Raw genomic sequence first — 50,649 nt, forward strand, 5'->3', positions numbered from 1 at the left:
ATGGCGGTGGCCGACCCCGGCCAGTCCTGCGCCCCCTGTTTGGTGAGCGGCTTCATCGCGGCGTCGCTCAGCGCATCGATGGTCTTCTGGTTGTTGAGCCATTCGTCGGAGTTCTTGGAGACGCATACGACGAGGCTGCCGTCGCCGGAGGCCACGGCGAGCAGCACCGTGTTCGGCTCGGGGTCGGTGGATTCCAGCACCGTCGACGCCCATGCGGACTTGTCGCTGGTGCCGAAGGTGTCGATGTAGAGGAGGCGCACGTGCACGCCGGTCTCCTGCTCGGTGCGCTTCATCGCGTCGGACACGGCCGATTCGTTCTTGCCGAGCAGGTTCTGCGTGTCGGTGATGTCGTTGGTGGTGGTGGGGGCGTCCGCGGCGAGCGCCGCGGGGGTTATCCACATCGCGCACATCAGCGCCGCAAGCAGGCAGACAAGCCGTTTCACCATCGGCGACACGCCGTCACAGGGGGCTCCGACCACAGGGGCCGTTTTCTCGTTCCTCATTCGTGCAGACATCATAGACTCCACCTTAGCGACCGGTTGCGCCAACAGACAATCAATCCCCGGCAAGCAAAGGAGACAACGATGCCCCAATACCAGGTGGATTCCGAGAGGATCCAAGCTTCGAGCGCGGCCGTGCAGGCCTCGGTGAGCCAGATCAGGCAGGCCGTCGCCGGCATGTACGCGAACCTCAACGCGCTGCAGGACGCCTGGCGCGGCTCGGCGGCCACGCAGTTCACCTCGGTGGCCGAGCAGTGGCGCGCCGCCCAGCAGCAGATGGAGACGTCGCTGGAGTCAATCCAGAACACCCTGATGCAGGCCTCCACGCTCTACGCGGAGACCGAATCCCAGGCCACGCGCCTCTTCGCGCAGTGACCTTGGCAGGCATACGACGAAGGGACCCGGGCACATGGGCGAACCATGCGCTCGGGTCCCTTCAATCAGTCACCTGATGGAACCGATCGGCCTTCCGATCAGTAGCCCATGTCGGCGCCGGCGGCCGGGGCGGCCGGCTTCGGCTCCGGCTTGTTGGCGACGACGGCCTCGGTGGTCAGGAACAGGCCGGCGATGGAGGCGGCGTTCTGCAGGGCGGAACGGGTCACCTTGACCGGGTCGGTGACGCCGGCGGCCAGCAGGTCCTCGTAGGTGTCGGTGGCGGCGTTGAAGCCCTCGCCGTCCGGCAGGGAGCGGACCTTGTTGATCACGACGTCGCCGGAGACGCCGGCGTTCTCGGCGATCTGCTTGATCGGGGCCTCGATGGCGCGGAACACGATGGCGGCGCCGGTGGCCTCCTCGCCGGTCAGCGAGGTGACGGCCTCATCGGACTCGGCCTTCTTGGCGGCCTGGACGAGGGCCACGCCACCGCCGGGCAGCAGGCCTTCCTCGATGGCGGCCTTCGCGTTGCGCACGGCGTCCTCGATGCGGTGCTTGCGCTCCTTGGCCTCGACCTCGGTGGCCGCGCCGACCTTGATGACGGCGACGCCGCCGGCCAGCTTGGCGAGACGCTCCTGCAGCTTCTCGCGGTCGTAGTCGGAGTCGGTGTTCTCGATCTCGGCGCGGATCTGGGCCACGCGGGCGTCGATGTCCTCCTTGGAGCCGGCACCCTGGACGATGGTGGTCTCGTCCTTGGAGACGATGACCTTCTTGGCGTGGCCGAGCACGGAGACGTCGACGGAGTCGAGCTTGAGGCCGAGCTCGTCGGAGACGACCTGGGCGCCGGTCAGGATGGCCATGTCCTGGAGCATGGCCTTGCGGCGGTCGCCGAAGCCCGGGGCCTTGACGGCGCAGGACTTGAAGGTGCCGCGGATGTTGTTGAGGATGAGGGTCGGCAGCGCCTCGCCGTCGACGTCCTCGGCGATGATCAGCAGCGGCTTGCCGGTCTTCATGACCAGCTCGGCCACGTGGACGACGTCCTGCTGGCTGGACACCTTGCCGGAAGTCAGCAGGATGTACGGATCCTCGAGCACGGCGGTCTGGTCGTCGGCGTTGGTGACGAAGTACGGGGCGATGTAGCCCTTGTCGAAGCGCATGCCCTCGGTGAACTCGAGGTCCAGGCCGAAGCGGTTGTTGTCCTCGACGGTGACGACGCCGTCCTGGCCGACCTTGTCCAGGGCCTCGGCGATCTTCTCGCCGACTTCCGGATCGGCGGCGGAGATGGTGGCGGTCGCGGCGATCTGGTCCTTGGTCTCGACGTCCTTGGCGGCGGCGATGAGCTCCTTGACGATGACGTCGGAGGCCTTCTCGATGCCACGGCGCAGCGCGATCGGGTTGGAGCCGGCGACCACGTTCTTCAGGCCCTCATGCACGAGGGACTGGGCCAGCACGGTGGCGGTGGTGGTGCCGTCGCCCGCGACGTCGTCGGTCTTCTTGGCGACTTCCTTGACCAGCTCGGCGCCGATGCGCTCGTACGGATCCTCAAGGTCGATCTCCTTGGCGATGGAGACGCCGTCGTTGGTGATGGTCGGCGCGCCGTAGGTCTTGTCGAGCACGACGTTGCGGCCCTTCGGGCCCAGCGTGACCTTCACGGTGTTGGCGAGCTTGTCGAGGCCCTCCAGCATACCCTGACGGGCATCCTCATCATACGCAATGATCTTTGCCATGGTTGTGTTCATCCTCCAAATGGCTGGTGTACCGATATCCACCCGTATGGCCATCCGTGACCGCCGGCCGTCAGCCACCGGTTATCACTCCCGACCTCCGAGTGCTAACCATGAGATTAGCACTCCACCCCGTCGAGTGCCAACACGCTTCCATGCGATTGCGCTTTCGGCTTGACCGGCGGCCCCGTCGGCCCGTCCGGGCATGAAAAAAGCCCCGTCATACCGACCGGGGCAAACCTGAGGGGTCCGAATCCTCAACCTCACGAACCTAGGGATCTCATGGTGGGCGATGTCACGAAAGCCACATCGTGTCGTTCACAATTTGGTGACTTTGGTGGCCTGCATGCCTTTCGGGCCCTTCTCGGCCTCGTATTCGACCTTGTCGCCTTCATCGAGGGTCTTGAATCCCTCGCCCGAGATCACGGAATAATGGACGAACACGTCGTCACCGCCACCGTCCGGTGTGATGAAGCCGTACCCCTTGCCATTACTGAAAAACTTTACGGTTCCTTGCGCCATGTTGCACTTCCCTTAGCTGTGTGAGCTGTAATCTCTCCCGACACGGAGGGAATAAAGAACTACAACACCGCGCTCCCCCCGCCTCGCGACTAAAGGGACAGTATAGACGCGACCCATGTCAACGACAACAAGGCGGCCGGAAAAATGGAACGGAACATGGACGAGGACCCGACGGGGGCGGAACCGCGTCCACGATCCGGTCAGCTCATCAGTACGACGACGATCGAACCGCCGAGGCCGCTGGCCTGCTGCACGTTCGTGATGCCGAGCGTGGAGGCCACGTCGTCCGCGGTGGCCTTGTCCGCGTCGGACTCGTACCACACCACGGTGGCGGACGGCAGGGTGCCGGTCGGATTGGACGCGACGACGTTCGTGTATCCGGCGGAGGCGAGCACCGACTGCTTGGTGGCGGCGTAGCCCGAGACGCCGGTGCCGTTGATGACGGTCACGCCCTTGGTCTTGTCGGGCTGGGCGGCCTGCTGCTGCGCCTGCTGGTCGGCCTGCGCCTGCTGGTCGGCCGCGGCCGCCTCCTCGGCGGCCTTCTTCTCCTCGGCGGCCTTCTTCGCCGCCGCCTCCTCGGCCGCCTTCTTCTTGGCGGCGGCGGCCTTCTTCTTTGCCGCGGCCGCGGCCGAAGAGGAGGACGAAGACGACGAGGCGGACGAGGAGGAGGTCTGCGACCACGGCATCCTCACCTTGCCGAACTCGCCGGAGAAGACGCCCCACGCGCCGACGCCGCACAGCGCCGACACCAGGACGACCACGACGAACGGCGCGAACCGCGCCGCGGCCGAGCGCACGCCACGGTGCATGCCCGCCGGTCCCTTCGGCGGATTGTCGAACGCGTCCGGTTCGTAGGAATCGGCCTGGTCCTTCTCGCTTTTCGCCATGGTGCCTTGTCCTCCATTCGTCACACTACCCACCGAGTGTAACGGCATGACCGCCCGAACGGAACGCCCCACCGTGTCATGCCCACGCCATGCGCACATGGCCGCGGCGCGAGGCGGGATGCGGGTAGAGTGTGAAGCCATGAGCGAAATCAAACCGCTGAGCGAACTCGTCGAACCCGGCTGGGCGGCGGCTCTGGCCGACGTCGAGCCCACGATCCACCGCATGGGCGACTTCCTGCGCGAGGAGAACCGCGCCGGACGGCACTGGCTGCCGGCCGCGCACAACATCCTGCGGGCGTTCACGATCCCGTTCGATTCGATCAAGGTGCTGATCGTCGGACAGGACCCGTACCCCACGCCCGGCCACCCGGTGGGCCTGAGCTTCTGCGTGGCGCCGGACGTCCGCCCCCTGCCGAAGAGCCTGGCCAATATATATAAGGAGATGACCGACGACCTCGGCGTGCCCATGCCGTCCAACGGCGACCTGACGCCGTGGACGGAACGCGGCGTCCTGCTGCTCAACAGGTGCCTGACCGTGGGCGTCGGCAGGCCGAACTCGCATCAGGGCAAAGGCTGGGAGGAGGTCACCGAGGCGGCCATCCGCGCGCTGAACGCCCGCGTCGACCCGGAGACCGGCAAGCCGCGTCCGCTTGTCGCGATCCTGTGGGGCCGCAACGCGCAGACGCTCGAGCCGCTGCTCACCAACGCGGTCATCATCAAGTCCCCGCACCCCTCCCCGCTGTCCGCCTCGCGCGGCTTCTTCGGTTCTCATCCGTTCTCGCGCGCCAACCAGGCGCTCACGGCCATGGGGGCCGACCCGATCGACTGGCGTCTCGCCTGACCGCCGACGGCCGCGCATCCAGCCGATTGTCAGGATGCGCGGTCATCGCACGTGGTTAGAGTGGAACGCATGGCAATTTTCCCTCCGAATCCACAGATGCCCCCTCAACCCGCCGGCATGCGGGTCCCCGCGCCGGCGCCCACGGCCGCGAGCGCGATCGCCGCGGACGACGTGAAGCGGGCGGCGGCGCTGGCCGACCGCATCCGCGCGCGCTTCGCCCAGACGCTCGTCGGACAGGACAATCTGCGTGAATCGTTGATCCTCACCCTGGTGGCGGGCGGCCACATCCTCATCGAATCGGTGCCGGGCCTGGCCAAGACGACGGCCGCGCAGACGCTCGCGACCTCCGTGTCGGGCACGTTCAAGCGCGTGCAGTGCACGCCCGACCTCATGCCCTCCGATCTGGTGGGCACCCAGGTGTTCGACTTCGCCTCGCAGCGCTTCACCACGCAGATCGGCCCGATCCACGCGAACTTCGTGCTGCTCGACGAGATCAACCGTTCGAACGCGAAGACCCAGTCGGCGATGCTCGAGGCGATGGCCGAGGGCGCGACGACGATCGGCGGCGAGCGCATCGCCCTGCCGAAGCCGTTCATGGTGATCGCCACGCAGAACCCGGTCGAGGAGGAGGGCACGTTCACGCTGCCCGAAGCCCAGATGGACCGTTTCATGATGAAGGCCGTGATGACCTATCCGACGGCCGACGAGGAGCGCCGCATGCTGGCGCTGCTCACCCGCCGCGGCTCCGACGTGTTCGATCCGGCGCAGCTGCCGGCCGACCAGGTGTCGATCCGCGACGTGGAGTTCCTGCGCGCGGCGGCCCGTCGCGTGCACGTCTCCGACGCGATCATGCGGTATGCGGTCGATCTGGCGGCCACGTCGCGCGGCGCCGGCACGCACCCGATCCAGGGACTGGGCTCGCTGGTGAGGCTGGGGGCCTCGCCGCGCGCCTCGATCGCCCTGACGCGCATCGGCCAGGCGAACGCGCTGCTCAAGGGACGCGACTACGTGGTCCCGGAGGACGTGAAGTCGGTGGCGCACGAGGTGATGCGCCACCGCATCGTGCTCACGTTCGAGGCGCTGGCGGACGGCGTGACCGCCGACCAGGTCGTCGACCGCATCGTCAAGGCGGTCCCCGTTCCATGATCGGCACGCGAACCGACGATCCGATCAGGGCCAGGATTGAGGCGTTGGGCACGCGGCTGAGCCTGCCCACCGTGCGCAAGGCGCTGGGCGTGATCGAGGGCGAGCATGCGTCGCGGCGTCCGGGCGGCTCCGACGAGCTGATGGACGTGCGCGCCTACGAGCCCGGCGACGAGGCGCGTCTGATCGAATGGAAGACGAGCGCCCGCCAGGGCCGTCCGATGGTGGTCCGCCGCGAGCGTCAGGTGACCTCGCGCGTATGGATGCTGCTGGACGTGGGCCGCGAGATGACCGGGGCCTGCGAGTCGGGCGAACGCGCCTTCGAAGTGGCGGCGAACGCGCTGCGCATGTTCGCGGCCCTGTCGCTGCGCCGTTCCGACGACCTGTCGCTGGTGCTCTCCGACGCGGCCAGCATCACCCGTCTGCCGTTCAACGGCGGGTTCGCCCAGTTCGAGCGCACGCTCGACGAGTCGCTGGACCGCGGCTGGGACCATCCGCGCAACATCGACGCCCTGCTCGCCTATGCGAGACGCATCAAGGACCCCCACGCGCTGATCGTGCTCGCCACCGACGAGCACGCGCTGGCCGAGGGCCAGCTGAAGGCGCTGCGCCAGGTGGCGCGCACGCATCCGATCGTCCTCATCGACGTGGCCACCGTGAACCCGTTCTCCGCGGCCCGCACGGTGGGCGTGCTCGACGGCATGGGATCGCGGCGTCTGCCCGCGTTCCTCGCCGACGCGCGCGCCGCGGCCGAGGTGGACACGCACCGCGCCTACATGGCCGCCGCCCTGGAGCGCGAACTCAGGCGCGCGGACGGCCACATGATCCGCGCCGCATCCAGCGAGGCCATGTTCGACGCGTTCGTCCGCCTCGTCTCCCGCGCGCTGGCGGGCAACACGGCGAACCATCTGCGCGCCCCGGCCGGCCTCGCCCCGATGGGAGGTGCCGCATGAGCGCGGATCATCTGCTGAACGCGGCGGGAGCCGTCTCCCGCGTGACGCTCGCGGTGAAATCGGACGACCTGACGCCCGCGGGCCAGATCGACATGACCGGGCCGTTCATCGCCATGCTGGCGGCGTTCCTGCTGATCGCCGCCGCGCTCGTCGTATGCGTGGCGCTGCTCTCCCGACCGAGGAGGACCCGCGCCAAGTCGCGCCCGCGCGGCGCGCACAGCGCCGCCGGCGACAAGGCGGCGTGGCGCGCGCGCATCGACGACGTGGTGTCCCGGCACGCGGCCGGCGAACTCGACCGTGAGGACGCGTTCGCCGAACTGGCGGCGATCGCACGCGACTTCGCCTCCGAATCGACGGGCCGCGACCTGACCGCGCATACGCTGACGGACATCCGCACCGAGCCGCGCGACCCGTCCGTGCGCGGCGGGCTGGACCTGCTGCGCATGACGATCGCCGCGCTCTACCCGCCCGAATTCGCCGACGCCGCAGTCAACGCGCGCGCCCGCGAGGCGAACGTCGAGGAGGCTGCCGGGTGGGTGTCGAATCTCGTGGAAAGGTGGGGACGCTGATGCAGCTGTCATGGCAATGGCCGTGGGCCGCGCTCGCCGGCGCGCTCGCCGCGGCCGCGATCGTCATCCTGATCGTCGCGCTGTCGTCGCGCCGGCATCGGATGGACACGATCCGCGTGTTCACGCTGGACGACGACCTCAACACGGAACGCGCCTCGACGCTGTTCCGCAGGTGGCGCCGTCTGAACCGGTGCGCCGCCGCGCTCGTCGTCATCGCGCTCGCCGTCGCGATTGCGATGGTCGCGCGTCCGGCGACGGTGGACGTGAGCGAGGAGCGTTCGTCGAGCCGCGACATCGTCCTGTGCCTCGACGTGTCCGGCTCGACGCTGCCCTATGACCGCCAGGTGATCGACACGTACCGCGATCTGGTGGGCCATTTCGAGGGCGAGCGCATCGGCATGAGCATCTTCAACTCGACCTCGCGCACCGTGTTCCCGCTGACCGACGACTACGATCTGGTCGCCGAGCAGCTCGACGCCGCGTCGAAGGCGTTGAAGGGCGTCGAATCGCAGGACGACATCGACAAGATGAGCGATGCCGACTACCAGCGGATCGCCGACTGGCTGGAGGGCACGCAGAACCGCAAGGACACGACGTCGCTGATCGGCGACGGCGTGGTCTCCTGCGCGGCGATGCTGCCCGGATTCGCCTACGGCTCGTCCTCGTCCGACGACTCCGACGTCTCGCGCACGCGCGCCGCGTCGATTGTGCTCGCCACCGACAACGTGGTGTCCGGCACGCCGACGTACACGCTCGAGCAGGCGCTGGACCTGACGAAGAGCGCGAAGATCACGGTGGACGGCCTGTTCTCCGGTCCCAGCCAGAGCGAAGGCGAGGAGACGACCACGCGGATGAAGGACCTGATCGAATCGCATGGCGGCGTGTTTCTCACGCAGTCGAACGGCGCGAGCGTCGACGAGCTGGTGCGCGACATCGACGAGCGGCGTTCGGCGAAGAGCCGCAGCGCGAACCAGGCGGCGCTGGTGGACGATCCCGTATGGTTCGAGGCGGCGTTGGCCGTCGTGGTCGCGTTGTGGCTGCTCGTGGTCTGGAGGTTGAGGCGATGAATTCGGTATGGACGCTCTCCCCCGCGTTCGGATGGCCGGTCGGCGGCGCGATCGCGCTGGCGATGCTCGCGTTCGCCGTCGTCGGCGTCGTGCGTCACGCGCGGCACGCGGCCGGCGACGAGACGCTCGCCTCCTGCGTGCGGCGCGCGCTCATCTGCCTGCTCACGGGATTCGCCGTGCTCACCCCGTCCATGGTCTCGTCGACCACGTCGCGCGCCGTGAACGCGACGGACGTGGTGGTCGCCGTCGACGTGACCGGCTCGATGGCCGTCACGGACGCGCATTACGGCTCCGACGAGGCGATCACGCGTCTGGAGGCGGCGCACAGGGCGGTCGACGACCTGACGACGATGTACGCGGACTCCAGTTTCGCCGCGTTGCGCTTCGGCGCGTCCGGCACGCTCGACGTGCCGTTGACGCCCGACGCGCCGGCGATCCGCAGCTGGGCGAACACGCTCGCGCCGGAGGCGACGAGCGTGTCGTCCGGATCGTCGCTGGACGCGCCGCTCGACCAGCTGGTCACCACGCTGAAGCAGATCCGCGACCAACATCCGGATGATGCGGTCGTGCTGTACGTGATCACCGACGGCGAGCAGACCTCGTCGAAGGCGCGACGCACGTTCTCCTCGCTGCGCAGCTACCTCGACGACTCGTTCACCGTGGGCGTCGGCTCCACGGAGGGCGGCAACATCCCGAAGATCGCGGACGGCGTGTCCGCGGACGGCGACGCCGACTCCCAGGAGTGGGTCACCGATCCGGACACCGGCCAGCCGGGCGTGTCGAAGATGGACGAGGGCAATCTCAAGGACATCGCCGACGAGATGGGCGGCACCTACGCGAAGGTGGACGCCACGGACACGATGGCCACGGCGAAGTCGTCGAAGACCAGCAACAAGTGGAAGATGACGAACACGCGCAAGGAGCGCACGAGGGTGACGCCGGTCGTCTGGCCGGTCGCCATCGCCGTCGCGCTGCTGCTCGCTTGGGAGGCGGGCGCGCAGTTCGCACTGTCAAGGAGGCTCATATGAGCGTGAAGGCACGTGAACGGGCGCAGGACGCCGGGGATCCCAGACCGGCGGCGCGCGCGCCGATGGGCGTGCGCGTGCTGCTCGCCGTGCTGGCCGTGCTAGCCCTGTGCGCGGCGGGCGTGGCCGGCGTGAACCTCGTGGCGGTCATGCGCTACAACGAGGCGACCGCCGCGTTGAACGAGAACCTGAAGACGGCCGGCAAGTCCGACGTGGACCTCGACGCGTTGAGCGCGGGGCAGCAGCAGACCGACGCCCAGTTCGACGACGCCGGCGCGCTGTCGTTCCTGCTGTTCCCCTCGGTGAGGCAGTCGATCAGCCAGAACCGACAGGTGTCGAGGAAGCTCACGAGCCGCACCGTCAAGGAGGTCGCCAAGCTGAAGGGCGAATCCACGTCGGACACGGCGGCGGCCGGCTCGGGAACCGGCGCCGGCGCGTCGAGGAACGCGAAGAAGGGCGGCGGACTCACCGCCAAGCAGAAACGGCAGGTCGAGGAGCTGCTCAAGGCGAACCAGCAGTCCACGCCGTCGGATTCGACCACGAAGAACGACGACGGGACCAAGAAGGACACCGCCAAGACCCAGACCACCAAACCCTGGTAGCGCCGGCGGTTTTCCGTCAAGCCACCGGACGAATGGTGGATAACGGGGGCTCCGACCACAGCCCCCGTTCCGGCTGGACGTGGAGCCGGCCGTTCCCGTTCAATGGCGGTATGAACACGCTGACCACCACATTCCCGGGCACGATGCGCATGTTCGCGTCGTCCGCCGCCGGCTCCCCCTCGTTCGGCCTCCAGCCGAAACCCATGTTCGACGATTCGTGCCGCTGCCATGAGGCGGTGCGGACCAGCCGCGGGCGCATCGCGGCCGTCGCCGTGGACACGCCGCGCGTGACCGGGCTCGTACGCGAGGCGCTCGCCTCATGCACCGGCCTCGACTGGGAGGGCAACGCCGCCTCCCTGTTCCGCGACCGGTTGCGGACCCTGGGCACGCCTTTGGACATGCACGACGACGACGCGGCCGCCACGGCCCGCATGGCGGAGGCGTGACATGGGCTGGCAGATCGTATCGCGCATCCACGGCGGGCACCAGTCCGCGCCCGCCACCGTCGAGGAGTTCCAAGCCGCGCAGGCCGCGCTGCGGGACGCCTCCAGCGAACTCACCGCCCATGCGCTCGCCTGGTCGAAGGCCGCCACCGACATCGCATCGGACCGTGCGAGCGTGCCCCTGTGCCCGGTGCTCTCCTCCGGAGCAGCGTCGATGGCCGGCAAGGAGCATACGACGCTCCCCTACGACGGGCTCATCGCCGCATGCCAGCGGCGCGCCGCCGAGATCAACGACACGTGCGCGAAGATCCGCGGCATGGAGGATCTGCTCGTGCGCGCCAACGCGCTGTATTCGGATGCCGAACGCCAGTCGCGGCGCGTCGTCACCGAACTCACGCAGGCGATCACGCAGGCCAGCCCCGTATGGGCCACGGCGGCCATGATCGGCGGCATCTCCGGCGGTCTCCTCTACGGCATGGGTGCGGAGCACGCCTACACGCCCGGATACGCCTCGTGGATCACGGCGCAGTTCCAGGAAGGCTACGTGTCGGGCATCGCGGCGAAGATCGCCGGCGTGGAGATCGGCAAGGGCGTGGTGCATACGGACGAGGTGAACCAGGCGGCCGGCAAAATCGGCAAATGGTCCGGCCCCATCAAGGACCTCTACCAAGGGAACACGCTGACCGTCAGACGCGTCGACGCCCGCGCGGACGTGGTGCGCGGCTCGTCGTCGGTCGGCGAATCGTTGGAGAACCTGCGCCGGCTCGGCGAGGAGCGGCTCGGCAAGGTCGACCTCGATTCCGGGCTCGTCTACGGCACGGTGGCGGTGCAGCGCTACGAGAAGGCGGACGGCTCCAACGCCTGGCTGGTCACCGTGCCCGGCACGGACGGCCAATGGGATTCCCCATTCGGATGGGAGCAGAACATCGAGCTGATGAGCGACGACCCCGAGCGACGGCGGCGCGCCGACAGCGCGCGCATGGTGGTCGAGGCGATGGAGCAGGCGGGCATCCGGCCGGACGAGCCGGTGGCGATCATCGGGCACTCGCAGGGAGGCATCGTGGCCGCGGCGATCGCCTCCGACGAATCGGAACGGTTCGACATCGAGCACATCGTGACCGCCGGATCGCCGATCGCGAACCATCCGATCCCCGAAGACACGTGGGTGACGAGCATCGAGATCGAGGACGAATTCGTCGCCGCGCTGGACGGCGCCGAGAACCCGGCGGACGAGCGTTGGCTGACGATCCGGGGCACGCTCGAACCGGCGCCGGACGTCGACGGGCCGCAGGTCGGCGAGGACGGCGTATGCGTGCCCGGCATCGATTCCGGCGTCTGGGGCGACAGCCCGTACGCGGCGGCCCCCGTCCAGGACCCGTCCGAGACGAAGGAGATGACCCACTGGCTCAAATACCATCAGGCCGCCTACCAGAACGCCTCGGATCTCGGCGGTACGCCGATGATCACGCACGAGAAGCATTTCGCGGACGTCATCGACGGCGAACTCAAGGAGACCCACTACTACGAGGGCCGCATCACCACCCGCGCCGCACAGCCCCAGGCCGACGCGGCCGGCGACGGGAACACGCGCATGACGCGTGCCGCCGACTAGCTTCCAGCGCGCGTTCAGGAAACTCCCCTGATTTCCACGCCGATCGCACCGGGAGACCTTCAGCATGCGGCAAGGGCGCTTCCATGCCCGCGCCGCATGCTGGAGCCGTGGCGTGGGGCGCAGGGCCCGGCGCATGGAAGCGAAAAAGGAACACCCATGTTCGTGTTGAAGAACGCATGGCGATCGGTCGTGCGCAACAAGGGACGCAACATCCTCATCGTCGTCATCGTGGCAATCATCGCTGCGGCCGCGACGATCGGGCTGTCCATCAGGAACGCCGCCGAGACCGCGCGCGAGACCGGCCTCGCCTCGACGAGCGTCACCGCCACGATCGGCGTGGACCGCGAGGCGATGATGAGCAAGGCGAAACAGGCCTCCTCGTCGGATTCGTCCGACTCCTCGGATTCGTCGGGCTCATCCAAGCAGCCCGATTTCGGATCGATGCGCGACGCGCTCGACCAGAGCGCGCTCTCCCTCGCCGACTATGAGAAATACGCGAAGGCGGCCAGCGTCGACGTGGGCACCTACTACACGGAGACCACGTCCGTGAACGGCACCGACGCGTTCCAGCCGGTCGAATCGACCACGTCGAATGAGGCGAACTCCACCGACTCCTCGTCGTCCGCCTCATCCGGCTCCGGCTCATCCGACTCCGCCGCGTCCGGCGACGCGCAGGGCGGCGACGGCCAAGGCGGCGGTCCGGGCGGCATGGGCGGCCAAGGCGGCGGCATGGGCATGGACTCCGGCGACTTCTCGCTCGTCGGATTCTCCTCCGACGAGGCCGTCGCCGCCGCGGAGAACGGCACGTTCACGATGTCCAGCGGCAAGGTGTTCGGCTACGGCTCCTCCAGCGACGGCGACGTGATCGTCTCCAAGGCGCTCGCCGACTTCAACGGGCTCAAGGTGGGCGACACGATCACCGTGGCCGACCTGTCCGGAGACGACACGACCTACGAGCTGACCATCGTCGGCATCTACAAGAACGCGACCTCGTCGAACACGGGCGCGAACGGCCCGATGGGCGGCACCTCCTCCGATCCGGACAACGCGATCTACACGTCGGTGAGCACGCTGAAGAAGCTCGGCCTGTCCACCGAATCGTCCGGCTCCTCCGATTCCTCGTCCGATTCCTCCTCCTCGGACTCCTCCACCACGCAGACCTCCGCCTCCCGCACCCAGCTGAACTTCACCTACGTGCTGGGCGGCAAGGACGACTACGAGACGTTCGTCAAGGACGTCGAGAAGGCGGGCCTCGACGACACGTACACCGTCTCCTCCGCCGACGTCGAGAACTACGAGTCCAGCCTCGTGCCGCTCGACAACCTCGCCAAGTTCGCGCTGACCCTGCTGATCATCGTGCTGGCCGTGGGCGCCGTGGTGCTCGTCGTCCTCAACCTGTTCAACGTGCGCGAACGCAAATACGAGGTGGGCGTGCTCACCGCCATCGGCATCCGCAAATCGAAGGTCGCCGCCCAGTTCGTCGTCGAGCTGCTCATCGTCACGATGATCGGCATCGCGCTCGGCGTGGCCGGCGGCGCCGCGGCCTCGGTACCCGTCTCGAACCAGCTGCTCGCCCAGCAGGTCTCCTCGCAGGAGTCCGAGGCGTCGAGCCGTCAGGCCCAGTTCGGCCGTGCCGCGGACATGCCCGGCGCGCCCGGCGGTTCGAACGGCTCCTCCTCGTCCGATTCCTCCTCGGATGATTCGTCATCGTCCAACGGCTCCTCGAACGGTTCCTCGGATTCCGGCTCCTCCTCCGATGCGCAATCCTCCCAGCCGGCGCGTTCCGGAGGCCAGGGCGGCCCCGGCGGATTCTCGCAGGCAGTCGACTATGTGAGCGAGATCGACGCGACCGTGAACCTCAAGGTCGTCGGTCAGCTCGTGCTCATCGGCCTCGCGCTGACGCTCGTCTCCGCCCTGGCCGGCATCGTCGCGATCATCCGCTACGAACCGCTCCAGATCCTCGCCGACCGCTCCTGACCCGTAAAGTATCGGCCCCCTCTGACGAGGGGGCTGTCGGCGAAGCCGACTGGGGGAGAGACCCCCATTCCCGAAAGGACATCACATGACCACCGAAACCACAATCGTCGAAACCGTCGATACCACGGAAGCCGCCGCCCCGACCCCCGGACCCCGCACCGTCCTGGAGATGGACCACGTGTCCTACTCGTACACGAAGGGCGGCAAGAAGGTCGTCGACGACCTGAGCCGCGGCTTCCACGCCGGCGCCGTGACCGCGATCGTCGGCCCGTCCGGCGCCGGCAAGACCACCGTGCTCTCGCTGCTGTCCGGGCTCACCGGCCCGACCGAGGGCCGCATCCTCTACAACGGCGCCGATCTGGCGAAATCGGACCGCTACCGGTTCCGCAGCCACGACATCGGCGTGATCTTCCAGAGCTTCAACCTGCTGCCAGCCCTGACCGTCGAGGAGAACATCACCCTGTCGATGGAGGCGTCCGGCAAGACCTTCGACAGACCGAAGCACGATATCGTCGTCGAACTGCTCGCCAAGGTGAGGCTGCCCGCCGAATACGCGAACGAACGCATCCTGCACCTGTCGGGCGGCGAGCAGCAGCGCGTGGCGATCGCCCGCGCGCTCGGCTACGATCCGGACATCATCCTGGCGGACGAGCCGACCGGCAACCTGGACATGGCCACGCAGGACGACATCATGGCAATCTTCCGCTCGCTCGCCCATGAGGAGGGCAAATGCGTCATCATCGTGACGCACTCCCCCGCCGTCGCCGACCAGTCCGACGAGGTCTTCGAGCTCAAGCCCCTCCGCCGCCGGTAGCGCGCGCCGCCCCGGCGCTACGCGGCGGGCAGGCAGCTGGGGCCGAACAGGATCTTCAGTTCGGCGAACAGCGAGGTGTCGCGTTTCACACGGAACCGGTCGCCGAACGTGAGGACCTCGGCCTTGCCGTCGCCGTCCACGATGGCGAGTTTCACCTCGCAGTACCCGGGATGGTTGGTGAGCACCTGGCCGAGCTGCATGACGTGCTCGCGGCTCAGCGCCACCTCGGGCAGGGTGATGACGACCGGCCGTTCGTCCTCCGCCTCGAGCGACGGCACGTCGAGCTCGGTGGCCCGGAGCGAGACGGCCTCGTCGCGCAGCTCCACCTGGCCGCGCACCTGCACGACCTCGTCCTGTTTGAGGTTCGGCGCGGCCGCCTCGTACACCTTGCCGAAGAACAGGCATTGGATGGACGCCTCGAGATCCTCGATGGTGACGAGCGCCCACGGGTTGCCCTTCTTGGAGACGCGCTTGTCGACCTTGGTGACGATGCCGGCGAGCGTGACCTGCTGGCCCTCCCCCATCGTCTTCGCCCGGTCGATGAGATGCGCGATCGACATCTCGCGCAGGCCGGCGAGCACGGCGGTCATGCCGGAGAGCGGATGGTCGGACACGTACAGGCCGAGCATCTCCCGTTCGAAGTTGAGGCGGGTCTTCTTGTCCCAATCCTCGATGTCGGGCACGGTGACGTCCGCGTCGCCCATCGCCTCGGCGCCGCCGTCCTCGTCGTCGGAGAACAGGTCGAACTGGCCCTCCGCCTGCTTGCGCTTCAATCCGACGACCGAATCGATGGCGGTCTCGTGAATCTGGAACAGGGCGCGGCGGTTCGGGTCGATCGAATCGAACGCGCCCGCCTTGATCAGCGATTCGACGAGACGCTTGTTGAGCGCGGTCAACGGCACGCGACGGATGAAGTCCATGAAGTTCACGTACTTGCCGTGTCCGCCGGAACGTTCGGCGATGATGTCGGCCACCGCCTTGTCGCCCACGTTGCGGATCGCGCCGAGGCCGAAGCGCACGACGTCGCCGACGGCCGAGTACGCGAGCTGCGACTCGTTGACGTCCGGCGAGAGCACCTGGATGCCCATGCGGCGCGCCTCGCCCAGATACAGGGCGGTCTTGTCCTTGTTGTCCTTCGTGCCCTGGAGCAGCGCGGCCATGAACTCGACCGGGTAGTGGGTCTTCAGGTACGCGGTCCAGTACGAGATGAGGCCGTAGGCGGCGGAGTGCGCCTTGTTGAACGCGTATCCGGAGAACGGGACGAGGATGTCCCACACGGCCTGCGCGGACTCCTCCGAATAGCCGTGCTCCTTCATGCCGGCGAAGAACGGCACCTTCTCCTTGGCCAGCACCTCCGGCTTCTTCTTGCCCATGGCGCGTCGGAGCACGTCGGCCTTGCCGAGCGAGTAGCCGGCGAGGATTCGCGCGGCGGACTGCACCTGCTCCTGGTAGATGATCAGGCCGTACGTCTCGTCGAGCACCTGCTTCAACGGCTCGTCGAGCTCCGGGTGGATCGGCGTGATCTTCTGCAGGCCGTTCTTGCGCTTCGCGTAGTTGATGTGCGATTCCATCGACATCGGGCCCGGTCGGTACAGGGCGATCAATGCGGAGATGTCGTTGAAGTTGTCGGGCTTGAGCATCTTGAGCAGCGAGCGCATGCCGTCGGAATCGAGCTGGAACACGCCGAGCGTGTCGCCGCGCGACAGCAGCTCGTAGGTGGGCTTGTCGTCGAGCGGGATCTTCGTGTAGTCGATCGCCTCTTTGCCGTTGGCGACGATGTTCTTCAGCGTGTCCTGGATGACCGTCAAGTTGGACAGGCCGAGGAAGTCCATCTTGACCAGGCCCAGCGTCTCGCACGTATGGTATTCGAACGTGGTCGTGACGGTGCCGTCGGTGCGTTCCAGCAGCGGCGACGTGTCGGTGATCGGCGCGCTTCCCATGATCGTGGCGCAGGCGTGCACGCCGGTCTGGCGGATCAGGCCCTCGATGGTCTTCGCCTTGTCGACGATCTGGTGCGCGTCATGGTCGGATTCGTACAGTTCGCGGAACTCGCGCGCCTCGGCGAAGCGCTTCGACGTGGGGTCGAAGATCTCCTTGAGCGACGCGTCCTTGCCGTTCTTCGACGGCGGCAGCGCCTTGGTGACCTTCTCGCCCATCGAGAACTCGTAGCCCATGATGCGCGCCGAGTCCTTCAGCGCCTGCTTGGTCTTGATGACGCCGTAGATCACGCACTGGGCGACCTTGTCGTGGCCGTATTTCTCGCCGCAGTAGTTGATCACGTCGAGGCGGCCGTCCGGGTCGAAGTCGACGTCGATATCCGGCAGGGAGACGCGTTCCGGGTTGAGGAACCTCTCGAAGATGAGGCCGTGCTCCAGCGGGTCGAGCTCTGTGATGCCCATCGCGTAGGCGACCATCGAGCCTGCGGCGGAGCCTCGGCCGGGGCCGACCATGATGTCGTGGTCCTTCGCCCACTGGATGTAGTCGGCGACGACGAGGAAGTAGCCGCAGAACTGCATCTGGCAGATGATGCCGCACTCGTAGTCCGCCTGCTTCGACACGTGTTCGGGCACGTTGCCGTCGTAGCGGCGCTCCAGTCCCTCCTCGACCTTCTTGAGGAACAGCGAGGCCTCGTCCCAGCCTTCCGGGCAGGGGAACTGGGGCATGAACGCGCCGTCCTCGTGGTCGTCGAAGATCACGTTGCAGCGTTCGGCGATCTCCAGCGTGTTGTCGCACGCCTCGGGGAACTCCTTGAAGAGCTCGCGCATCTCGGCGGCCGGCTTGATGTAGTAGCCGGTGCCGTCGAACTTGAAGCGGTCCGGGTCGTCGAGGTGGGAGCCGGAGTTGATGCACAGCATCGCGTCCTGCGCCTCCGCGTCCTCGGCGTGCACGTAGTGGGAGTCGTTGGTGGCGAGCAGCGGCGCGTCCAGCCGCTTCGCGATGTCGAGCAGGCCCGCGGTGACCTCCTTCTCGATCTTGAGACCATGGTCCATGAGCTCGATGAAGAAGTTGTCGCGGCCGAAGATGTCCTGGAATTCGCCGGCGGCGCGCAGCGCCTCGTCGAACTGTCCGAGGCGCAGCCTGGTCTGGATGATGCCGGACGGGCATCCGGACGAGGCGATCACGCCTTTCGAGTAGGTGGCGAGCACCTCCTTGTCCATACGCGGGTAGCGCTGGACGCGGCCTTCGAGGTTCGCCACGGAGCTCGCCTTGATGAGGTTGACGAGGCCTTCGTCGTTCTCCGCCCACATCGTCATGTGGGTGATGAGGCCGCCGCCGGAGACGTCGTCGCGGCGCTGGTCCTCGGTGCCCCAGTGCACGCGGGACTTGTCCTGGCGCGCGGTCTCCGGCGTCACGTACGCCTCGATGCCGATGATCGGCTTGACGCCGTTGGCCACGCAGTTCGTGTACATCTCGTACGCGCCGTGCATGTTGCCGTGGTCGGTGATCGCCACGGCCGGCATGCCGAGCTCGGCCGTGTACTTGGCGAGATCCGGGATCTTGGACGCCCCGTCGAGCAGCGAATAGTGCGTGTGGTTGTGCAGATGAACGAAGTCTCCCGAATTGGCCATGCGTTCCACCCTACCGCACGCCCTGTTCAGGGCCTTTCGGCCACGGGCGTAGGATGGTGTTCACCGATGAGGGTCGCAGGAAGGGAGCCGGCATGACTCGTAAGGCCGATGGCGCCGCGGCGGGGGCCGCCCGCGCGCCCAAGACGCCCACCGCGCAGATCGTGGTGGAGATCATCGAACTGCTCGCGGCGCATACGGACCGCGAGCACGGGCTCACCGCCTCGGAGATCGCGCAGACGCTGGGGGTGAACGAGAAGACCGTGCGCAACCATCTGCGCGCGTTCGAGTCCATGACGCCGATCGGCCGCAAGGTCGGGCATCTCGACCGCGCCGATCTCGTGCACGCGGAAAGCCCCGACCCGCGCCCCGGCTGGTACATCGACCCGGTCTTCGACACCGCGCAGATGCGGCTGCTCACCGACGGCGTGATGCTCTCCCGACCGGACGGCGAATACCTGCGCGACCTCATCGCGAAGATCTACTCGTTCGCCGGGCGTTCCGGCCAGCTGCGCGGCCTGAGCAGGCTCGAGACGCCGAAGAACTACAACACGGAGTTCCTCAACAACATCGAGGTGCTCAACGACGCGATCGACCATGAGCGCGTCATCGAATTCCATTACTGCACGTACGACACGGACGGCGTGCTCGTGCCCCGCCGCGACGCCGCCGGCAGGGCGCGCGTGTACTGGGCCGACCCGTACCATCTCATGTACAAGAACAACATGTACTATCTCGTGTGCCACATGCACATCTACGACGGGCTGGCCTACCTGCACGTGGACCGTCTGCGCGACCTGAGGATCGACGACGCCGACCATTCCGTCTCGCATCTTCTCGACGATTTCAGCGACACGCCCGGCGAGCCGTTCGACATCGACCGGCATATGGCGGAGCGCCCCTACCCGGTGAAGGGCCCCGCGGTGCCGATCCGCATGCGCATCGCCGGCCCCTTGGAGCCGTTGTTCGACTGGTTCGACGACGCGCAGGTCACCCGGCTCCCACAGCCTCCCGCCGGGACGGCGGCGAGGGACGGCGAAGGCGGAAAGCGCGCGAAAGGCGCGAAAGGCGCGGAGCCCGTCTACGAGGTACGGGTCCGCGCCAACGAGAAGGCCACCCTGTGGTGGGCGCTGCAGTATGCGGACGGCGGGAACATCGAGATCCTCGAGCCGCAGTCCCTGCGCGACAGCCTGCGCGAGGTGGGCGAACGCCTCGCCCGCACCTATGCCGCGAACGGGTCCGCGGCGGGCGCCTCCGCATCCGCGGTCTCCGACGCCGCCTCCGCATCCGCTGCCGGCGCTTCCGCGTGACGGGCGCGCATCACGTCGAGCGCATGCTCCAAATCGGCCGGATAGCTTGACGTGACGGTCGTCCACACGTGCGTGCGCGGGTGACGGAACTCCAGCTGCATCGCGTGCAGCCATTGGCGTTCCAAGCCGAGCTCGGCGGCCAGCACCGGGTTCGCGCCGTACATGTGGTCGCCGGCGAGCGGATGCCCGATCGACGAGAAATGCACGCGGATCTGGTGCGTGCGACCGGTCTCGAGGTTCACGGAGACGAGCGTCGCCTCCGAACCGAACCGCTCCATCACGTCCCAATGCGTGACGGCGGGCTTGCCCGACGGTGTCACGCAGAAGCGGAAATCGGAGACCTTCGCTCGCCCGATCGGCGCGTCGATGGTCGCCTTGTCCTGTCTGAGCGAGCCCTGCACGAGCGCGTGATACGTCTTGACGACCTCGTGCTCGGCGAACTGCCGACGCATCTCCACATACGCGAGATCGGATTTGCATACGAGCATGAGGCCGCTCGTGCCCACGTCGAGCCGTGAGACGATGCCCTCGCGCCCGGCGGCGCCGTACGAGGTGATGTGCACGCCGCGGTCGCGCAGCGAGCCAAGCACGGTCGGTCCGGTCCAGCCGACGGACGCGTGCGCGGCGACGCCGACCGGCTTGTCGACCACGACCACGTCGTCGTCCTCGTAGACGACGGCCATGTCCGTGGCAATCGGCTCCGGCGCCTTGCGCTCCTCGACGAGATCGAATTCGACGGTCTCCCCCGCCTGCAGGATGCCGGATTTCGCGATGGAGCGGTCGAGCACCTTCGCCTGTCCGGTGTCGATGAGTTCGGCGGCCTTCGAACGGGAGACGCCGAGCATCTTGGAGACGGCCACGTCGAACCGCCTGCCGACCAGCGCGTCGGGCGCCGGCGCGAGGCGGCTCATGCGACGCCGCCTTCCGCGCCTTCGCCGTCCGCCACGGCGGCGGCGCGCTCCCCCGCCTTCCCGCCGTCACGGGCGCCGAACGGCACGTCGAAGAGGATCATGAGCACGATGGCCACGCCGGCGGCCATGAGGAAGATGTCCGCCACGTTGCCCACGGACCATCCGTAGTTGAGGAAGTCGACGACCTTGCCGTCGAGGAAGCCCGACGCGTAGACGACGCGGTCGATGAGATTGCCGAGCGCGCCGGCGAACGCCAACGCGAACGCCGCCGACCATGCCGTCGACGCGGTCCGCCACGCGAGCGCGGCGAGCACGACGCAGGCGACGATGGCGAGCAGCGAGATCACCCACGTGGCGCCCGATCCGAAGCCGAGTGACGCGCCCGGGTTGCGTACCAGCGTGAGCGACAGCAGGCCGGGGATGACGCGCACGGTGCGACCGTCCGACAGCGCGGACAGCGCCCACAGTTTCGTGAGCTGGTCGACGGCCAGCGCGATGACGGTGACGCAAGCAAAGACGGCCACGCGAATGCGCGGCCGTCCATGATGAACCATGTTCATACCGGGATGCGTACCTGCGATCAGTCGCCGGACTGCTCGGTCTGGCTGTAGGTGTTGTTGTCCGACACCTGGTTGACCAGCTGGCCGAGGAACTCGGTGAGGCGGGCGCGGTACTCGGTCTCGAACTGCTTGAGGCCCTGGATGTTGCCCTCGATGGCCTTGGCCTCGTGGGTCAGGTTCTCACGCACCTGGTTCGCGTAGTCGTCGGCGGCGGTACGGGTCTTCTTGCCGTAGTCCTCGGCCTCGTTGCGGGTCTTGACGCCATAGTCGTCGGCTTCCTTGCGGGTCTGCTTGCCGTACTCGTCGGCGGCGGTACGGACCTTCTGGTCGTACTCGGCGGCGCGGCGCTGGACCTCGGCCTCGTACTGGTCGGCCTCGTTGTGCTTGGTGCCGAGGTAGGTGTCGGCGTCCTGACGGGTCTTGACCGAGTAGGCATCGGCGTCGGAGCGAGTGCGCTTCGAGTAGGCGTCGGCGTCGGAGTGGACGCGCTTGTTGTACTCGTCGGCCTCAGTGCGGGTGCGGTTGGAGTAGTCGTTGGCCTTGCCGATCAGGTCGTTGTAGTCGTTCTGGCTCTTCTCGGTGATCTCCTTGGCCTTCGCCTTGCCCTTGTCCACATACTGGTCATGCAGCTGCATGGCGAGGGTGAGCATGGCGGTCGCGCGCTCCGGCTCGCTGCCGGCGCCGACGGCCGCGCCGGCGATCTTGCGCAGGGAGCCGGTCTCGGTGTCGGGCTCGACCTTGGCGACCTGCTCGCGCAGCTGGTTCTCGCGCTTCTTGGACTCCTCGAGCTGGCGGGTGAGCTCCTGGACCTGCTGCGCCTGCTGCTGCAGACCGGAGGCCTGCTGCTGGAAGGCGGCGATCTTGCGGGACATGTCCTCGGCCTGGGCACGGAACTGGTCGCGCTCTTTCTGGACGGCCGCGATCTGCTGGGCGACGGCGTCCTGGTTGCCGGAGGCCTGGGCGGCCTGGGCGGTGAGCTGGTCGATCTGCGCGTTGAGCTGGTCGACCTGGGCCTTGAGCTGCTCGTTCTGGGAGGAGAGGGCCTTGTTGGAGGACTCCGCCTCGGCCAGCTTGGCCGCGACGGCCTGCGCCTGGTCGCCGCCGGCGGCCGCCTGCTTGGCGGCGTCCTTGAGCTTGTCGTTCTCGTCCTGGAGCTGCTGCACCGTTGCATTCAGCTCGGAGATCTTCTTGTTCAGGGCGGTCACATCCGGACCCAGCGCCTGGGTCGACTGGCCGGCGACCGCCTGCTTGCCGAGCGCCTCGACGGTCTCGGTGACCTGGTCGAGGAAATCGTCGACCTCGTCGACGTCGTATCCTTCCTTGAAGCGCACCGTCTGGAACGTGCGCTCCCTGATGTCCTTAGGCGTCAACAGAGCCATAAATCTACACCTCGCTTTGGGGCTGTGCCTCGCTTACGTTGGTATCAACACATGACATTAGCACGTCCCCCCAGCATTCATGCAGTATTTCCGCGTTTGCGGACGGATGACACGCCCATGGGCGCGCTCACGGGCCGGTCAGATGAGCGCGCGGAGCACCACGAGGACGAAGTACAGGACGATGAAGCTCATATCGAGCGCGACGGCGCCGAGACGCAGCGGCGGGATGTAGCGGCGCAGCCATTTGAGCGGCGGCTCGGTGACGCTGTACACGATGTCGATGAGCTTGGCGACGAGGCCCCTCGGGTACCAGCGGGGCGCGAGCAGCGCCGCCCAGTCGAGGATCATGCGGATGAACAGCACGGTGATGTAGGCGTCGATCAGACCGTCGACGAGGCGCGTCAGGATGAGGAACAGCATGCCTCCACCGTATCAGCCCCGCTGGGAACAGGCTGGGTGTTCGCTGATGACATACCGAAACGTCCCCGCGGCTTTCGGCTGCGGGGACGTGGAAGGGCGATGCGGGAACCGTGTGGCTCAGTCGGCGAACAGGTCGCGCGCGCTGTTGGCGTTGGCCGATTCCTCGACCTTGATGTTCACCTGTGACGGGCTCAGCAGGAACACGCGCGGCGTGACCCGCTCCATCGAACCGTGCACGCCGAACACCACGCCGGCGGAGAAGTCCACGATGCGGTAGGCGACGGCCTCGGGCACGCCCGTCAGGTTGAGCACGACCGGCACGCCGTCGCGGATCGCGCGGCCGACCATCTGCGCGTCCTCGTAGGACTTCGGATGGATGGTCGTGATGCGGCTGAGACGCCCCTGGAACGGGTTGGCGACGCGCGTGGACGAGGACGGGGACGAGGCGGCCGACGCCGGGACGGCGGGCTTCGTCGGCATCGGGGTCACCGTATGGTCGGAGTCGAACGAACCCGCGGGTTCCGGGGTCTCCGGTTCCTCGTCGATGTCGAAATCGTCATCGTTCTCGGAGACGTCGGACATGCCCAGATAGGACATCGCGTTCTTCATGAACCCTGCCATGGCTTAACCCTTTCTCGTCGTCGTTGTCGTCTTGCCGTCAGCGCAGGAAATCGGGGATGTCGAGGTCTCCGGCCGGATCGTTCGCGTCGGGCGCGTACGGGTACTCCTGGTAGGGGTTCCGGTAGTGGTACGGCTGCTGGGCCGGAATCCCGCCGGTGGTCGGGGCGAAGGTGAACGGCGACTGGTCGGGCTGGGCGGTGGACGGCTGCGGCGTGGCGGCCGGGGCCTGCTGCGGCTGCGCGGGGGTCGGCGTGGCGGCCGGAGCCGCGGGAGCGGCGGGCTGGGCCTGCGGCTGGGCGGACGGGGCCGCCGGCTGCGCGGGGGCGGCCGGCTGAGCAGGAGCGGCGGGCTGCGCGGGAGCCTGCTGGGCGGCGGGAGCCGCGTCGCGGGCGGCCTTCGCCTGCTGGGCGGCGACGGCGAGCGGCTGCGCGTCGTTCGCCTCGGCCTGTTCCTTGGCGGTGTCGAAGCCGGCGGCGATGACGGTGACGCGCACCTCGTCGCCGTAGGCGTCGTCAAGGGCGAGGCCCCAGATGATCTGGGCCTCGGGGTGGATGGCCTTGCGCACGAGCTCGACGGCGGCGGAGGCCTCCTGCAGGCCGATGTCGGTCGGGCCGGCCACGTTGATGAGCGCGCCGTGGGCGCCTTCGATGCTCTCCTCGAGCAGCGGCGAGCTGATGGCCAGCTCGGCGGCCTGGGTGGCGCGGTCCTCGCCGCGCGCGGAACCGATGCCGAACAGCGCGGTGCCGGCGCCGCGCAGGATCGCGGTGACGTCGGAGAAGTCCACGTGGATGTACGAGTTGGAGGTGATGAGGTCGGTGATGCCCTGGACGCCGGACAGCAGCGCGGAATCCGCGGTCTTGAACGCGTCCATGATCGTGATGGAGCGGTCGGACAGCTCGAGCAGACGGTCGTTCGGAATGACGATGAGGGCGTCGACCTCCTGACGGAGGTTGTCGATGCCGAGCTCGGCGGAGGCGGCGCGCTGCGGGCCCTCGAACGAGAACGGACGGGTGACCACCGCGATGGTGAGCGCGCCCTGCTGGTGGGCGGCGCGCGCGACAATCGGGCTGGCGCCGGTGCCGGTGCCGCCGCCCTCGCCGCAGGTGACGAACACCATGTCGGCGCCCTTGAGGGACTCCTCGATGTCGGACTGGTGGTCCTGCGCGGCCTTCGCGCCCTTCTCCGGGTCGGCGCCCGCGCCGAGGCCGCGGCTGGACTGGTCGGACAGGGAGATCTTCACATCGGCCTCGGAGCGCAGCAGGTCCTTGGCGTCGGTGTTGACGGCGATGAACTCAACGTTCTGAAGACCTTCGGCGATCATGCGGTTGACGGCGTTGCCGCCGGCACCGCCTACGCCGACGACCTTGATGTTGGTCTTGTCGTTGAACTCAGTCTGGGCGTTCTCGCTCACGTTTGGCTCCTGTCACTTCACGGTTACACCCTAGACTAGCGCAGGGCTCCCCCGTATTGTGTGATATTTTCGCGCGTGTAACGCGTATTTCACGGCGATGACGACGTTTTCATCGCACACCGCTCCCGACGTCGGTCCCGGGCGTCGGCTCCCGGTGCCATGGCGTCAGTAACCGGCGTCAGTAGCCGGCGTCCATCGGGTCGTCGCCGAAGAGCGTCTCGCGCTCCTCATGGCTGGTCGTGCGCGACTCGAGCCAGCCGTACGGCAGATGCACCTTCTTGGCGAACCGCACGCGCCCGCGCGGCTTGTCCACCACGCGCTCGGGGAACGTGACGTCCGGGTCGAGGCGCGCGATCTCGCGGTCCACGTCGGCCAGGGACTCGCATTCCATGAACGCCTTGCGCGTGGACCCGCCCACCGGGAACCCCTTGAGGTACCAGGCGATGTGCTTGCGCAGATCGTGCACGGCCATGCGCTCGTCGCCGTCGTAGAACTCGACGAGCAGGCCGGCATGGCGGCGGATCACGCGGCATACCTCGCCGAGCGTCGGGTTGAAGCGTTCGTCCGAGCCCTCGAAGGCGTGTTTGATGTCGGCGAACAGCCACGGGCGGCCCTGGCAGCCGCGGCCGATGGCCACGCCGTCGCATCCGGTCTCGCGGATCATCGCGAGCGCGTCGTCTGCGCCCCAGATGTCGCCGTTGCCGAACACGGGGATGTCGAGCCGCTCCTTGAGCTCGCCGATGCGGCTCCAATCGGAGTGTCCGCCGTAGTATTCGGCGGTGGTGCGCGCGTGCAGCGTGACGGCCGCGCACCCCTCCTCCTGCGCGATATGGCCGGCTTCGAGGAAGGTCTCGCGGTCGTGGTCGATGCCGACGCGGATCTTCGCGGTGACCGGGATGCCGGCCTCGCCGCACACCTTGACGACGCGGCGGATGAGATCCGTGTAAATGTCGGTCTTCCACGGCAGGGCGGAACCGCCGCCGCGGCGCGTCACCTTGGGCACCGGGCAGCCGAAGTTGAGGTCCACGTGGTCGGCCATATGCTCGTCGACGACGATGCGAGCCGCCTGTTCGACGATGGCCGGGTTCACGCCGTACAACTGGAGCGAGCGCACGCGTTCGGAGGGCGCGAACCGGCACAGGCGCAGGGCCTTCGGGTTGCGGGCGACGAGCGCGCGGGCGGTGATCATCTCCGCCACGTACAGGCCGTCGGGCCCGTATTCCTCGCAGATCACGCGGAACGGCCAGTTGGTCACGCCGGCCATCGGCGAGAGCACGACGGGCGTCGGCACGCTGATGTTCCCGAGCCTGACCGGCGCGATGGCCGGGGCGGGTTCGCCGGCCGCGCGGCGCGGCGCGTCCGTGCGCGGGTCGAGATCGTCCGTCTCGTGTGGCGCGTTGATGATGGTTTCGGTGATGTCGCTCACTGTCACAGGCCTTCCGCTCGTTGCTGGGGGTTCGGGACATACGGGCCCCCTCTGACGAGGGGGCTGTCATCCGCGGGATGACTGGGGGAGAGACCGCGGCGCGTCGGCCGCTCCTTCTCTCCCCCACCCGGCCGAGCCGGGAGCCCCCTCATCAGAGGGGGCCACTGTCGCCGCCGTCTTCCGACGGCACGCCGCCAATCAGTACAGGCCGCCGGCCTCGTTGATCCTGACGGAGTCCGGCCAGGCCTCGCCGCCCATGGCGACCGGCTTCATCGGCACGCGGGTGCGCTTCTCGCCGATGCGGGCGGCCACGTAGTCGGCGACCTTGTCGAGCGCGACGCGCTCCTGGTTCATCGTGTCGCGGTCGCGGATCGTCACGGCGTGGTCGTCGAGCGTGTCGAAGTCGACGGTGATGCACAGCGGGGTGCCGATCTCGTCCTCGCGGCGGTAGCGGCGGCCGATGGCGCCGGACTCGTCGTAGTCGATCATCCACTCGTTCTGGCGCAGGTCGGCGGCCAGGTCCTGGGCGACGGACTGCAGTTGCGGCTTCTTGCTCAGCGGCAGCACGGCGGCCTTGACCGGGGCGAGGCGCGGGTCGAGGCGCAGGACGGTGCGCTTGTCGACGCCGCCCTTGGTGTTCGGTGCCTCGTCCACGTCGTAGGCGTCGACGAGGAAGCACATGAGGGAGCGGGTCAGGCCGGCGGCCGGCTCGATGACGTATGGGACGTACTTCTCGCCGGTGGCCTGGTTGAAGTAGCTCAGATCCTCGCCGGAGTGCTTGGCGTGCGCGGAGAGGTCGAAGTCGGTGCGGTTGGCCACGCCTTCGAGCTCGCCCCAGTCGGAGCCCTGGAAGCCGAACTTGTACTCGATGTCGACGGTGCGCTTCGAGTAGTGGGCCAGCTTGTCCTTCGGGTGCTCGTAGTGGCGCAGGTTCTCCGGCTTGACGCCGAGGTCCAGGTACCACTGGGTGCGGGCGTCGATCCAGTACTGGTGCCATTCCTCGTCGGTGCCGGGCTCGACGAAGAACTCCATCTCCATCTGCTCGAACTCGCGGGTGCGGAAGATGAAGTTGCCGGGCGTGATCTCGTTGCGGAAGGACTTGCCCATGTTGGCGATGCCGAACGGCGGCTTGGAACGCGAGGAGGTCATCACGTTCTTGAAGTCGACGAAGATGCCCTGCGCGGTCTCCGGACGCAGGTAGTGCAGGCTGTTCTCGTCCTCGACCGGGCCGAGGTGCGTGCGCAGCATCATGTTGAAGTCGCGCGGCTCGGTCCACTTGCCGCGGGTACCGCAGTCGGGGCAGACGATGTCGGCCATGCCGTTCTCCGGCAGCTTGTCGCCGTGCTTCTCGGCGTAGGACTCCTGCAGCTTGTCGGCGCGGTTGCGCTTGTGGCAGTTCAGGCACTCGACCAGCGGGTCGTTGAACACGGCGACGTGGCCGGAGGCGACCCACACCGGGGTCGGCAGGATGATGGAGGTGTCGACGCCGACGACGTCGGGACGGGTGACGACCATCGAACGCCACCACTCGCGCTTGATATTATCCTTCAGCGCGACGCCGAGCGGGCCGTAGTCCCAGGCGGAACGGGTCCCGCCGTAGATCTCGCCGGCGGGGAACACGAATCCGCGACGCTTCGCGAGGGACACGACTTCATCAAGTTTGGACTGAGCCACAATGCACCTTCTGGTTTGAACGGTTTGGGGTCTTACAACCCGTTCAGACTACCTGCATACGCCGACCGGCGAAAGGCCGCGCCACAACTACCACTCCGCCGCACGACACGCAAGAGGTGTGACGCGCTGGAATCCGTCTTCGTCACAGGTTGTCCATATAACCGCATAGCGTCGAATCCGATAACGCAATGCAGGGGAACCCGCAGCCACTCGGCGGGTTGAGATGGGCGCGACGCCCGACCCTTTGAACCTGTTGGTTAAGACCAGCGTAGGGAGCAGTGAATATGAGCGAATCATCGCAGGCAACCGCGGCGGACCGCGACGACGCGGACGTCGCCGCATTGAAGGCGCGCATCAGGAAGGCCTCCGAGGCGGTGCGCGAGCGCACGCCGATGGCGCAGTCGTTCACGAACTTCGTGACCATCAACCTCGTCGCCAACGCGCAGCTCGCCGCCGGCGGCGCCGCCGCGATGAGCTTCCTGCCGGACGACGTGATCGACACCGCGACCATGTCCGGCGCCGACTACATCAACGTGGGCACGCTGCTGCCCTTCTATAAGGACGCGCTGCCGAAGATCGCGCGCGCCTTCCACAAGACCGGGCACAAGTGGGTGCTCGACCCGGTGGCCGCCGGCATCGGCTCGACGCGCACCGAGATCCTGCGCGCCTTCCGCGCCGCTCCCCCGACCATCGTGCGCGGCAACGCCTCCGAGATCATCGCCCTGGCGACGATGTGGGGCCTCGTCTCCCCCGACGACGCGACCCGGCCGGCCGGCGTCGAATCCGTCGACGAGGTCGAGTCCGCCGTCGAACCGGCGAAGACACTCGCCCGCTTCCTCGCCGCGTCCGCGCCGGAAGGCGAGGCGGCCGTCGCCGTCTCCGGAAAGGCCGATCTCGTCACCGACGGCGAGACCGTCTACCGTCTTCCCGGCGGCAGCGCGATGATGGCGAAGATCACCGGCGCCGGATGCTCGCTCGGCGGCGTGACTGCCGTCTACCTCGCCGTCACGGACCCGCTGACCGCCGCGCTCGCCGCGACGGCGCTCTACGACCGCGCCGGCGAGGCCGCGGAGAAGGTCTCGAACGGTCCCGGATCGTTCCAGGTCGCCTTCCTCGACGCCCTCTGGAACACCACCCCCGACCAGATCGCCTCCAGCCCGATCCTCATCGGCTGACACAAAACTTCCACCAACCAATCAACAAGGAACAGGAACACATGAGCAACGAATATCCCTACGCGTCCATGCGCGATTCGTTCGACCTCTCCGCGTACTTCGTGGTCGGGCCGGACGACTGCAAGGGCCGCCCGCTGACCGACGTGGTCGACCAGGCCCTGCACGGCGGCGCCACGTTCATCCAGCTGCGCGCCAAGGGCGCGGACGCCTCCGAACTGACCGAGATGGCCCGCGACGTGGCGCAGATCATCGAGGACGCCGGCAAGTCCGACACGGTCGCGTTCGTCATCGACGACCGCGCGGACGTCGTCTGGCAGGCCCGCCGCAAGGGCATCAAGGTCGACGGCGTGCACATCGGCCAGACCGACATGGAGCCGCGCGAGGCCCGCGCGCTGCTCGGCGACGAGGCAATCGTCGGCCTGTCCGCCGAGACCGAGTCGCTGGTCCGTCTCATCAACGAGCTGCCCGACGGCTGCATCGACTACATCGGCGCCGGCCCGCTGCACGTCTCCTCCACCAAGCCCGAGGCCTCGGTCGGCGGCAACGACGGCTCCGGCAAGACCCTGGACGCCCGCCAGATCGACACGATCTGCGCCGCCAGCGAGTTCCCGGTCGTGGTCGGCGGCGGCGTGACCGCGGCCGACATGGCCATGCTCGCCGGCACCAAGGCCGCCGGCTGGTTCGCGGTCTCCGCCATCGCGGGCGCCGACGACCCGGAGGCCGCCACCCGCGCGATGGTCGAGGGCTGGAAGGCCGTGCGCGGCGACAAGCGCCACAGCTACGCCCCGCGCATCGTCACCCACACGCCGGCCGTCGACACGCAGGCCGCGCAGGAGGGCGCCGCCGAGCCGGGCGCCGAGGCCACCGAGAAGAAGTTCACGAACGCGAAGGAGGCGAAGGAGGCGCAGAAGCTCGCCAAGCAACAGCGCGTCGACATCGCCGCCCGTGGCTCGAAGCAGCGCGACAAGGCGCACATCCGCAAGACGAAGACCGTGCCGTTCTCCTACGAATACGGCTCCTACGACCTCGAAGTGCCGTACACGGAGATCAAGCTCTCCGACACGCCCGGCGTCGGCCCGAACCCGCCGTTCATCGACTACAACACCGAAGGCCCGAAGTGCGATCCGAAGGAGGGACTCAAGCCCCTGCGCCTCGACTGGATCCGCGACCGCGGCGACATCGAGGACTACGAGGGCCGCGCCCGCAACCTGCAGGACGACGGCAAGCGCGCCATCAAGCGCGGCCGCGCCACGAAGGAATGGCGCGGACGCACGCACAAGCCGATGCGCGCCAAGGACCACCCGGTCACCCAGATGTGGTACGCCCGCCACGGCATCATCACCCCGGAGATGCAGTACGTCGCGACCCGCGAGAACTGCGACGTGGAGCTCGTGCGCTCCGAGCTGGCCGCCGGCCGCGCCGTCATGCCGTGCAACATCAACCACCCGGAGGCCGAGCCGATGATTATCGGCTCCCGCTTCCTCACCAAGCTCAACGCGAACATGGGCAACTCGGCCGTCACCTCGTCCATCGACGAGGAGGTCGAGAAACTCACGTGGGCCACCAAGTGGGGTGCCGACACCGTGATGGATCTGTCCACCGGCAACGACATCCACACCACCCGCGAGTGGATTCTGCGCAACTCCCCCGTGCCGATTGGCACCGTGCCGATGTACCAGGCGCTGGAGAAGGTCGAGGACGACGCCTCGAAGCTCAGCTGGGAGCTGTTCCGCGACACCGTGATCGAGCAGTGCGAGCAGGGCGTCGACTACATGACGATCCACGCCGGCGTGCTGCTGCGCTACGTGCCGCTCACCGCGAACCGCGTCACCGGCATCGTCTCCCGCGGCGGCTCGATCATGGCCGACTGGTGCCTGCGCCACCATCAGGAGAGCTTCCTGTACACGCACTTCGACGAGCTATGCGACATCTTCGCCAAGTACGATGTGGCGTTCTCCCTCGGCGACGGTCTGCGCCCCGGCTCCCTCGCGGACGCCAACGACGCGGCACAGCTCTCCGAACTGATGACGCTGGGCGAGCTCACCGAGCGCGCCTGGGCGAAGGACGTGCAGGTCATGATCGAGGGCCCGGGCCACGTGCCGTTCGACACGGTGCGCATGAACATCGAGCTGGAGAAGGCCGTGTGCAAGGGCGCCCCGTTCTACACCTTGGGACCGCTCACCACCGATACCGCCCCCGGCTACGACCACATCACCTCCGCGATCGGCGCCACCGAGATCGGCCGCTACGGCACCGCCATGCTGTGCTACGTGACTCCGAAGGAGCACCTGGGCCTGCCGAACAAGGACGACGTCAAGCAGGGCGTGATCGCCTACAAGATCGCCGCCCACGCGGCCGACATCGCCAAGCACCACCCGCACGCGCAGGACCGTGACGACGCGATCTCGAAGGCCCGCTTCGAGTTCCGTTGGCTCGACCAGTTCAACCTCTCCTACGATCCGGACACCGCGATCGCGTTCCACGACGACACGCTGCCCGCCGAGCCGGCCAAGATGGCGCACTTCTGCTCGATGTGCGGCCCGAAGTTCTGCTCGATGGCCATCTCGCAGAACATCCGCAAGGCGTTCGGCGGCGCGGCCGCCCAGGAGCAGATCGTGAAGGATTCGCTCGCCGGTGTGGCCGCCGACGCGCAGCCGGCCGCGGCCGACGGCGTCGTCTCCGCCAACGTGCTGAGCCCCGAGGAGATCCGAGCCGGCCTCGACGCGATGAGCGAGAAGTACACCGCCCAGGGCGGCAAGCTCTACTCCACCGCCACCGAGTGACGGATTCCGGTCCCCACCGGTAGGATCCCTCCGGTCCGATATGTTGAAACCCCTCTCATCCGAGAGGGGTTTCAACATATGTGGGGTTCCCTTGCCGGCCTCTGCTAGCCCCTATGCGCGCGCAGTTCGGGGCGACGTTCGACGCGCTCGAACGCGGTAATGAGGTCCGCGGCGCGGATCGCGGCGCGGCGATCCTTGGCGGCGACGAGCGCCGCCTCCGTCCAGATCGCGCACACTTCGGCGCCGCTCCAGCCTTCGGTGCGCCGCGCGATGTCCGCGAGGGGCAGCTCCCCTTCGGTCGAGAGCGCGCGCTCCTGCACTTCAAGGATCGCGAGACGGTCGTGCTCGCCCGGCATCGGGAACGGGATCTGCCAGTCGAAGCGGCCAGGGCGCAGCAGCGCCGGATCCACGTCCTCGATGCGGTTCGTGGCGGCGACGACCACCACGTTGCCTTTGGACGCGAAGCCGTCCATGAGCGTCAGCAGCTGTGCGACGAGACGCTTGCCGACGCCGTTCGTGTCGGTGTCGCGCGAGGAGGCGATCGAATCGATCTCGTCGAAGAAGATGATGGCACGCTGGTCGGCCTGCGCGGCGGCGAAGATCATGCGCAGCGTTTCCTCGCTGTCGCCCACGTATTTGCTCACGATGGTCGGACCGGAGACGAGGTAGAACTGCGCGTCGGCCACATTGGCGATGATGCGCGCCAGATGCGTCTTGCCGGTGCCGGGCGCGCCGGTGAAGATCACGCCCTTGATCGGCTTCGCACCGATGGCGCGCATCTGCACGCTGTTGCCGAGCTGCGTCTCGATGAGCTCCTTGGCGCGCGTGACGACCTGCTCGTAGCCGCCGAACGACGCGAACGTGAGGTCCGGGTCGGCGCTCGGCGTGATCCGGTACTGTTTGATGTCGTCGTCGTGGTCGGATTCGCCGGGGCGGATGGCCGTCGGCCACAGCACGCGTTCGATGCCGAACAGGTCGGTGAACTCGACCGTGTTGCCGGGCATGATGTCCACCGGATAGTCGCCTTCGAGGAGTTCCAGCCCGTCCGAGGTCTCCAGCACGACCGCATCCTCCAATGCGCGGCGCACGACGCCGACGCGGGGCTTGATCGGCCAGACGGAGGCGGGCACCTTCGTGTAGAAGCCGTCGCCGACGAGCAGCACGTCGCCCACGTCGAACACCTCCTGACGCGGGAACGTGAGCTGCGTGCTCCGCCCGTTCGGCATCGTCGCGTAATAGGCGACGCGCCCCTCGTCGAATCCGGTGATGCGCGCCAGCACGCCGTCACGGCGCAACACGTCGTCGGACATGATTCCCCTCTCCCACTGCTCGGTTCCGGCCGTTGTCCCGGCCCGTTCCATCACACCACACAACCGCCCCGGAATCAAGGGAAATCCGAGGGAAGTCCAAGGCGGGGCGAGCCGGAAATCAACGGCGGAAACAGGTGAAAAACGAGTCTCCCCCGACTAAGCTGAACCGTATGTCAACACATGCAACCACGCTTCCCCCCGTGCTCGCGATCTCCGGTTCGGATTCGTCCGGCGGCGCGGGCATGCAGGCGGACCTGAAGACCATGCTCGCCAACGGCGTGTTCGGCATGAGCGCGATCACCGCACTCACCGCGCAGAACACGACCGGCGTGCGCTCCATCCAGGACACGGAGCCGACGATCCTCGCCGACCAGATCGACGCCGTGTTCGAGGACATCCCGCCGCTGGCGGTCAAGATCGGCATGGTGTCCGCGACGGACATCATCGACGTGATCGCCGACCGGCTCACGTTCCATCATGCGGCGAACGTCGTGCTCGACCCGGTCATGGTCGCCACGTCCGGCGCGAAGCTCATCAGCGACGACGCGATCGCCGCGCTCACGTCGAAGCTGTTCCCGCTCGCCACGGTCATCACGCCGAACATCCCCGAGGCGCAGGAGCTCACCGGTCTGGCGATCGTCGACGCCGGTTCGATGGAGGCGGCGGCGCGCGCCCTCGTCACGCGCTACGGCTGCGCGGCGCTCGTCAAGGGCGGTCATCACACGAACGACGCGAACGACGTGCTCGCCGAGACCGATGGCACGGTCACGTGGTTCGAGGGTTCGCGCGTCGACAATCCGAACACGCACGGCACCGGCTGCACATTGAGTTCGGCGATCGCGTCGAATCTCGCGAAGGGCGAGACGCTGCCCGACGCAATCCGGCACGCGAAGGAGTATCTGACCGGCGCACTGAACGCGATGCTCGATCTGGGCCACGGTTCCGGCCCGATGGACCACGCGTGGCAGTGGCGGTGAGAGAGAAGGAGAAATGACGATGACGCAGAACGATGACGCCACCGGGCGCGACGCTTCGGACGCGCGTGACGCGGCGCTCGCCACGGCGACCGACCGTTTCGCCGTGAAGCAGGAGGTCCCCATCGACCCGAAGACCGGCAAGCCGTATCTCAACACGGTGGCCGCGATCCAGGTGTCGGTGACGGGCGCGGGCTCCGAGGTCTCCCCCTACGTCTCGCAGGCGATCGAGGTGATCCGCGATTCGGGCCTCCCGCAGGAGACGAATGCGCTGTTCACCGACGTGGAGGGCAACCTCGACGACGTGCTGCACGTGGCCGGCGAGGCCGCGAAGAAGCTCGCGGAGCAGGGCTACCGCACGAGCCTCGTGCTCCACATGGACATCCGCCCCGGTTTCACCGGCCAGCTCGCCGAGAAGCCGAAGCTCGCCGACCAGCTCATCGCCGACCGCAAGGCCGCCGCGGCGGAATAAGACGAAAACAAAAAAGCTCCCTCTGACGAGGGAGCCTGAAGTATATACGGCTGTACAGGGAAGGCTCACGCCTCCTTGCCGTACTCCTTGGCGATGATGTCCCAGAGCTGGTCGGCGGCCTGTTCGACGTTCTCGTTGACGATGGTCACGTCGAATTCGCTTTCCGCGGCGAGCTCCACCTTGGCGGTCTCGAGGCGGCGCTTGCGCTGCTCCTCGGTTTCGGTGCCGCGGCCGGTGAGGCGGCGCACCAGCTCGTCGAAGCTCGGCGGGGCGATGAACACGGTCATCACCTCGAGTCCCAGCTCCTTGGCCTTCTCCTTGACGCGACGCGCGCCCTGCAGGTCGATCTCGAGAATCGTCGGCGTGCCGACGGCCATGTGGTCCTCGAGCGGCTTCAGCGGCGTGCCGTAGTGCGCGAGTCCGTGCACGAGCGCCGTCTCCAGGAACTCCCCCGCCTTCTCCTTGGCGGCGAACTCCTCCTCGCTCATGAACCAGTAGTTGACGCCGTTCACCTCGCCCGGGCGCGGGTCGCGCGTCGTGGCGGAGACGGACACCCAGATCTCCGGGTGCTTCTTGCGCAGCGCGATCTCGACGGTGCCCTTGCCGACGCCGGCGGGGCCGGTGAGCACGAGCAGACGTCCGCCACGCAGCGCCTGCGCGTCCGCGTCGGCTGTGGCTTCCGGCTGCGTGCCGGTGGCGGCCGCGGTTTTGCCCGCGGGAGCGGTCGTCGCGTCGGATTGTGCCTCGGCGGCGGAATCAGCGGAAGCGGCGGTCTTATCGGTGTCGGTCACGGTGATGCTCTCCCTCGGCGCGTCCGCGCCGGTCGTCTCGGATGTTGCGGTTGCGCCGTGGTCGGACGTCCCGGCGGTCTCGGCAGGCGTCTGCGGCACGGGCGCGGCCTCGTCCGTCGCCGCCGCAACGGCCTTCTGCTGCTCCTGCGGCAGCTCGGCGACGCGCGTCGCCTCCATGAGCGCTTGACGCACGTCGAGCGAAATCGCCTCGGTGGCTTCGCTCAATGCGGCGATGTCCGGACCGTGCGACGCGATGAAGCGGGACACGGTGACGAGCACGTTGCCCTTCGTCCCCTTGAACACGGTGCGCAGGTCCTTCGCGTCAGCGCCCTGCCAGCCGTAGCCGGGCGAGAGGATCGGTCCGGTGAACTGGGCCGGGTCGACGCCGGTCTCGTTGATCCACTGGCCGATGGTCGCGCCGATGACGAGGCCGACGGAGCCCATGCCGTCCACGTTGCGGTTGTTCTTCTGCGCGGTGGCGGCGATGCCGTACGCCACCGTCTTGCCTTCATAGTCGCCGACCTGTCGGATGGCGCTTTGCAGGCTCTTGCCCTCCTCGTTGGAGGTGAGGGATGCGATGAACACGCCGCGCCCGTTGTCGAGCGCGTCGTCGATGAGGCCCTGCAGCGATCGCGCGCCGTAGTACGGCAGCAGCGTGATCGCGTCGGCCCTCAGCGGCGCGCCCGGCTTGAAGTAGGCGTCGGCGATGGCGGAGATCGTCGTGGACAGTCCGCCGTGCAGGCAGTCGACGATCGTGATGATGCCCATCTGGCGTGCCGCGTACAGCACGCGTTCCAGCGCGGCGAATCCCTTCGAGCCGTAACGCTCGAACATCGGCGACTGGAACTTGACGGCGGCGGCGCGTCCGTTCGCGGCCTGCAGCATGCGCATGGCGAACATCTCCGCGCCGTCGGCGTCGACGTTGTAGCCCCAATCGGTCAGGAGTTTCCGGTGTGGGTCGATGCCCACGCACAACGGACCGTACTTGTCCATCGAATTGCGCAGACGCAGACCGAAGTCTGAACGCCTGGCGAGCCGTTCCTTGTCCTGTTCCTCAATGGGGCTGTCACTCATCGCGATCCCTTCCTTCGTGTGAGAGGAAATCCGTTGATCAGAAATCCTTGCTTTCCAACGCGAACAGCTGCTTGGAGTGCTCCTGGATGCTCATGATCTGGTAGTCGTTGCGCTTGACCGCCTCGATGGCCAGCAGCACCGCGGAGAACTCGGTGATGGTCGTGAACTGCGGCAGGTCGGCGGCGATGGCGGCGGCTCGAATCGAGTAACCGTCGGAGCGCGACCCGCGCGAGTTCGGCGTGTTGAGAATCATGTCGATCGCGCCGTCCTCGATGAGTTCGACGACGTTCTTGCCGATCGAGCCTTCGGCGTGCACGACCTTCACCGGCGCCTCCGGATCGGAGTCCACGCGGGTGGAGATCTTGTCGACGATCTTCGAGTCGATGCCGTAGCGGCGCAGCACGGAGGCGGTGCCCTCGGTCGCCCAGATCGTGAAGCCGAGCTCGACGAGACGCACGGCCATGAGCGGCAGCTGGCGCTTGTCGGTGTCGTTCACGGAGATGAACACGTTGCCGTGGGTCGGCAGACCGCCCTCGTAGGCGGCGAGCTGGCTCTTGGCGAACGCGTGCGGGAAGTCGCGGTCGAAGCCCATGACCTCGCCGGTGGAGCGCATCTCCGGTCCGAGCAGGATGTCGACGGTCTTGCCGACGGGCGTGCGGAAGCGCTTGAACGGCAGCACGGACTCCTTGACCGCCACCTGCTGGCCGCGGTGCATGACGCCGCCGTCGCCCTTGGGCAGCAGCAGGCCGTTGGCGCGCTGGTCGGCGATGGTCTCGCCGGCCATGATGCGCGCGGCGGCCTTGGCCAGCGCCACGCCGGTCGCCTTGGAGGCGAACGGCACGGTGCGGGAGGCGCGCGGGTTGGCTTCGATGACGTACAGCGTGTTCGCCATGAACGCGTACTGCACGTTGATCAGGCCCTTGACGTTGCAGCCCTTGGCAATCGCATAGGTGCCCTCGCGCAGGCGACGGATCTGGTCGTCGGACAGCGTGGACGGCGGCAGCGTGCAGGCGGCGTCGCCGGAGTGGACGCCGGCCTCCTCGATGTGCTCCATGATGCCGCCGATGTACAGCTCCTCGCCGTCGAACAGCGCGTCGACGTCGATCTCGATGGCGTCCTGGAGGAACTTGTCGATGAGCAGCGGGGAGGGCAGACGGCCGGAGACGACCGTGTCGGCCTGGGCCTCGGCGAGGGCACGGTTCACGTACTTCTCGAGCTGGGCGTTGTCGTAGACGATCTCCATGCCGCGGCCGCCGAGCACGTAGCTCGGGCGCACGAGCACCGGGTAGCCGATCGAGTGGGCGGCCTCCTGGGCCTCCTCCAGCGACAGGGCGGTGCCGTAGCGCGGCGCGTTCATCTTCGCCTTCTTGAGCACCTCGCCGAACAGCTCGCGGTTCTCCGCGAGGTCGATGGCCTCCGGGGTGGTGCCGAGGATCGGCACGCCGGCGGCCTTGAGGCGCGCGGCGAGCGACAGCGGCGTCTGGCCGCCGAGCTGCACGATGACGCCCTTGACCGGGCCCATGCGCTTCTCGGCCTCGTAGATCTCGAGCACGTCCTCGAAGGTGAGCGGCTCGAAGTAGAGGCGGTCGGAGATGTCGTAGTCGGTGGAGACGGTCTCCGGGTTGCAGTTGACCATGATCGTGTCATAGTCCTTGCCGAGCTCCTGCACCGCGTGCACGCAGGTGTAGTCGAACTCGATGCCCTGGCCGATGCGGTTCGGGCCGGAGCCGAGGATAATCACGGCCTCGCGCTCGCGCGGCTTGACCTCGGACTCGTCCGCGTAGCAGGAGTAGTAGTACGGCGTGGCCGCGTCGAACTCGGCGGCGCAGGTGTCGACCGTCTTGTACACGGGCTTCAAGCCGTAGGTCCAGCGCAGCTCGCGGATCGTGTTCTCGCCCTCGTCGCCGAGGTTCCTCAGGTGCGCGATCTGCAGGTCGGACAGGCCGGCGAGCTTGGCGCGGCGCAGCAGCTTGCGCGTGAGCGTCTCGGCCTCGCGCACCGCCTGGGCGGTCTCGTTGATGAGCGTGAGCTGCTTGAGGAACCACGGATCGATCTTGGTGGCCGCGTACAGCTGCTCGATGGTGGCGCCGCCCCAGATGGCGCGCATGAGCTCGAGGTAGCGGTTCTCGGTGGGCGTGTGGATCGCCTTGAGCAGTTCGGCGACCTCGTCGGCCGTCGGCTTCGGACCGTCCCAGTTGAAGCCCATGTGGCGCTTGTCGATGGAGCGCATCGCCTTGCCGAGGGACTCCTGGAAGTTGCCGGCCAGGGCCATGGCCTCGCCGACGGACTTCATCGACGTGGTGAGCGTCGGATCGGCGCCCGGGAACTTCTCGAACGCGAAGCGCGGCACCTTGGTGACCACGTAGTCGATGGTCGGCTCGAAGGAGGCCGGCGTGGACTGGGTGATGTCGTTGCGGATCTCGTCGAGCGTGTAGCCGAGGGCCAGCTTGGTCGCGATCTTCGCGATCGGGAAGCCGGTGGCCTTCGAGGCGAGCGCGGAGGAGCGGGAGACGCGCGGGTTCATCTCGATGACGATGATGCGCCCGGTCTCGGGGTGGATGGCGAACTGGATGTTGCAGCCGCCGGTGTCGACTCCCACGCCGCGGATGATGGCGATGCCGATGTCGCGCAGCTTCTGGTACTCGCGGTCGGTCAGGGTGAAGCACGGGGCCACGGTGATGGAGTCGCCGGTGTGCACGCCGACCGGGTCGACGTTCTCGATCGGGCAGACGACCACGACGTTGTCGTTGCGGTCGCGCATGAGCTCGAGCTCGAACTCCTTCCAGCCTTCGATGCCCTCCTCGATGAGCACCTCGTCGGTCGGCGAGTAGTGGATGCCGGCGCCGGCGATGCGGTGCAGCTCCTCCTCGTCGTGCGCGATGCCGGAGCCGAGGCCGCCCATCGTGAAGCTCGGGCGGACGACCAGCGGGTAGCCGAACTCGTCGGCGATGCGGTCCACTTCGGCGAGCGTGTGGGCGATGCGGGAGCGCGCGGATTCGGCGCCCGCCTCGTCGACGACCTTCTTGAACAGCTCGCGGTCCTCGCCGCGGTCGATGGCGTCGAGGGACGCGCCGATCAGCTCGACGTCGTACTTCTTGAGCACGCCGGCCTCGCCGAGCGCCATCGCGGCGTTGAGCGCGGTCTGGCCGCCGAGGGTCGGCAGCAGCGCGTCGGGGCGTTCCTTGGCGATGATCTGCTCGAGGATCGGCGTGGCAATCGGCTCGATGTAGGTGGCGTCGGCCATCTCGGGGTCGGTCATGATGGTGGCCGGGTTCGAGTTGACGAGGATGACGCGGATGCCTTCCTCCTTGAGGACGCGGCATGCCTGGGTGCCCGAGTAATCGAACTCCGCGGCCTGACCGATCACGATCGGGCCGGAGCCGATGACCATCACGGATTTGATGTCGGTGCGCTTCGGCATATCACTTACCTTCCTTGGAGTCGGCGCGGGAATCGCGCGGATTGTTCTTCATGAGATCGCAGAATCGGTCGAACAGGTACGCGGCGTCGTGCGGGCCCGCGGCGGCCTCCGGGTGGTACTGCACGGAGAACGCGGGGATGTCGACGCACTGCAGGCCTTCGACCACGTCGTCGTTGAGATCGATGTGGCTGACGAACACCTTGCCGTACTTGCCGTTCTCGAACGGGGCGTCGACGGTTTCGCCGATCGGCGCGTCGACGGCGAAGCCGTGGTTGTGGGCGGTGACCTCCACCTTGCCGGTGGTGAGGTCCTTGACCGGCTGGTTGATGCCGCGGTGGCCGAACTTCAGCTTGTACGTGCCGAAGCCGAGCGCGCGGCCGAGCAGCTGGTTGCCGAAGCAGATGCCGAAGAACGGGTAGCCGGCGTCGAGGACCTTGCGCAGCAGCTCGACCTCCGGGCCGGCCTGCTCCGGGTCGCCCGGGCCGTTGGAGAAGAAGACGCCGTCCGGGTTGAGGGCGGTCAGCTCTTCGAACGTGATGGTGGAGGGCACGACGTGCACGCGGCAGCCGCGCTCGGCCATGCGGTGCGGGGTCATCGCCTTGATGCCGAGGTCGACGGCGGCCACGGTGTACAGCGGCTCCTTGCCTTCGAACTCGCCGCACGGCTCGATGGTGTACGCCTCCTTGGTGGAGACCTCGTCGTACAGGCTCAGACCCTGCATCTGCGGGGTGGCCTTGACCGCGTCGAGCAGTTCGTCGATGGTCTTGAGGCGGCCGTCCTCGCCGAGGAGCGCGTCGCCGGAGAAGATGCCGGCGCGCATCACGCCTGCGGAGCGCAGGTGGCGCACCAGCTTGCGGGTGTCGATGTCGGCGAGACCGACGATGCCGTTGGCTTCGAGATCGCCGTCGAGGCTGCCCTCGGCACGCCAGTTGCTCACGTTCGGGGAGGGCTCGCGCACGATGTAGCCGGCCACCCAGATGCGGGAGGATTCCGGATCCTCGTGGTTGACGCCCGTGTCGCCGATGTGCGGGAAGGTCTGCACGACGATCTGACGGTCGTAGCTCGGATCGGTGAGCGTCTCCTGGTATCCGGTCATGCCGGTGGCGAACACGATCTCACCCGTGGTCGCGCCATGGGCCCCGTAGGGTTCACCCACATACACCTGCCCATCCTCCAGCACAAGGACCGCATCGTCCTTGCCATAGTTCGCGATCTCGCTCACCAAAACCCCCTTTTCGTTCTCGGGTCGTCCGTATTCAAGGTTATCGGCCCGCGCCGACGCACACGCGCAGGACACACGCGCATGTCGCCGTTCGCGGCCGTTCTGTTCTCGTGCCGGTTGGTCGCGCCCGGCCCACGCTCTCATAAAAACGCCTCCCGTGTTGCGGGGAGGCGTTCAAAAAGAAATATCAGTCCAACGGCTTTTCCTTGGCCGTGCAGATCGCGGACAGCAGTCCGTGGATGAATGCGGGGGAATCCCCGTCGCACAGCGTCTTCGCGAGGGACAGCGCTTCGTCGATGGCGACCTTGTCGGGCACGTCATCGTTGAAGAGGATCTCCCAGGCGGCGATACGCAGGATGTTGCGGTCGATCACGCCCATACGGCGGACCTTCCACCCGGTGGAGTGCTCGTCCAGGGTGGAGTCGATCTCGTGCTGGTGCTCGGCCACGCCCTTGACGATCTCGATGGCGTATTCGGGCAGCGGCGTCTGCGCGCCGGGCGTCTCGATGCGCTCGTCGAGCAGGGACAGGATGTCCTGATCCTTCTCGTCCGCCTCATACAACGTGTTCAGAGCCCTCTTACGGGCGGTGGAACGTGCCATGCAGCTCTTTCGTCCTTCGTGTCGTCGGTTTACCGGTTGGAACTGGTGCGATCGGTGTGATCAGCGGGTGTGCGGATCAGTTCTCGCGGCCCAGGTAGGAGCCGTCGGTGGTGTTGACCTTGACCTTCTCGCCCTCGTTGATGAACAGCGGGACCTGGATCTCGGCGCCGGTCTCCACGGTGGCCGGCTTGGTGCCCGCGTTGGAGCGGTTGCCCTGCAGGCCCGGCTCGGTGTGGGTGATGGTCAGGACGACGGAGGCCGGCAGTTCGACGCTCAGCGGGGTCTCGTCATGGAAGGACACGATGCAGTCGGTGCCTTCGAGCAGGAACTTGGTGTCGACGATGGACTTCGGCACGTAGACCTGGTCGTAGGTGGTCATGTCCATGAAGACCAGGTTGTCGCCGTCCTCGTAGGAGTACTGGAGGTTGCGGTTGTCGACGGTCTCGAACTCCATCTTCATGCCCGCGTTGAAGGTCTTGTCGACGATCTTGCCGGAGAGCACGTTCTTGATGGTGGTGCGCACGAAGGCGGGGCCCTTGCCCGGCTTGACGTGCTGGAACTTGAGGACGGTCCACAGCTGGCCGTCCAGGTTCAGGACGGAACCGTTCTTGATGTCATTGGTAGTCTGTGCCACGATGTCTCACCTATTTCTAGTGTCGAGGGCTTACCCAAAATTTGCCTTCGCTATTATGCCACCACCCCCCTACCGCGCCACACCGGCCGTCCGGCGAACGGGCCGGCGCCGTCACGCGTCTTCGTGATGCATGCGATGCATGTGGGACATACGACGGGCCGTCCGTGTCCCGGGGAGACACGGACGGCCCGCATGGATTATCTCACAGGCGACGACGGCGCGCAGCGAGATAGCCGCCGGCCACCGACAGCAGCAGCGCGGCTGCGGTGATTGCCGTCACGTCGGCGCCGGTGCGGGACAGCTTGCCGGCACCCGTGGCGCCGTGCCGGCCACCGTTCGGCTTGGCGCCTGTCTGCTGGCCGGCGTTCTGATCACCGGCGGTCTGGCCACCAGCGGTCTGGCCGCCGTTCTGGCCACCAGCCGTGGGATCGGGCACGAACACGGACCGGTCGATCTGCAACCGGACGATGCGCGTCGTCTCCGTGGTGTCGAAGTTGTTGTCGGTCATGACGCTCAGGTCGAGCTTGCCGCCATCGTTCGAATCGGTGATGATCAGATCCTCGAAATTGTCGAGCAACGGGTTGGTGTCCGAATACGCCGCGTTCGGCTTGAACCGGGCGCCGAGGGTCAGCTTGCCGCCCAGATCGGCGAGTTCGGTGAAGCTCAGGAACGACGAGTCGCCGCTCGCGGACAACGAGGCGACGCCGCTGACGTCCGGAGCCGCCGCGATGCCGTGCGCATACGCGATCCTGATGCCGTATCCGTGGGTCTGGTCCCACGAGCGTTCCAGCACGAGGAACCCGTCCTCGCCGATGGCGGCGAATTCGGTGATGCCCATGTCGGCGTTCGCGGCCTTGAACGCGACCTGCTTGACCAGTTTCCACTGGCCTTCGGAACCCTTCACATCGTCCCGGTACACCAGGACTCGGCGGGCGGCGGTGTCGATGTCCTTGCCGGTCGGGGAGTCGTTCTTCAGCGCGTATTCGTTGCCGACGAGGATCTGGTGGCCGGACGGGGACACGGTCAGCGCCTCGAGGCTCTTGTTGTGCAAGGCCTGTCCGTTGCCGTTGATGTCGAACAGTTCCGGCACGGGCAGTTCGCCCTTCTGCCGTCCGTCGGTGCCGAAGATGCGGATCTTCGGCTCCTCGTGCTCACCCGCGGCGGCGTTCGGATGGCCTTCGGAGGTGAGCACGAAATCACCGTTCGGCAACACGCCGAGGCCTTCGTCGTCGGTGGTTTCGCCGTTGTATGGGGTGCCGTCCGCATCGGTCAGGACGATGCTCCCGGTCGGGGCGGTGTTGCCGAAGTCGTTGCCGAGCAACCACAGACGAGCCACGTCGGTGCCGTGGTTGTCCATCGTGGAGACGTACTGTCCGAGCTTGGCGTTGTATGCGGTGGAGGACAGTCCTCCGAACGGGATCGGTTCGCTGGTGCCGGTGCCGTCGCTGTACCCGTTGACCGACCAGTAGTCGAGGTGGTCGTCACGGCCGAGTGCGGTGACGTACTTGGAAAGCGTGCCGCTCGCCGAGTCGTCGAAGCCGGCGGCCGCCTTCTGGAACGGTTCCGCTTCGACATCGAGGATGCGCGTGGTCTGGCTGGCGCTGTAGTTGTCGTCGCTGATGATGGAGATGTCGGCCTTGTAGCTGCCGTCGCCGCGGTACCATGCGGCGTCGGGCGTGGCGAGCTGGTCACGGTTCGTGATGACGAGCCCTTCGTAGTTGTCCATCAGCGGGTTGGTCTGCGGCGATCCCGGCTTCTTGGACGCGCCGAGGTCGGAGAGCTTGTCGAGTTCGCCGATCTGACGCGACTTCACGAATTTCGAGGCGTTGGCGGGATCGTTGAGGTTGGCGACGTCGGAGACGTCGGGCGCGGCGTCGAGTCCGGAGACGTAGGACAGCGCGACCTTGTTGCCGGTCTGGCTGTTCCAGGTGCGCTGCAGCACGTATAGGGAGTCCTCGGAATCGAGCGCGACGTCGGTCACGTCCAATCCGGCGACGGCCTGGAATCCGACCTGCTTGACCAGCGTCCACGTTCCGGCCTTGCCCGCGACGTCGTCGCGGTAGACGAGGAAGCGCCGTGCGTTGGTCTTGTCCTGATACACGTCGTTCTTGAGCGTGCCCTCCATGGCGGCCACGAGCTCGTGGCCGGTCGGCGACAGGCTCAGACCTTCGAGCGTGAGGTTATGGGACGCCTGCCCTTCGGCGGTGTTGATGTCGAAGAGTCCGGGAACGGGCAGCTCTCCCTTCTGCCTTCCGGTGGCATCGAAGATGCGAATCGTGGGATGTTCGGGCTGCGTCTTTCCCGCCGGGGGAATGCCCTCCGACGTGATGGCGAAGTCCCCGTTGGGCAGCACGGCGATGCCTTCGTTGTCGGTCGTGTTGCCGTTGTAGGGGGTGCCGTTCGCGTCGGTGAGGGTCACCGGGTCGCGGGTGATGGCCGGGTTGCGCAGGTCCTTGCCGAGGAACCAGACGTGGGAGACGTCGCTTCCGTGGTTGTCGGACTGCGCGACATACGAATCGGCCTGCGCATCCCAGGCGATGCCGGAGAGTCCTCCGACGCGTATGCCCTTGTAGTCGACCTTGTCCAGCGCGTCGCTGTAGGCGACCGGCGTGACCTGATCCGGCGTGACGGTGTCATCGGCATACGCCGCGGGAGCCGTCGCGCACCCCAGCGCCATGCATGCGGCCGCTGCGATCGCCGCTATCGTTCTGTTCATCATTCCCCTTCCGTAACCAGTATCGCTGATTGCGCTATCATGCTGGCCCCGCAAAGTTGCGAGGGAGGGAAGAATCGCACGGCATCTGATGAACCGTGCATGAAGAACATGTCGGTCGCGACGTGATCGGGTACGCCGTCGTACCCGTACGTATCCGTTTACAGGAAAGAAATGGAAAGGAATATACGAATGGGGCTCCGAAATCCGTAAGGATTCCGGAGCCCCATTTCAGTACGCTAGTTCAAGCGTGTCGAAGATCTCTCTGATGGGAATCAGGCGAGGATCTTGGTGACACGGCCCGAGCCGACGGTGTGGCCACCCTCACGCACGGCGAAGGTCAGGCCCTCCTCCATAGCGATCGGCTGGATCAGCTCGACGGTGAAGGTCGCGTGATCGCCCGGCTGGACCATCTCGACGCCTTCCGGCAGCTCGATGACGCCGGTGACGTCGGTGGTGCGGAAGTAGAACTGCGGACGGTAGTTGGAGAAGAACGGCGAGTGACGGCCACCCTCATCCTTAGTCAGGACGTAGACCTCACCCTCGAACTTGGTGTGCGGGGTGACGGAGCCCGGAGCAGCCACGACTTGGCCACGCTCGACGTCCGTACGGCCGAGGCCACGGAGGAGCAGACCGGTGTTGTCGCCAGCCTCGCAGGAGTCCATCGTCTTGTGGAAGGTCTCGATGGAGGTGACGGTGGTGTTCTGGGTCGGGCGGATGCCGACGATCTCGACCGGGGTGTTGACGGCCAGCTGGCCACGCTCAACACGGCCGGTGACGACGGTACCACGGCCGGAGATGGTGAAGACGTCCTCGATCGGCATCAGGAACGGCTTGTCGAGGTCGTGGACCGGGGTCGGGATGTACTCGTCGACGGCGTCCATGAGCTTCTTGATCTGCTCGACCCACTTCTCGTGGTCCGGAGCGTCGTCGTGCAGCGCGCCGTAGGCGGAGACGTGGATGACCGGGCAGTCACGATCGAAGCCGTTCTCGTCGAGGAGGTCACGGACCTCTTCCTCGACGAGCTCGATGAGCTCCTCATCGTCGACCATGTCGCACTTGTTCAGGGCGACCAGGATCTTCGGGACGCCGACCTGACGGGCGAGCAGGACGTGCTCGCGGGTCTGGGCCATCGGGCCGTCGGTGGCGGCCACAACGAGGATGGCGCCATCCATCTGGGCGGCACCGGTGATCATGTTCTTCACGAAGTCGGCGTGGCCCGGGCAGTCCACGTGAGCGTAGTGACGCTTCGCGGTCTGGTACTCGATGTGGGCGATGTTGATGGTGATACCGCGGGCGGCCTCTTCCGGAGCGGAATCGATCTGGTTGAAGTCGTACTCCGGGTTGACATCCGGGTACTCCTCGTGCAGAACCTTGGAGATGGCCGCGGTCAGGGTCGTCTTGCCGTGATCGACGTGGCCGATGGTGCCGATGTTAACGTGCGGCTTAGTACGCTCGTACTTTTCCTTTGCCATTACTTTGTCCTCCTGGACGTTTCGTAGGTTTACTGGGTTTCTGGGTTTCGTGCCACATTGAAGGAGCCAGAACCCAGTCAGCGGTACACGATATTACCGCTGACTGGAGACGTGGCGCAAATCAACGTAGCTACGCGTGTCACTCGCCGCGCTGGGCCTTGATGATCTCGTCGGAGACGCTCTTCGGCACCTCGGCGTAGGAGTCCATCTGCATGGTGAACATGGCGCGGCCCTGGGTCTTCGAGCGGAGGTCGCCGATGTAGCCGAACATCTCGGACAGCGGGACCTTGGCGTCGATGACCTTGACGCCGGTGGCGTCGGTCATGGACTGGATGTTGCCACGGCGCTGGTTGAGATCGCCGATGACTTCGCCCATGTAGTCCTCCGGGGTACGGACCTCCACGGCCATGATCGGCTCGAGGATGACCGGCTTCGCCTTCGGGGCGGCTTCCTTGAAGCACATGGAGCCCGCGAGCTTGAAGGCCATTTCGGAGGAATCGACCGGGTGCATCTGGCCGTCGGTGACGGTGGCCTTGACGCCCACGACCGGGAAGCCGGCGAGAATACCGGATTCCATGGCCTCCTTGACGCCGGCCTCGATGGACGGGATGAACTCCTGGGAGATGTGGCCGCCGGTGACGGCGTTCTCGAACTCGAAGGTCTTGCCCTCGGTGGTCTCAAGCGGCTCGAAGTTCATCAGGACCTTCGCGAACTGGCCGGAACCACCGGTCTGCTTCTTGTGCGTGTAGCCCTGGTCCATGACCGCCTTGCGGATGGTCTCGCGGTAGGCGACCTGCGGCTTGCCCTGGGTGCACTCGACCTTGAACTCGCGACGCATACGGTCGACGATGATGTCGAGCTGGAGCTCGCCCATGCCGGCGATCAGGGTCTGGCCGGACTCCTCGTCCGTGGTGACCTGGAACGTCGGATCCTCTTCGGCCAGCTTGGCGAGGGCGATGCCCATCTTCTCCTGGTCGGCCTTGGTCTTCGGCTCGACGGCGACCTGGATCACCGGATCCGGGAAGGTCATCGAGTTGAGGGAGATCGGAGCGTCCATGGCGCACAGGGTGTCGCCGGTGGTGACGTTCTTCAGGCCCACGAAGGTGTAGATGTTGCCGGCGTCGGCCACGTCGACCGGGTTCTCCTTGTCGGCGTGCATCTGGAAGATCTTGCCGACGCGCTCCTTCTTGCCGCGCGTGGAGTCGAGCACGTTGTCGCCCGGCTTGACGGAGCCGGAGTAGACGCGCACGAACACGAGCTTGCCGTAGAACGGGTGGGTGGAGATCTTGAAGACGAGGGCCGCGAACGGATCGGACTTGGTCGGCTTGCGGTCGATCTCGACGGACTCGTCGCCGGGCTCGAAGCCCTTGATGGCCGGCACGTCCTCCGGGGACGGCAGGAAGTCGACGACGCCGTCCAGCATCGGCTGAACGCCCTTGTCCTTGAAGGCGGAACCGCAGAAGACCGGGAAGGCCTTCTTCTCGATGGTGAGCTGGCGGACGCCCGCGCGGATGTCCTCCTTGGACAGCTCGCCGTCCTCGAAGAACTTGTTCATCAGGTCGTCGTTCGCCTCGGCGGCGGCCTCGACGAGCTGCTCGTGGTACTCGGCGGCCTTGTCCTTCAGGTCGTCCGGAATCTCGGTGGTGTCGTACTTGGCGCCGAGGCTGTCGGTGCCGTTCCACACGTAGGCCACCATCTCGACCAGGTCGACGACGCCGGTGAAGTCGTTCTCGGCGCCGATCGGCAGCTGCATGACGATCGGGGTCGCGCCCAGCTTCTCCTTGATGGTGTCGACGGAGTAGTAGAAGTTCGCGCCGAGCTTATCCATCTTGTTGATGAAGCAGATGCGCGGCACGCCGTACTTGTCGGCCTGACGCCACACGGTCTCGGACTGCGGCTCCACACCCTCCTTGCCGTCGAAGACGGCGACGGCGCCATCGAGCACGCGCAGGGAGCGCTCCACCTCGGCCGTGAAGTCCACGTGGCCCGGGGTGTCGATGATGTTGATCTGGAACTTTTCCTTGGTGTCGTGGGACTGACGGCTCCAGAAGCAGGTGGTGGCGGCCGACTGAATCGTGATGCCGCGCTCCTGCTCCTGCGCCATGAAGTCCATCGTCGAGGCGCCATCGTGGGTCTCACCGATCTTGTAGTTCTTACCGGTGTAGTACAGGATGCGCTCGGTGGTGGTGGTCTTACCGGCATCGATGTGGGCCATGATGCCGATGTTGCGGACGAAATGAAGGTCCGAAAGCTCTGCAGCCATCTTTATCCTTAGTCTTCCTCAGGCGAGTGATTACCAGCGGTAGTGGGCGAAGGCCTTGTTGGCCTCTGCCATCTTATGAGTATCCTCGCGACGCTTGACAGAAGCGCCGAGGCCGTTGGAGGCGTCCAGGATCTCGTTGGCGAGACGCTCGGCCATGGTCTTCTCGCGACGGGCGCGGGAGAAGTCGGTCAGCCAGCGCAGGCACAGCGTGTTGGCGCGGTTCGGCTTGACCTCGACCGGCACCTGGTAGGTGGCGCCGCCGACTCGGCGGGAACGCACCTCGAGGGACGGGCGGATGTTGTCCAGCGCGCGCTTGAGGACGGCGACCGGCTCCTGGTCGGTCTTCTCCTTGACCATGTCGAGCGCGGAGTAGACGATGTCCTCGGCGATGGACTTCTTGCCGTCCAGGAGGATCTTGTTGATCAGCTGCGCGACGACGGTCGAACCGTAGATCGGATCGGGCAGCACGACGTGCTTCTTAGCGGGTCCTTTACGTGACATATCTCTTACTTCGCCTTCTTTGCTCCGTACAGGGAACGACCCTGCTTGCGGTCCTTGACACCCTGGGTATCGAGCGCGCCACGCACGATGTGGTAACGCACACCCGGCAGATCCTTCACACGGCCGCCGCGCACGAGCACGATGGAGTGCTCCTGCAGGTTGTGGCCCTCGCCCGGGATGTAGGCGGTGACTTCGATGCCGGAGGACAGACGGACACGGGCGACCTTACGAAGCGCCGAGTTCGGCTTCTTCGGGGTGGTGGTGTAGACACGGGTGCACACGCCGCGACGCAGCGGGCTGCCCTTGAGCGCCAAAGTCTTCGACTTCTTCGGCTTCGGCGAACGTCCCTTGCGGACGAGCTGTTCGATAGTAGGCAACTTGAATTCTCCGATTCAGTGTTTTTCTTGGTTCCGTGAGGCCCGCAGCACCGTGAGCCACACTCCCCCGAGCATCCGGAACCCCGTTCCGAATCGGAAAGTCAGCCACTGTCCACCGGCCCGATGGCCCGTTCCTCTCTCGCCGCCGCATTGCTGCGCGCGATCCATGCGATTCACGGGATATCCCAGCGCCGTACTCCTGTCACATAAGGCGTACCGCTGGCACACACGAATATCCATATTACGAACCGCCCGGACAACGACACGCCAGACTCTCACCCACGCCCCTCCTCACCCACGCCCTCCTCAACCCCAGCCCCAACCTCGCTTCCACCCCGCCACACTCCAATTCCAACCCCACCACCCCATGGTGCGGCAACACAATTTCTCCACATCGGCGAGAATCCGCCGTTTTCGCCTACGGGCTATAGGAACCAAACGTGGTGTTTATGACCGGGGTTTGGCCTTGTGACAGTAGGCGTGTCGGGTTGGTTTTAACACGATGTCGCGTTAAAGACCGCCGGTTCGGCCGGC

At 66.9% G+C, this 50,649-nt stretch carries 41 protein-coding genes, 1 pseudogene and 1 riboswitch (1 of these 43 running past the window's edge); of the genes and pseudogenes, 17 read left to right on the forward strand and 25 right to left on the reverse strand.

Going from position 1 to position 50,649, the window contains the following annotated elements:
• On the reverse strand, positions 1-446 hold the 5' portion of the coding sequence (locus AC1AYX_RS02380) for a TPM domain-containing protein (protein ID WP_476501980.1). Its footprint begins 421 nt before the window's first position; the window shows 446 of its 867 coding nt (coding positions 1-446); the start codon lies at positions 444-446; the stop codon falls past the left edge of the window.
• Positions 447-584: 138 nt separating this feature from the next.
• Here AC1AYX_RS02380 and AC1AYX_RS02385 point away from each other — a divergent pair, with 138 nt between their 5' ends.
• Positions 585-875 (forward strand): WXG100 family type VII secretion target, encoded by a 291-nt coding sequence (locus AC1AYX_RS02385; protein WP_476501981.1) that lies wholly within the window; start codon positions 585-587, stop codon positions 873-875.
• 98 nt (positions 876-973) lie between these two features.
• Here AC1AYX_RS02385 and groL read toward each other — a convergent pair whose 3' ends face one another.
• The 3 genes from groL to AC1AYX_RS02400 form a co-directional block, all read right to left on the reverse strand.
• On the reverse strand, positions 974-2,599 hold the full coding sequence (groL, locus tag AC1AYX_RS02390; RefSeq protein WP_476501982.1) for a chaperonin GroEL: 1,626 nt from the start codon (positions 2,597-2,599) through the stop codon (positions 974-976).
• Positions 2,600-2,914: 315 nt separating this feature from the next.
• Complete coding sequence (locus AC1AYX_RS02395; protein WP_034529900.1) at positions 2,915-3,118, reverse strand: cold-shock protein; 204 nt, start codon at positions 3,116-3,118, stop codon at positions 2,915-2,917.
• Positions 3,119-3,318: 200 nt separating this feature from the next.
• Complete coding sequence (locus tag AC1AYX_RS02400; RefSeq protein WP_476501983.1) at positions 3,319-4,005, reverse strand: LytR C-terminal domain-containing protein; 687 nt, start codon at positions 4,003-4,005, stop codon at positions 3,319-3,321.
• A 139-nt stretch (positions 4,006-4,144) separates the two neighbouring features.
• Between AC1AYX_RS02400 and AC1AYX_RS02405 the strand changes: the two genes are divergently transcribed.
• The 11 genes from AC1AYX_RS02405 (at position 4,145) to AC1AYX_RS02455 (ending at position 15,051) form a co-directional block, all read left to right on the forward strand.
• Positions 4,145-4,846, forward strand: a complete 702-nt coding sequence (locus AC1AYX_RS02405) for a uracil-DNA glycosylase (protein WP_476501984.1) — start codon at positions 4,145-4,147, stop codon at positions 4,844-4,846.
• Between the two features lie 69 nt (positions 4,847-4,915).
• Positions 4,916-5,992, forward strand: a complete 1,077-nt coding sequence (locus AC1AYX_RS02410) for an AAA family ATPase (RefSeq protein ID WP_476501985.1) — start codon at positions 4,916-4,918, stop codon at positions 5,990-5,992.
• Positions 5,989-6,942, forward strand: coding sequence for a DUF58 domain-containing protein (locus AC1AYX_RS02415; protein ID WP_476501986.1), 954 nt, complete (start codon positions 5,989-5,991; stop codon positions 6,940-6,942). Before AC1AYX_RS02410 ends, AC1AYX_RS02415 begins: the two co-directional genes overlap by 4 nt.
• Positions 6,939-7,511: a hypothetical protein gene (locus AC1AYX_RS02420; protein ID WP_476501987.1), complete on the forward strand. Its 573-nt coding sequence runs from the start codon at positions 6,939-6,941 to the stop codon at positions 7,509-7,511. Before AC1AYX_RS02415 ends, AC1AYX_RS02420 begins: the two co-directional genes overlap by 4 nt.
• Positions 7,511-8,578, forward strand: a complete 1,068-nt coding sequence (locus AC1AYX_RS02425; RefSeq protein WP_476501988.1) for a VWA domain-containing protein — start codon at positions 7,511-7,513, stop codon at positions 8,576-8,578. Before AC1AYX_RS02420 ends, AC1AYX_RS02425 begins: the two co-directional genes overlap by 1 nt.
• A complete protein-coding gene (locus AC1AYX_RS02430; protein WP_476501989.1) occupies positions 8,575-9,606 on the forward strand; it encodes a VWA domain-containing protein in 1,032 nt (343 codons plus the stop codon). Before AC1AYX_RS02425 ends, AC1AYX_RS02430 begins: the two co-directional genes overlap by 4 nt.
• Complete coding sequence (locus AC1AYX_RS02435; RefSeq protein WP_476501990.1) at positions 9,603-10,205, forward strand: DUF6466 family protein; 603 nt, start codon at positions 9,603-9,605, stop codon at positions 10,203-10,205. Before AC1AYX_RS02430 ends, AC1AYX_RS02435 begins: the two co-directional genes overlap by 4 nt.
• A gap of 32 nt (positions 10,206-10,237) precedes the next feature.
• On the forward strand, positions 10,238-10,651 hold the full coding sequence (locus tag AC1AYX_RS02440; protein WP_476501991.1) for a hypothetical protein: 414 nt from the start codon (positions 10,238-10,240) through the stop codon (positions 10,649-10,651).
• 1 nt (position 10,652) lies between these two features.
• On the forward strand, positions 10,653-12,260 hold the full coding sequence (locus AC1AYX_RS02445; protein ID WP_476501992.1) for a PGAP1-like alpha/beta domain-containing protein: 1,608 nt from the start codon (positions 10,653-10,655) through the stop codon (positions 12,258-12,260).
• Positions 12,261-12,416: 156 nt separating this feature from the next.
• Complete coding sequence (locus AC1AYX_RS02450) at positions 12,417-14,237, forward strand: FtsX-like permease family protein (protein WP_476501993.1); 1,821 nt, start codon at positions 12,417-12,419, stop codon at positions 14,235-14,237.
• Positions 14,238-14,322: 85 nt separating this feature from the next.
• Positions 14,323-15,051, forward strand: a complete 729-nt coding sequence (locus AC1AYX_RS02455) for an ABC transporter ATP-binding protein (protein ID WP_476501994.1) — start codon at positions 14,323-14,325, stop codon at positions 15,049-15,051.
• A 17-nt stretch (positions 15,052-15,068) separates the two neighbouring features.
• Here the strand turns inward: AC1AYX_RS02455 and dnaE are convergent, their stop codons facing one another.
• A complete protein-coding gene (gene dnaE, locus AC1AYX_RS02460) occupies positions 15,069-18,620 on the reverse strand; it encodes a DNA polymerase III subunit alpha (RefSeq protein ID WP_476501995.1) in 3,552 nt (1,183 codons plus the stop codon).
• 92 nt (positions 18,621-18,712) lie between these two features.
• On the opposite strand from dnaE, the gene AC1AYX_RS02465 reads away from it, so the two are divergent.
• Positions 18,713-19,927, forward strand: coding sequence for a helix-turn-helix transcriptional regulator (locus AC1AYX_RS02465; protein WP_476501996.1), 1,215 nt, complete (start codon positions 18,713-18,715; stop codon positions 19,925-19,927).
• On the opposite strand, the gene AC1AYX_RS02470 is transcribed toward AC1AYX_RS02465, so the two are convergent.
• The 8 genes from AC1AYX_RS02470 to AC1AYX_RS02505 all read right to left on the reverse strand — a co-directional run bounded on the left by AC1AYX_RS02470 (position 19,840) and on the right by AC1AYX_RS02505 (position 28,329).
• Positions 19,840-20,838 carry an RluA family pseudouridine synthase gene (locus AC1AYX_RS02470; protein ID WP_476501997.1) on the reverse strand — a complete coding sequence of 333 codons (999 nt, stop codon included), beginning with the start codon at positions 20,836-20,838 and terminating at the stop codon, positions 19,840-19,842. The two genes, AC1AYX_RS02465 and AC1AYX_RS02470, sit on opposite strands and share 88 nt — an antisense overlap.
• Complete coding sequence (locus AC1AYX_RS02475) at positions 20,835-21,392, reverse strand: signal peptidase II (RefSeq protein WP_476501998.1); 558 nt, start codon at positions 21,390-21,392, stop codon at positions 20,835-20,837. Before AC1AYX_RS02475 ends, AC1AYX_RS02470 begins: the two co-directional genes overlap by 4 nt.
• Positions 21,393-21,418: 26 nt before the next feature.
• Positions 21,419-22,777, reverse strand: coding sequence for a DivIVA domain-containing protein (locus AC1AYX_RS02480; RefSeq protein ID WP_476501999.1), 1,359 nt, complete (start codon positions 22,775-22,777; stop codon positions 21,419-21,421).
• Between the two features lie 138 nt (positions 22,778-22,915).
• On the reverse strand, positions 22,916-23,197 hold the full coding sequence (locus tag AC1AYX_RS02485; RefSeq protein ID WP_476502000.1) for a YggT family protein: 282 nt from the start codon (positions 23,195-23,197) through the stop codon (positions 22,916-22,918).
• Positions 23,198-23,314: 117 nt separating this feature from the next.
• On the reverse strand, positions 23,315-23,818 hold the full coding sequence (locus AC1AYX_RS02490; RefSeq protein WP_476502001.1) for a cell division protein SepF: 504 nt from the start codon (positions 23,816-23,818) through the stop codon (positions 23,315-23,317).
• 37 nt (positions 23,819-23,855) lie between these two features.
• A complete protein-coding gene (gene ftsZ, locus AC1AYX_RS02495; RefSeq protein ID WP_476502002.1) occupies positions 23,856-25,229 on the reverse strand; it encodes a cell division protein FtsZ in 1,374 nt (457 codons plus the stop codon).
• 178 nt (positions 25,230-25,407) lie between these two features.
• The gene (gene dusB / locus AC1AYX_RS02500) at positions 25,408-26,655 is read right to left on the reverse strand and encodes a tRNA dihydrouridine synthase DusB (RefSeq protein WP_476502003.1); all 1,248 of its coding nucleotides are present in this window, start codon (positions 26,653-26,655) and stop codon (positions 25,408-25,410) included.
• Between the two features lie 198 nt (positions 26,656-26,853).
• On the reverse strand, positions 26,854-28,329 hold the full coding sequence (locus AC1AYX_RS02505; RefSeq protein WP_476502004.1) for a glycine--tRNA ligase: 1,476 nt from the start codon (positions 28,327-28,329) through the stop codon (positions 26,854-26,856).
• A gap of 182 nt (positions 28,330-28,511) precedes the next feature.
• Positions 28,512-28,621, forward strand: a riboswitch (TPP riboswitch).
• On the opposite strand from AC1AYX_RS02505, the gene thiM reads away from it, so the two are divergent.
• Together thiM and thiC are read left to right on the forward strand one after the other, a co-directional pair.
• The gene (gene thiM, locus AC1AYX_RS02510) at positions 28,614-29,504 is read left to right on the forward strand and encodes a hydroxyethylthiazole kinase (RefSeq protein ID WP_476502005.1); all 891 of its coding nucleotides are present in this window, start codon (positions 28,614-28,616) and stop codon (positions 29,502-29,504) included. It overlaps the preceding riboswitch by 8 nt.
• Positions 29,505-29,545: 41 nt before the next feature.
• A complete protein-coding gene (gene thiC / locus AC1AYX_RS02515; protein WP_476502006.1) occupies positions 29,546-32,287 on the forward strand; it encodes a phosphomethylpyrimidine synthase ThiC in 2,742 nt (913 codons plus the stop codon).
• A 104-nt stretch (positions 32,288-32,391) separates the two neighbouring features.
• Here the strand turns inward: thiC and AC1AYX_RS02520 are convergent, their stop codons facing one another.
• Positions 32,392-33,600 carry an AAA family ATPase gene (locus tag AC1AYX_RS02520; protein ID WP_476502043.1) on the reverse strand — a complete coding sequence of 403 codons (1,209 nt, stop codon included), beginning with the start codon at positions 33,598-33,600 and terminating at the stop codon, positions 32,392-32,394.
• 167 nt (positions 33,601-33,767) lie between these two features.
• Between AC1AYX_RS02520 and thiD the strand changes: the two genes are divergently transcribed.
• Positions 33,768-34,574, forward strand: coding sequence for a bifunctional hydroxymethylpyrimidine kinase/phosphomethylpyrimidine kinase (gene thiD / locus AC1AYX_RS02525; protein ID WP_476502007.1), 807 nt, complete (start codon positions 33,768-33,770; stop codon positions 34,572-34,574).
• A gap of 19 nt (positions 34,575-34,593) precedes the next feature.
• The gene (locus AC1AYX_RS02530; protein WP_476502008.1) at positions 34,594-35,043 is read left to right on the forward strand and encodes a thiamine-binding protein; all 450 of its coding nucleotides are present in this window, start codon (positions 34,594-34,596) and stop codon (positions 35,041-35,043) included.
• 65 nt (positions 35,044-35,108) lie between these two features.
• On the opposite strand, the gene gmk is transcribed toward AC1AYX_RS02530, so the two are convergent.
• The 11 genes and pseudogenes from gmk to rpsL all read right to left on the reverse strand — a co-directional run bounded on the left by gmk (position 35,109) and on the right by rpsL (position 50,115).
• Positions 35,109-35,693: a guanylate kinase gene (gmk, locus tag AC1AYX_RS02535; protein ID WP_476502044.1), complete on the reverse strand. Its 585-nt coding sequence runs from the start codon at positions 35,691-35,693 to the stop codon at positions 35,109-35,111.
• Between the two features lie 306 nt (positions 35,694-35,999).
• Positions 36,000-36,908, reverse strand: a pseudogene (gene pyrF / locus AC1AYX_RS02540) (orotidine-5'-phosphate decarboxylase); the annotation flags it as partial.
• 37 nt (positions 36,909-36,945) lie between these two features.
• Positions 36,946-40,329, reverse strand: a complete 3,384-nt coding sequence (gene carB / locus AC1AYX_RS02545) for a carbamoyl-phosphate synthase large subunit (protein ID WP_476502009.1) — start codon at positions 40,327-40,329, stop codon at positions 36,946-36,948.
• A 1-nt stretch (position 40,330) separates the two neighbouring features.
• Entirely contained in the window at positions 40,331-41,551 is a 1,221-nt protein-coding gene (gene carA, locus AC1AYX_RS02550) for a glutamine-hydrolyzing carbamoyl-phosphate synthase small subunit (protein ID WP_423734911.1), read from the reverse strand.
• Positions 41,552-41,738: 187 nt separating this feature from the next.
• Positions 41,739-42,152, reverse strand: a complete 414-nt coding sequence (gene nusB, locus AC1AYX_RS02555) for a transcription antitermination factor NusB (protein ID WP_101622084.1) — start codon at positions 42,150-42,152, stop codon at positions 41,739-41,741.
• Positions 42,153-42,228: 76 nt separating this feature from the next.
• On the reverse strand, positions 42,229-42,786 hold the full coding sequence (gene efp, locus AC1AYX_RS02560) for an elongation factor P (protein ID WP_034526990.1): 558 nt from the start codon (positions 42,784-42,786) through the stop codon (positions 42,229-42,231).
• Positions 42,787-42,988: 202 nt separating this feature from the next.
• Complete coding sequence (locus AC1AYX_RS02565) at positions 42,989-45,502, reverse strand: esterase-like activity of phytase family protein (protein WP_476502010.1); 2,514 nt, start codon at positions 45,500-45,502, stop codon at positions 42,989-42,991.
• A gap of 272 nt (positions 45,503-45,774) precedes the next feature.
• A complete protein-coding gene (tuf, locus tag AC1AYX_RS02570) occupies positions 45,775-46,974 on the reverse strand; it encodes an elongation factor Tu (protein ID WP_034526986.1) in 1,200 nt (399 codons plus the stop codon).
• Between the two features lie 139 nt (positions 46,975-47,113).
• Positions 47,114-49,237 (reverse strand): elongation factor G, encoded by a 2,124-nt coding sequence (fusA, locus tag AC1AYX_RS02575; RefSeq protein WP_476502011.1) that lies wholly within the window; start codon positions 49,235-49,237, stop codon positions 47,114-47,116.
• A 30-nt stretch (positions 49,238-49,267) separates the two neighbouring features.
• On the reverse strand, positions 49,268-49,738 hold the full coding sequence (gene rpsG / locus AC1AYX_RS02580; RefSeq protein ID WP_034526982.1) for a 30S ribosomal protein S7: 471 nt from the start codon (positions 49,736-49,738) through the stop codon (positions 49,268-49,270).
• 5 nt (positions 49,739-49,743) lie between these two features.
• Positions 49,744-50,115 carry a 30S ribosomal protein S12 gene (gene rpsL, locus AC1AYX_RS02585; RefSeq protein WP_003825774.1) on the reverse strand — a complete coding sequence of 124 codons (372 nt, stop codon included), beginning with the start codon at positions 50,113-50,115 and terminating at the stop codon, positions 49,744-49,746.
• Positions 50,116-50,649: the final 534 nt, after the last annotated feature.

This window comes from Bifidobacterium sp. LH_419 (genome assembly GCF_056356955.1).

What these genes read in the sequence shown, in the direction of transcription:
- rpsG (WP_034526982.1), bottom strand. Translation starts at nt 49,738, where the DNA reads ATGTCACGTAAAGGACCCGCTAAGAAGCACGTCGTGCTGCCCGATCCG.
- AC1AYX_RS02430 (WP_476501989.1), top strand. Translation starts at nt 8,575, where the DNA reads ATGAATTCGGTATGGACGCTCTCCCCCGCGTTCGGATGGCCGGTCGGC.
- AC1AYX_RS02565 (WP_476502010.1), bottom strand. Translation starts at nt 45,502, where the DNA reads ATGAACAGAACGATAGCGGCGATCGCAGCGGCCGCATGCATGGCGCTG.
- fusA (WP_476502011.1), bottom strand. Translation starts at nt 49,237, where the DNA reads ATGGCTGCAGAGCTTTCGGACCTTCATTTCGTCCGCAACATCGGCATC.
- thiC (WP_476502006.1), top strand. Translation starts at nt 29,546, where the DNA reads ATGAGCAACGAATATCCCTACGCGTCCATGCGCGATTCGTTCGACCTC.
- AC1AYX_RS02440 (WP_476501991.1), top strand. Translation starts at nt 10,238, where the DNA reads ATGGTGGATAACGGGGGCTCCGACCACAGCCCCCGTTCCGGCTGGACG.
- AC1AYX_RS02465 (WP_476501996.1), top strand. Translation starts at nt 18,713, where the DNA reads ATGACTCGTAAGGCCGATGGCGCCGCGGCGGGGGCCGCCCGCGCGCCC.
- AC1AYX_RS02385 (WP_476501981.1), top strand. Translation starts at nt 585, where the DNA reads ATGCCCCAATACCAGGTGGATTCCGAGAGGATCCAAGCTTCGAGCGCG.
- AC1AYX_RS02455 (WP_476501994.1), top strand. Translation starts at nt 14,323, where the DNA reads ATGACCACCGAAACCACAATCGTCGAAACCGTCGATACCACGGAAGCC.
- AC1AYX_RS02405 (WP_476501984.1), top strand. Translation starts at nt 4,145, where the DNA reads ATGAGCGAAATCAAACCGCTGAGCGAACTCGTCGAACCCGGCTGGGCG.
- AC1AYX_RS02490 (WP_476502001.1), bottom strand. Translation starts at nt 23,818, where the DNA reads ATGGCAGGGTTCATGAAGAACGCGATGTCCTATCTGGGCATGTCCGAC.
- AC1AYX_RS02530 (WP_476502008.1), top strand. Translation starts at nt 34,594, where the DNA reads ATGACGCAGAACGATGACGCCACCGGGCGCGACGCTTCGGACGCGCGT.
- carB (WP_476502009.1), bottom strand. Translation starts at nt 40,329, where the DNA reads ATGCCGAAGCGCACCGACATCAAATCCGTGATGGTCATCGGCTCCGGC.
- AC1AYX_RS02395 (WP_034529900.1), bottom strand. Translation starts at nt 3,118, where the DNA reads ATGGCGCAAGGAACCGTAAAGTTTTTCAGTAATGGCAAGGGGTACGGC.
- AC1AYX_RS02435 (WP_476501990.1), top strand. Translation starts at nt 9,603, where the DNA reads ATGAGCGTGAAGGCACGTGAACGGGCGCAGGACGCCGGGGATCCCAGA.
- groL (WP_476501982.1), bottom strand. Translation starts at nt 2,599, where the DNA reads ATGGCAAAGATCATTGCGTATGATGAGGATGCCCGTCAGGGTATGCTG.
- AC1AYX_RS02400 (WP_476501983.1), bottom strand. Translation starts at nt 4,005, where the DNA reads ATGGCGAAAAGCGAGAAGGACCAGGCCGATTCCTACGAACCGGACGCG.
- AC1AYX_RS02475 (WP_476501998.1), bottom strand. Translation starts at nt 21,392, where the DNA reads ATGGTTCATCATGGACGGCCGCGCATTCGCGTGGCCGTCTTTGCTTGC.
- dnaE (WP_476501995.1), bottom strand. Translation starts at nt 18,620, where the DNA reads ATGGCCAATTCGGGAGACTTCGTTCATCTGCACAACCACACGCACTAT.
- tuf (WP_034526986.1), bottom strand. Translation starts at nt 46,974, where the DNA reads ATGGCAAAGGAAAAGTACGAGCGTACTAAGCCGCACGTTAACATCGGC.
- AC1AYX_RS02470 (WP_476501997.1), bottom strand. Translation starts at nt 20,838, where the DNA reads ATGAGCCGCCTCGCGCCGGCGCCCGACGCGCTGGTCGGCAGGCGGTTC.
- thiD (WP_476502007.1), top strand. Translation starts at nt 33,768, where the DNA reads ATGTCAACACATGCAACCACGCTTCCCCCCGTGCTCGCGATCTCCGGT.
- AC1AYX_RS02415 (WP_476501986.1), top strand. Translation starts at nt 5,989, where the DNA reads ATGATCGGCACGCGAACCGACGATCCGATCAGGGCCAGGATTGAGGCG.
- AC1AYX_RS02425 (WP_476501988.1), top strand. Translation starts at nt 7,511, where the DNA reads ATGCAGCTGTCATGGCAATGGCCGTGGGCCGCGCTCGCCGGCGCGCTC.
- AC1AYX_RS02445 (WP_476501992.1), top strand. Translation starts at nt 10,653, where the DNA reads ATGGGCTGGCAGATCGTATCGCGCATCCACGGCGGGCACCAGTCCGCG.
- AC1AYX_RS02485 (WP_476502000.1), bottom strand. Translation starts at nt 23,197, where the DNA reads ATGCTGTTCCTCATCCTGACGCGCCTCGTCGACGGTCTGATCGACGCC.
- AC1AYX_RS02450 (WP_476501993.1), top strand. Translation starts at nt 12,417, where the DNA reads ATGTTCGTGTTGAAGAACGCATGGCGATCGGTCGTGCGCAACAAGGGA.
- thiM (WP_476502005.1), top strand. Translation starts at nt 28,614, where the DNA reads ATGAGCGAATCATCGCAGGCAACCGCGGCGGACCGCGACGACGCGGAC.
- AC1AYX_RS02410 (WP_476501985.1), top strand. Translation starts at nt 4,916, where the DNA reads ATGGCAATTTTCCCTCCGAATCCACAGATGCCCCCTCAACCCGCCGGC.
- AC1AYX_RS02480 (WP_476501999.1), bottom strand. Translation starts at nt 22,777, where the DNA reads ATGGCTCTGTTGACGCCTAAGGACATCAGGGAGCGCACGTTCCAGACG.
- nusB (WP_101622084.1), bottom strand. Translation starts at nt 42,152, where the DNA reads ATGGCACGTTCCACCGCCCGTAAGAGGGCTCTGAACACGTTGTATGAG.
- AC1AYX_RS02420 (WP_476501987.1), top strand. Translation starts at nt 6,939, where the DNA reads ATGAGCGCGGATCATCTGCTGAACGCGGCGGGAGCCGTCTCCCGCGTG.